The sequence below is a fragment of the Robiginitalea sp. genome (assembly GCF_982776155.1).
Map to the genome: position 1 here is coordinate 286,355 of NZ_CEXZKX010000005.1, position 55,264 is coordinate 341,618.

The window sequence follows — 55,264 nt, forward strand, 5'->3', positions numbered from 1 at the left end:
ATCAAGGGAAGTTCTATTTCTACAATATCACGAGCCTCGGTTACGGTAAGACCGCGTTTACCAACAAATGGGGGAACCGGGAACTCGAGGACAACTGGCGCTGGAGCAACCGGGCCCGGGTATTGCCGGAATCCGGGGAGGCCGGCGACCTGGCAGGGGCTGCGGCCGGGCCGGAAGACCTTACGGAGGAGGAAAAGTATTCCCTGGAATTTTACCTGGGCCGGATCCCAACCGACGAGGCAGTGATCGACAGCCTGCGAAGGGAGCGGAATTTTTCGAACTACCAACTCGGGCTGATCTATAAGGAAAAATTCAAGGAACTCCTCCTGGCTGCGGGAAAACTCGAACGCGTCCTGGCGTCGGACCCGGAAGAGCGGCTCGTATTGCCGTCCAAGTACAACCTGTACAAGATTTACCAGGAGGTGGGCAGCCCCCTGGAAGCATCCATGCGGGAGGACATCATCCGGAACCACCCCCAGTCCCGGTATGCAGCCATCCTGACCAATCCGGAGATTGAACTGGCCGCCATGGAGAACAGCCCGGAATACCGGTACGGGGAATTGTTCAAGGCCTTTGAGGCGCAGCGGTACCTGGAGGTCATCACCGGCAGCGAGGAGAGCATTTCCCAGTTTACCGGCGACCCGATTGTCCCGAAACTCGAGCTGCTGAAGGCCAATGCCATTGGGCGGCTGCAGGGCTTTGAGGATTTCCGGGAAGCCCTGAACTACGTGGCCCTGAACTACCCGAATACGGAGGAAGGCCGCAAGGCGCAGCAGATCATCACGGAGCAGTTGCCCCAGCTGGAATCCACGGAATTCACCCAAGAACTCAGCGCGCCGGGTACCCAGAACTGGAAGGTGGTCTTCCCTTTCAAGCGCCACCAGGAAAAGGAAGCCCTGGCGCTGATGGAAGATCTGGAAAAATCCCTGAAGGACCTCGGGTACCGCAACCGCATCTCCCGGGACATTTACAACCTGGAAGACCAGTTTGTGGTGGTACACGGTTTCCGGTCCCGGGATTTTGCCCTCGGCTATGTGGAGCTGTTAAAAAAGAATCGCGATTACCGGATTGATAATGAGAATTTTGTAATTTTATCGGCCAACTATAAGGTCGTGCAGATACACAAGAATATCGAAGCGTACCGGAGTCAGCTTGAAACCCCAAAATCCTAATCCCCATGTTTTCAGACAACAAAAAACCCAGAGCTATGAGCGAGATCGGCGGACAACCCAATCGGATTGAAAAAAACACAAAAATCAAAGGTGATATCATCTCCGAGGCAGACTTCCGCATCGACGGCAAGCTGGACGGCAACGTCAAGACCTCCGGCAAGGTGGTCATCGGCAAGGACGGCTACATCCACGGCAAGGTGGAATGCGTCAACGCGGATATCGAAGGCAGTTTCAACGGCGAACTCCAGGTAAGCGACCTGCTGTCCCTGAAGAATACGGCGGTCATCGAAGGGACGGTTATCGTATCCAAGCTCTCGGTAGAACCGGGTGCTACCTTCAATGCCTCCTGCAGTATGAAAGGCAAAGGCGGCCTCGGCAACAGCCCTGCCCCGTCTGCTTCCTCCGCATCCGCAAGATCGGGAGGTTCCGCCGGCTCCGGCAGCCAGGGCGTGAAACCGGCTGTAGGCAGCCCATCAAGTACCGGGGAACGTGCCAAAGCATCCTGACCCGGACAAGCCAAGGAACCCCCTCAGGCAGGTAGCCGTCCTGTCCGGCATTGCCATTGAGATGGGGGTCATCATCTTCCTCGCGGCCCGGGCCGGCATGTGGCTCGATGCGAACTACGGTTCCGATAAAAGACTGTTTACGGCCGGGTGTACCATCCTGGGCGTAGCCATATCCCTCTGGGTGGTCCTGCGCCAAATCAAGCGTTTGAACCCATGAGGCAAAACCGCGCCTTCCTTACCCGCTTTACCGCTACCCTGCTCCTGCTGCTGGGCGGGGCCTTTGCCATCCATGCCGCCCTGCGCTCGCATTTTGGCCTGGACCCCCTGGGCGACCTGCTGTTGGCTTCGTACGCCATCAATTGCCTCCTGGCCGGCGCCATCGTCTGGAGCCTCTACTTTTTCCGCCAACGCCTCCGAACCCAGATCGGTTTCCTGTTTATCGGGGGGAGCCTGTTAAAATTCCTCGTGTTTTTTGCCCTGATTTACCCGGGTTTCCAGGCCGACGGCGATATGTCCCGGCCTGAATTCGCCTCCTTCTTTATCCCCTACCTGCTGGCCCTGCTGGCCGAGACCTATTTTACGGCAAAAATGCTCCGCGATCTGGAAAAGGAAGATACCCGCTAGCTCCCGGCTTCAAGGGCCTAAAATAAAATGCAATTGCTTTTTTCTTTTTGGAGGAATAGCTTACATTTGCACCGATTTTTAGCGACCCCAAGATTTGAGCATGATGCGATTTGATTTCCTGAGCAAAATCCTGTCCCTTACCGCTTTACTTTGCAGTATCGGGCTTTTCGCCAAAGAAACCCCCCAGGGGGAAGACACCCCCGAGGGAACCAAGGCCGAGATCCAGGAATACATCCAGCACCACCTGCAGGATTCCCACGACTTCAACCTGTTCTCCTACACGAATGACGCCGGGGAAAAAGTTCACGTCGGCTTTCCGCTGCCGGTCATCCTCTGGGACGACGGCCTGAAGGTCTTTTCCTCCGCCCGTTTCCACCACGGGGAGGAAGTTGCCGAAGTCGATGGCAATTACTACGTGCTCCACCACAGCAAAATTTATAAAACCAATGCCGCCGGGGACCTGAACATGGACGCGGAAGACCACCCGACCAATGCGAAACCCCTGGATTTTTCAATCACCAAGAGCGTCGTGATGATGCTGGTGACCGGCCTGCTGCTCATCTGGCTCTTCAGCAGTCTGGCCCGCAGCTACGCCAAAAACGGGCACATCCCGCGCGGCATCGGGCGGTTCTTTGAGCCCATCGTACTCTACATCCGGGACGACATCGCCATTGCGAACATCGGGGAGAAGAAATACAAGCGCTACATGCCGTTTCTGCTCACGGTCTTTTTCTTTATCTGGTTCCTGAACATGTTTGGCCTGACCCCCCTGGGCGTCAATGTCACCGGGAACATCGCGGTAACCACCGCCCTGGCCATCCTGGTCTTTTTGCTGACGAACTTCACCGGGACCAAAGACTACTGGAAGCACATCTTCGACCCGCTCGGGGACGGGATGCCCTGGTATGGGAAAATCGTGATTTACATCATCCTGGTACCGATCGAGATCCTCGGGATCTTCATCAAGCCATTTGCGCTGCTCATCCGTCTCTACGCGAACATGACGGCGGGCCACGTGGTACTGATGAGCCTGATCGGGCTGATATTCATATTTAAAAGCTGGGTCGGCGGCCCGCTTTCATTCGGACTGAGCTTTGCCATCTCCCTCATCGAGGTGCTGGTGGCCCTGTTGCAGGCCTATATCTTCACCATGCTGGCTGCGCTCTATTTCGGCTTTGCCGCCGAGGAGCACGATCACGGACATGGGGAAGAAACGGAACTGGCGCATCCTTAAGGGGTGCCTTAGTAGTTGAATTGTTTAATTCTTTAATAATTATTTTATGGAAATTCCAAGTGTAGTAGGAGCAGGCCTCGCCGTAATCGGTGCCGGTATCGGTATCGGGATGATCGGCGGACGTGCCATGGAAGCGATTGCCCGTCAGCCTGAGGCCTACGGAAAGATTCAAACGGCGATGCTGATTGCAGCGGCGCTTATTGAAGGGATTGGTTTCGCCGCGATTTTCGCCGGATAAACCCAATCGAAACCACGACAACCCCAACGGTTGGTTGGGGTTGTCCTGGTATTTCGGAATCATAGAATAACCCGACGACAATGGATAAATTAATCAACGAATTTTCGGCAGGACTTTTTTTCTGGCAGATCATCCTGTTTGTATTGCTGCTGATCCTCTTGCGCCGTTTTGCGTGGAAACCCATCCTGAAAGCGGTCAACGACCGGGAGGAAGGCATTAAAAACGCCCTGGCGGCCGCAGAGGAAGCGAAAAAAGAAATGCAGAACGTCACTGCGGACAGCGAGAAGCTGCTGCAGGAGGCGCGCGCCGAACGCGAGGCGATGCTCAAGGAGGCCCGGCAGATCAAGGAGAAGATGATCGCCGACGCCAAGGAGCAGGCCCAGGTGGAAGGCGATAAGATGATCCGGGCTGCCCAACAGAGTATCGAGGGCGAAAAGAAAGCCGCCATCGCGGACATCAAGAACCAGGTAGCTTCCCTCTCCGTGGAAATCGCCGAAAAGGTGCTGCGGGACGAACTCGGCAACAAAGACAAGCAGCTGAAGCTGGTCGACACGTTGGTGGACGATATTAAACTGCGTTAAGAGATGAGCGAAGCACGTGCAGCCTCCCGGTATGCCAAGGCGGTCCTGGACCTGGCCCTGGAACAGAAAAAAGCGGGGGACGTGGAAAAGGATATGCAGCAACTGCTGGATACGCTTTCCGGAAGCGATAGCCTGTGGGAAGTGTTGACAAGCCCCGTACTGAAGGGCACGGACAAGGCTTCGGCCCTCGGCGCGATATTCGGGGATGCCAGCAAACTTACCGTGCAACTCTTTGGGCTCCTGGCCGAGAACAAGCGGATAGGGATGCTCGATGAGGTGGCCCGGCAATACATCGCCCGGTACGAGGAGATCAAGGGGCAGGATGTGGCCCACGTCACCACGGCTGTACCGCTGACCCAGGCCCTGGAGAAGAAAGTGCTCGGGCAACTGCAGGCCATCACAGGCAAGGATGTGACCCTGGAACAAACCGTAGACCCGGAGCTGATCGGGGGCTTTGTGCTCCGAGTGGGCGACCTGGAATACAACGCGAGCCTGGCGCACAAGCTCGAAAACTTAAAAAGAGAATTAGTACAGAAATAAATAACCCGGTCCGCCCGGTTGGACGGATCGCCTTTTTATCATAGAGAAATGGCTGGAATCAAAGCTGCTGAAGTATCAGCGATCTTAAAGAAGCAATTATCCGGATTCGAAGCGTCCGCCTCCCTGGACGAGGTGGGAACCGTACTCCAGGTAGGAGACGGTATTGCCCGCGTTTACGGGCTTGCCAACGCCCAGTATGGGGAGTTGGTGGAATTCGACGGCGGGCTTGAAGGCATCGTCCTGAACCTGGAAGAGGACAACGTGGGGGTGGTACTCCTCGGTCCGTCCCGCGGGGTGGTCGAAGGGGCCACGGTTAAACGGACCCAGCGGATCGCATCGATCAATGTGGGCGAAGGCATTGTGGGCCGGGTGGTGGATACCCTCGGAAACCCGATCGACGGGAAAGGTGCCATTACCGGGGAAACCTACGAAATGCCGCTGGAGCGCAAGGCGCCCGGGGTGATCTTCCGCCAACCGGTAAACGAACCCCTCCAGACCGGGGTAAAGGCCATCGACGCGATGATCCCGATCGGACGCGGCCAGCGGGAGCTGGTAATCGGCGACCGCCAGACGGGGAAAACCACCGTGTGTATCGATACGATCATCAACCAGAAAGAATTTTACGATGCGGGGGAACCGGTTTACTGTATCTACGTAGCCATCGGCCAGAAGGCCTCCACCGTGGCCGGAATTGCCAAGACCCTCGAGGACAAAGGCGCCCTGGCCTACACCACCATCGTAGCGGCCAACGCATCCGACCCGGCCCCCATGCAGGTATACGCCCCCTTCGCGGGAGCGGCCATCGGGGAGTATTTCCGGGACACCGGACGCCCGGCCCTGATCATCTACGACGACCTGTCCAAGCAGGCCGTCGCATACCGGGAAGTATCCCTCCTGCTTCGCCGTCCGCCAGGGCGTGAAGCCTATCCGGGGGACGTTTTCTACCTCCACTCCCGCCTGTTGGAGCGCTCGGCCAAGGTGATTGCCGACGACGACATCGCCAAGGACATGAACGACCTGCCCGACGTGCTGAAAGACAAGGTAAAGGGTGGCGGGTCCCTGACGGCCCTCCCGATTATTGAAACCCAGGCAGGGGACGTTTCGGCCTATATCCCTACCAACGTGATCTCGATTACGGACGGACAGATCTTCCTGGAGCAGGACCTCTTTAACCAGGGGGTTCGCCCGGCGATCAACGTGGGGATCTCGGTTTCCCGTGTCGGTGGATCGGCCCAGATTAAATCGATGAAGAAGGTAGCGGGTACCCTGAAGCTCGACCAGGCCCAGTTCCGCGAACTCGAGGCATTTGCCAAGTTCGGTTCCGACCTGGATGCCGCTACGCTGAATGTTATCGAAAAAGGGCGCCGCAACGTGGAAATCCTCAAGCAGGCCCAGAACGATCCCTTTACCGTAGAAGACCAGGTAGCCATTATCTACGCAGGCTCCAAGAACCTGCTGCGGGATGTGCCGGTCAACAAGGTGAAGGAGTTTGAGCGCGACTACCTGGAGTTTTTGAACGCCAAGCACCGCGACGTACTCGATACCCTGAAGGCAGGGAAACTCACGGACGAAGTAACCGATACGCTCACGGCGGTATGCCGCGACCTGGCAGCCAAATACAAAGCGTGATAACGGGTTGCGGGCCGGGCCCGCAACCGCGATAATGCATCCATAGGATATGGCAAACTTAAAGGAAATACGCAACAGGATCACCTCGGTGAGCTCCACCATGCAGATTACCTCTGCGATGAAGATGGTATCGGCAGCCAAGCTGAAGAAGGCCCAGGATGCCATTACCGCCATGCGGCCGTATGCCGATAAGCTTACGGAGTTGCTGCAGGGCCTGAGCGCCAACCTGGACGGGGACAGCGGCAGCCAGTACGCGGACGTGCGCGAGGTGCGCCGGGTACTCGTGGTGTCTATCTCCTCCAACCGGGGGCTGTGCGGGGCGTTTAACTCCAACATCATCAAGCAGAGCATGAGCCTGGTGCAGGGCACTTACGGCGACAAACAGGTAGATTTCCTGACCATCGGCAAGAAGGCCCACGACCTGATCCGCAAGCGCCATACGATAATCAGCGACCACAGCGCCGTCTACGACAACCTGACCTTTGAGGCGGTGGAGGCGATTGCCGAGGAGCTGATGCAGTTATTTGCGGAAGGCAAATACGACCGGATCGACCTGGTGTACAACCAGTTCAAAAATGCGGCCACCCAGATTGTTCGGACGGAGCAATTCCTGCCCATCCAGCCGGCGGAAACGGAATCCAGCGTATCCGCGGACTATATCTTTGAGCCGTCCGAGGCGGAAATCGTGGAACAACTCATCCCGAAATCCCTGAAAACACAGCTCTTCAAGGCCATCCGGGATTCCTTTGCCAGCGAGCACGGGGCGCGGATGACCGCCATGCACAAGGCCACGGACAACGCGGCCGAACTGCGCGATCAGCTCAAGCTCACCTACAACAAGGCGCGGCAGGCGGCCATCACCAACGAGATCCTCGAGATCGTCGGTGGGGCAGAAGCCCTGGCCGGATAGGCGGGCCGCTGCCCGCGAAGGGCGATCAAACAAGACAGCATCCCCGGCACCTCGCCGGGGATTTTTTTTGCCGGCGGCTGTGGCAACGCATCCCGGAGAAATACGCACCATAAACGGGTTCTGAGGCTTTGGCATCAATATTGGTTACTTATCTTTACACAGACCCGTAAAATGAAAAGAAGTATGTTACATCGCCACTTTGCCACGCTGCTGCTGACCATGGGGCTCATGGGGTGCTCGTCCCAGAAATCCTTCCAGGAAGACCCTCCCTTCCAGGTCGCCGACCCCACCGCCCAAATGTGGATGGGGGGGCGGGAGGCTTCGGGCGCCGGGATGGAACTCCGGCTGCGCTATACGCCCGGGAGCCCCGGGGAGGTCCGGCCGGATTCCCTCTATTTCAGGGGGCAGATTATGCCGGCAGTAGTCGAGGACACGGAAACCGGCATGTTGGTGACGGCGAGTTTTCGCACGGATCTGGGCGGGGACGCAGACCGGGTGATGCATGCGGACGCCCGTCGGGAAGTGGGTAACCAGCCCCCCAAACCCCTGCCGGCCCCGGATTTCCCTTTTGACCTGGAGCCCGACCAGGCCGTGTTGTCCTACATTCGCTTGTCCGACGGGAAGCGTTTCTATGTCCGGGTCGACGGGGTGAAGGAAAAACCCGCCCGCGTGTATCCCGGCAAGCAGCGCCAATAACTTTGCCGGCGTCGGGTAATTACCTAATTTAGGGGTTTATCTAACCCCCTTCTTCTTTGAAGCTGTTTCGTAAACTCTTCAGGCAAACGTTTATTTACGGCCTGGCCACCGTGTTGCCACGGATGTTGTCGTTCCTGCTGGTGCCCCTCTACACCGAGGTGATGCCGCCCGGGGGATACGGGGAAATTACGCTGATTTTCACCTTTTTTGCCATCTTCAACGTAATCCTGGCCTACGGGATGGAAACGGCCTTTTTCCGCTTTTACAGCAAGGAGGACGACAAGGAGCGGGTCTTGTCCACTTCCCTGCTCTCCATCGGCGGGTCCACGCTCCTGTTCTTTATCCTCGGTGTCCTGATGCGCGAGCCGTTGGCCGGGCTGATGAACATTGAGGTGAACTATTTCTGGTACTTTATCATCATCCTCTCCCTGGATGCGCTGGTGATTGTGCCTTTTGCCCGGTTGCGCGCCCAGGAGTCCCCGGGGATCTACGCAATGGTTAAGATCGCCAATGTCACCACGAACATCGTATTGAACCTGTTTTTCCTCCTGGCGCTGCCCAGGCTGGCGGAAAGCGAGACGGAAGGCATCTGGTCCGCGTTGTACGTGCCGGATTTCCAGATCAATTATATCCTGATTGCCAACACGGTGGCCAGCGGCCTCACCCTCCTGATTCTCAGCGGGAACTACCGGCATATGCGCCTGGCTTTTGACCGCGCCCTCTGGAGGCGGATGCTCGCCTACGGGCTGCCCGTGATGGTGGCCGGCATGGCCTTTACCATCAATGAGGTCTTTGACAAGTACCTGCTCTCGGAACTGTTGCCGCTCACCCCGGAGGAAGCCAAGGCGGAAGTGGGCAAGTACGCGGCATGCTACAAACTCGCCATGTTTATGACGCTATTTGCCACCGCTTTCCGACTCGGGATCGAGCCGTTTTTCTTCAGCCATGCCACTTCGGAAAACCCAAAACGCGCCTATGCGCAGATCACCAATTACTTCGTTGTCCTGGGAAGCGTCATCCTGCTGGCCGTGGTGGTCTTTGCGGACGTGCTCAAAGTCCTCTTCGTAAGGGATGCTGCCTACTGGGAGGCCATGGAGGTGGTACCGATTGTGCTGCTCGGGAGCTTTTGCCTGGGAATCTACCACAACCTCTCGGTCTGGTATAAGGTCACGGACCGCACCCGGTTCGGGGCCGTGATCTCCCTGGTGGGCGCCGTACTCACCATCGCCATCAACGTGGTCTTTATCCCGGAATACGGGTATACCGCTTCGGCCTGGGCCACCCTGGCCGCCTACGGCACGATGATGGTCCTCTCCTACCTGCTGGGGAAACGGTATTACCCGATCCCCTACAACATGCGGAAAATCGCCTTCTACCTGGGTATTTCCATCGGTTTTTCGGCCCTGTCCTTTTACGTATTTAACAGGAACTTATATATCGGCCTGGGGTTACTTTTAGTATTTTTGGGGATGCTCTACCGGCTTGAAAAAGAATTGTTGCTCAAACTGATACGCGGGAAATGAAGGTAAAGATCATCAACCGGTCCGGGCGGCCCCTGCCGGCCTATCAGACCGAAGGTGCCGCAGGGATGGACCTGCGGGCCTGCCTGGAGGGGCCCGTCACGCTCGGCCCCCTGGAGCGGGCCGTGATCAAAACCGGCCTGTTTATGGAATTGCCCCTGGGGTACGAGGCCCAGGTCCGGCCCCGGAGCGGCCTGGCAGCCAAACAGGGCATCGGGGTGTTGAACAGCCCGGGAACCATCGATGCGGATTACCGGGGAGAGATTGGTGTGATTCTTGTGAACCTTTCCAATGACCCCGTCACCGTTTCGGACGGAGACCGGATTGCGCAGATGGTGATTGCCAGGCACGAACGGGCCGAATGGGTGGAGGTAGAAGCGCTGAATGAATCGGTACGCGGGGCTGGAGGCTTTGGCAGTACCGGCAAGAAATGACGATGAAATTACTGGTTCCAATTCCGAATGCCATCCGGGTGTTGCCCGTGTGCTGGTGCCTCTTGGCAGGCGCCCAGGAGGAGGGCAGTGCCGACGTATTCCTGGAGTCCTACTCGGACGCCTTCCAGGAGACGTTTTTTCGGGCCCTGAGGGAAAAGGGAATCGAAAATTACGACCGGGCCGAAGCCTTGCTGCTGGAATGCAAGCAGCTGGACCCCCTGACCCCGGTTCTGGACCACGAGCTCGCCAAGGTCCTGATCCGGCAGGAGCAATACCCGGCTGCCGAGCAGTACGCCCTCACGGCTGTCCGGGCGGAACCTGCGGAATACTGGTATCTTCACACGTTGATGGAGGCCCTCGGGCCCCAATACAAACAACCTGCGGAACTGCGCGACTTCCTGCCGATGGATATGCCGGAATTCCGGATCAACCTGGCCCGGTGGTACCTGGAACAACAGGACGGGGAACAGGTTTTGGAACAGCTCCGGGGGCTGGAGGATACCGACGAGGTCCTGGCACTCCGCCAACAGGCCCGGCAGCTGGAACCGGAATCGGCACAAACTCCCGATGCCGCAACCCCGGGGGCCGATTCAGAAAGTGAAACCCAAGCGGCCGATTCACAACCGGATCCACCGGCAGAGGAAGGATCTGTTCCGTTATATATGAAACAACTCGAGGCGCTGCTCGTCTCAGAATCGTGGGGCGAGGCTGAGGAGCTTGGATCGGAGGCGATAGAAACCTATCCCCTGCAGCCCTTTTTTTATTTTGCGAAGGGACGCGGGCTGCTGGGACTTGGCCGGCCTGCTGAGGCCGTGTCGGTTCTGGAATCCGGGGAGGAATTCCTGCTGGAAAGCGGGGAGCTCGCCCGGCGGATCTACACGGCGCTGGCAGATGCGCATACCGCCCTGGGCAACATGGAAAAGGCCGGGGAGTACCGGGCTAAAAGTAAAAACGGATCGCAGTGATGCAACAGTTAAAAACATGGATCGTAATCCTTTCCGCAGCGTGGCTGGCAACCGGCTGCGGGGCGCGGAAATTGACGGCCACAGGCGAGGTGGACTCCCGGATGACCGCAAAGAACGTGGTCCGGTACCACATGTCCGGCACGCCGGATTTCAAGACCCTGAGCGGCCGGCTGGCCATCGACTATTCGGACGCCGAAAACAACCAGAGCGTTACGGTGAGCCTGCGGATGAAGCGCGATGAGGTGATCTGGCTGAGCGCCCCCCTGGGGGTGGTTAAAGTGTTGATCACGCCGAACCGGGTTTCCTATTACAACAAACTCCAGAACGAATTTTTCGACGGGGATTTTACCTATATCCGCAACCTGCTGGGATCGGAGATCGATTTCAATAACCTCCAGAACCTCCTCCTGGGCCAGGCGGTCCACGACCTGCGCGGCCAGAAATACCACCTGTCCGTAGACGGGGAGGTGTATGAATTGAAACCGGAGGCAAACCCGTGGATCTACAAACTGCTCTACGAAATTGAGCCTCGGAATTTTCGCCTGGCCTCCCAGCAGCTTTCCCAACCCGAATTCAAGCGGTTGATGCACGTGAGATACCCGAGCTATCAGGAAGTGGATGGCCGGATTGTTCCCGAACGGCTTTATATTGCGGCCATTGAAAAGGAGGAGCGGGTAACGATCGGGATCACCTACCGACAGGTGGAATTGAACCGGGAACTGAATTTTCCATATAAAATACCAAAAGGTTTTAATCAGATATCGGCCAAGTGATCCGACCATTCATGGCTTTGCGGTTTCCTCTAGCGCTGTTTCTGGCGTTTCTGGCCGGGCAGGGCGCCTATGCCCAGGAGGGTGAACAGGAGGCCCTGGAAGCCAAAAAGGAGCAGCTCGAAGAAGAGATCCGGGAGATCAACCGGTTGTTGTTATCCGAGCGGAAGCAGAAGGGGAGCGTCCTGGACCAGATGGAGGCCCTGGACCAGAAGATCAGCCGGCAGCAGCAGCTCATTCGTATTACCAACCAGCAGTCCAACCTGCTCAACCGGCGGATTAACGCGAATATCCGGAATATCAGCAAGCTTCGCGAAGACCTGGAGGCCCTCAAGACGGATTATGCCGCCATGATCCAAAAATCCTACCGGAACCGGTCCAAACAGAACCGGTTGTTGTTTTTGCTCTCCTCCGAATCCTGGTACCAGGCCTTCAAGCGGTTACAATACATGAAACAATACACCCAGTTCCGGAAGGAACAGGGGGAGGAAATCCAGGAAAAAACGGAAGAGCTCGTCGTCATGAACCAGAACCTCTCTGCCCAGCGAAAGGAAAAAGAGGAATTGATTGCTGCCAACCGACGGGTCAGGGACCAGCTCATGGCCGAAATCCAAAACCAGAAAGGCTTGTTGCAGACCATTCGCCAAAACGAGAGCGCCTATGCGGCGGAGATTGAATCCAAACGCCGGGAGGCCCGGGAAATCGAGCGGGAAATCGATCGGCTGATCCGCTCGGCCATCGCGGCTTCCAACCGGGACAGCGGCTCGGGGAATACCTCGAGCAGCCGGTTTGCGCTTACGCCGGAAGCCACGCTTATCGCCAGCAATTTTTCCGCCAATAAAGGCAACCTGATCTGGCCCGTGGAGAAAGGGGTGAAGAAACAGGGCTTCGGGATCTATCAGGATGCGGTTTACCCCGGGATCAAACACCAGAGCAACGGGGTGATCATTGCCACAGACGAGGGTGCCCGGGCCCGGGCGGTTTTTGAAGGGGAGGTGATTGCCATCCTGGCCGTCCCGGGGGGCAACAAGGGGGTCCAGGTAAAACACGGGAATTATATCAGCACCTATTACAACCTCTCGGAACTCTATGTGAAGAAGGGGGACAAGGTACAGGTGAAAGATGAACTCGGCGAGATACATACCAATCGGTCTAACGGCTTGACGCAATTGAAATTCTACCTGTACCGGGACGCTACGCGCCTGAATCCGGAGGATTGGATCTATCGCCTATAAAATATAACGATGAGTACAATTACAGACATACAAGGAACATTTGAACTGAATAACGGGGTGCAGATGCCCTACCTCGGGCTGGGGGTTTACCAGGCTGAAGAAGGCGGGGAGGTGGAACGGGCCGTGCAATGGGCCCTGGAAGCCGGCTACCGGCATATCGATACGGCGCGGGCTTATGGGAACGAGGCCGGGGTTGGGAAAGCCCTCCGGGAGAGCGGCGTGGACCGGGAAGAGGTGTTTGTCACCAGCAAGGTCTGGAATTCCGACCAGGGCTATGAGAGCACCCTGAAGGCTTTTGACAGCACCATGGACGACCTGGGCCTCGATTACCTGGACCTGTACCTGGTCCACTGGCCGGTGGAGGGGAAATACAAGGATACCTGGCGGGCACTCGAACACCTCTACGATACGGGCCGGGTACGGGCCATCGGCGTCAGCAATTTCCTGCAACACCACCTGGAGGACCTGCTGGCCGACGCCGAAGTAATCCCGGCGGTAGACCAGCTCGAATTCCACCCCTACCTGGTACAACAGCCTTTACAGGATTATTGCCAGGCCAAAAAGATACAATATGAGGCCTGGTCCCCGCTCATGCAGGGGGAGATCTTCAAATTGCCCGAAATGGAGGCCATGGCGGACTCCTATGGAAAGAGTATCGCCCAGGTGGTATTGCGGTGGGACTTGCAGAAAGGCGTGGTGACCATCCCGAAATCCTCTAAGAAGGAGCGGATCCGGGCCAATGCAGACCTGTTCGATTTTGAATTATCCGAAGAAGATGTGGCCAAACTCGACGCCATGGACCGCGGGCACCGCTTTGGCCCGGACCCGGACAACTTCGACTTTTAGGCCAGTCGCACCGCGGCCAGGGCTCCTATTCCACAGGGATACCCCGAAGACGCTCCCCGGGATCGCGGCAGGTTTCCCGTTGCTTTTCTGTTAAGATTCCAGAAACAACGCCTTGAGTTCGGTGGCATCCGCGGGTTTCATCTTGCCCGCGAGGACCAGGCTGAGTTGTTTCCGCCGGAGGGCTGCCTCGTACCGTTGCTTTTCCAGTTCGGTCTCGGGTTCCAGGGGCGGAACTTCCGTGGGGATGCCCGTGTCGTCTACCGCGACAAAGGTGTAAATCGCCTCGTTCGCTTTATCCCGTTCCCCGCTGAACCGATCTTCAATCCACACATCGATAAAAACTTCCATGGACGTGCGGAAGGTGCGGGAAATCGCCGCTTCCACCGTTACCACGCTCCCCAGGGGGATGGAGCGGTTGAAGGCCACGTGGTTCACCGAGGCCGTTACGGTGATCCGCCGGCTGTGCCGCCTGGCGGCAATGCTCGCAGCCCGATCCATCCGGGCGAGCAATTCGCCCCCGAAGAGGTTGTTGAGCGGGTTGGTCTCGCTGGGCAGCACCAGATCCGTCATCACGGTCCGTGAATCGCTGGGAGTTTTTGGTTTCATGGATAAAAATTTCGGCAAAGATACAATTCCGGGAGCAGGGACACCTATTTTTCGGAGAGTAGCCAGGCATCGGCCGATACTTCCCGCTTAATCCGGCGGAGCGCTTCCAGGGCGCGCTGCGGGTCGCTGAAGGAGCCGCAGGATACCTGGTGGAGGCCAAAGGCATTCACTCCGTGGTATCGGGCCTCAAAGCCGCGGTTGCGCAACTGGCTGATTTTTTTGTCGGCATTCCCCCGTACGCGGAAGGCCCCCGCAATGATATGGTGGGAAGCCTTTGGGGATTCGGTTACCACGTCCAGGGTAATGGAAGGGAGCTCCAGGGGCTGGGACCCGAAGAAAGTGGCTTCCTGGATGTGGCGGGAGACTTCCTCCCGGGCGGCGGCGCGCACCAGGTCGCCGGAAGCATTTTGGTTTCTGTAGAAACCGTAGCCGGAAATACCGGCCGTAATGGCGAGCAGGACAATGGCTGCGTATTTAAGGAACGGCCGGATGCCGGCCGAATCGCGCGACTCCGGGGTAAAGGAAAAGGGGATCCGCTCTTCCAGTTCCGCAACCTCCTCCTTCAGGGCTTCCCGGGTTACCGGCGTGGCAATCAGGGAGCTCAGCCCAAAGGAAGTGGTCAGGTAATTGTTCGTGTCAGCCGGCTGGAAAAAGACCTTATTCTCGCTGTTCAGCCGGAACGTCCCCAGGGCCTCCAGGGTAAATTTCTTTTCCCGGCGGAGTGCTTCCAGCCAGGATTGCGCCTCCTGTTCCACCCATTCCAGGGCTTCTTCGTAGGATATTTTCTCGGCCTGCGCCACGTGGGATACCAACAGGCCGTCATTGGTGCGCAATTGGGCATTGAAGGACAATACCTTGGAAGGCGGGTGGAAGGTATTGCTTTCTTTTTGCAGGTAGGCAGATTTAATTTGCGTCAGGAACGCCCCGAATCCAGGCACTACCACGCATTGGTAGCGGTAGAGCAGCGATTCGATATGTCTGGCGGTATCCATAGAGACAAAGATGCTAAAATTTAACATTTACACCAACGGGAGCCGCTACCTTTTTATCAACTTTTTCTCCTGGCAAGTTGTGAACTATTCTTTTAAATGGTTGAAAAAGAGCTAATTGCACTGATCCGGTTACAGCTTATTCCGGGATTGGGCCCCATTGGAGCCCGAAATCTGATAGCCATATGCGGCAGTCCCTCCGCGGTTTTCTCCCAGACGAAAATGCTGGCTGGCAACGGCTTACGGCACAACCTGGTAAGCAGCCTGGAGGAGGAAGCCTACCTGCGGAGGGCGCAGGCGGAGCTACGATTTGCGGAAAAGCGGGGTGCCCGCTGCCTGGGCTGCCTGGATCCGGATTACCCGGCCGGGTTGCGGGAATGTGCGGACAGCCCGCTGGTGCTCTATACCCGCGGCAGGATCAATTTCGGGAGGCACCCCCTGGTTTCCGTAGTCGGAACCCGGAGTATGACCGGATACGGTAGGGAAACCTGTGAGGCCTTTATTGCCGGTATTGCCCCGGCCAACCCCATAATTATCAGTGGTTTTGCTTATGGCATTGACATATGTGCGCAAAGTACCGCCATGCGCTACGGTTTACAGACCATCGCTGTGATGGCCCATGGCCTGGACAGTCTCTACCCGGCATCCCACCGAAAGTACCGGGATGCCCTTGTTGCAAACGGGGGCTTTTTGACCGAATTTCCCAGCGGCACCCCCGCTGAGCCCGGCCATTTCCTCCGGCGGAACCGCGTGATTGCCGGAATGAGCCCGGCAACCGTCGTGGTGGAATCCGGGGAACGGGGCGGGAGCCTGGTAACCGCAGACCTGGCCTTTGGTTACGACCGGGAGGTATTTGCCTTCCCCGGGAGGGCGTCCGACCCGCAAAGTGCCGGGTGCAACGCCCTGATTCGTACCCAGAAGGCGCAATTGCTCACCAATGCGCGGGAATTCCTGCAAGCCATGGACTGGGAAGAAGCACAATCCCCGGAAACAAAGGGAAGCGGGGGGCTTGTGGACGCCGGAAGCCTCAGCAATACGAGAAACCCTGTGGAAACCGGAAATTTCAGGGAAACGAAAAATCCTGCGGAAACCGGAAATCCCGGAGAGAAAGGGGGGCTTCCCAATCCAAATCGGGCTGTGAACCCCGTACCGGGCGACCTGGATCCTACGGAAAACACCCTGGCCCGTTGCCTGGCGGAATCCGGGTGCATGCACCTGGACGAAGTGGCCGTTCGGTGCCAACTTGGGGTGTCCGAAGCGGTTTCGGGCCTTTTCAACCTCGAAATGCGCGGATTGGTGCGCTCTTTGCCCGGAAAATTGTTTCGGTGGGGAGCGTAAAAAACAAACCACCGGGTCGGTTACCGCCCCGGCAAGTTGTTTTCCGGAGGCGTATCGGGAAGTTTGTCGGCGGCAAGCGGCATTTGATCCGATCCATTCAGAGAGGGGTGGATCGATGAAAGGGCACGTTTCCGACTACCCGGTCGGTTCCTTCATTTTGGGCCCGGAAACGGAAGGGTTAATACCCGAGCTTTTCCCGGACGCGCTGCAGCACGCCATCGGCCACCTTAGCGGCCTTTTGGGCGCCTTTTTCCAGCGCTTCCTCGACTTCCCCGGGATGCTGTTTGTAGTATTCAAAACGTTCGCGGGCCTCCCCGAAGACCTCCCGGATACACTCATACAGGGCCTGCTTGGCATGGCCGTACCCGTAATTGCCGCCCTCGTAGTTGGCGCGCATCTCCTCTGTCTGTTCTGGGGTAGCAAGGATTTTATAGAGGGCAAAAACCGTATCGGAATCCGGGTCTTTGGGCTCCTCCAGGGGAGTGCTGTCCGTGACGATGCCCATAATTTGCTTCCGCAGGGCTTTGTCCGGCTGGAAAATATCGATCAGGTTGCCCCTGCTCTTGCTCATTTTCTGCCCATCCGTCCCCGGAATGTACATGGTATTTTCGTGCAGCCGGGCCTCGGGCATCACAAAGGTTTCCCCCAGTTGGGCGTGGAAACGGGACGCCACGTCCCGGGTCATCTCCAAATGCTGCAACTGGTCCTTGCCTACGGGTACCAGGTCGGCGTCGTAGAGCAGGATGTCCGCCGCCATAAGCATCGGGTAAGTAAAAAGCCCCGCGTTTACATCTTCCAGCCTGTCGGCCTTGTCCTTGAAGGAGTGGGCCAGGGTCAGGCGCTGGTAGGGGAAAAAGCAGCTCAGGTACCAGGCGAGTTCCGTAACCTGGGGGACGTCGCTTTGGCGATAGAATACCGTTTTCTCGATGTCCAGGCCAAACGCGAGCCAGGTTGCAGCCGTGGCAAGGGTGTTGCCCCGCAGGGTGTCCCCATCTTTGATCTGGGTCAGGGAATGCATGTTTGCGATAAACAGGAAGGAGTCGTTTTCAGGACGTCCCGCCATTTCGATGGCCGGCCGGATGGCTCCTAAAATATTCCCGAGGTGGGGGGTCCCGGTACTCTGAATCCCGGTGAGAATCCTTGGCATAGCGTCATTCTTTGCTTCTATGCGCAAATGTAGGCTGGCAATTCGCCTTGTGCAAGCCCCGCCGGGGCAAAATGCCTATTTTTGGAAGCATGACGACCCTGCTCCGCATGATGGCCCAAGCCCTATGGAGGGTGTGGTTCTACATCCTGGTAGCCCTGCCCATCCTGGTGTTTTTCCCGATTTTGCTGTTATTTACGCTATCTCCCCGCACCTATCCCCAGTTTTTCTGGATGGCCCGGAACCTCTGGGCCCCGGTAATCCTTTACGGGATGGGGTGCCCTCCCGTCATCCGGTACGACCAGCGGCCTGTCCGGGGGAAGAGCTATATGCTGGTTGCCAACCACACGAGCATGCTGGATATCATGTTTATGCTGCGGGTCAGCCGGAATCCCTTTGTTTTTGTGGGCAAGAAGGAATTGGTCCGCATCCCGGTGTTCGGGTTTTTTTACAAACGGGTGTGCATCATGGTAGACCGGGAAGACAGCCGGAGCCGGACCGGGGTGTACCGCAGGGCACAGAGCCGGATTCGCAACGGGCTGAGCATCTGCATTTTCCCGGAGGGAGGTGTCCCGGACGAAACCGTGGAACTCGACGCGTTCAAGGACGGGGCGTTTAAAATGGCCATTGCGCATGGGATCCCGATTGTCCCGGTGGTTTTTTACAATTCAAAGAAACGATTTCCATTCCGGTTTTTTGCGGGTTCCCCCGGCCGCCTCAGGGCCCGGGTACTCGCATTCACGGAAACCACTGAACTTACCGAAAAAGACAAGGCGGGGCTCCGGGAGTCGGTCCGTGACAGGATCCTCGCGCAACTCAGGCAGGGCCCGTCCGCAGTTTAGAAGCGATACCGGATCCCGCTATACACCCCTACCGAATAGGGCTGGAAATTCCCGGCCGTATTGGAAAAGGTATTCAGGTGGTATTTAAACATCGGTTGCACCTCCAATTGCAGCTCCCGGTTCAGATTGTAAAAGACGCCCAAGCCCAGGTTTGTGCTGAAACTGACCGAATTCATGTTGGTGGCCTCCCCGATCTGGGTCGTGGCTCCGTCCGAATCCAGGCTTACTGAGTTGTCCATCAGGAAAAGCGAACTCATCCCGCCTACCAGGTTCACCCCGAGCTTCTTATCTACCAATCGGTATTCCATTTCAACGGGGACCTCAAGGTATCCAAACTCCTGCAGCATCCGGCCTTCACGTGCCGGGGTTTGCGCATTTACATCTGCCGTGGTGTTGTCCATGGCCGGGGTGCCGTTCCGCGCGGTGCTCTCCACCACCACGGTTCGGGCATTTTCGGAATAACTGATGGTGCGGATCAGGGAAGCGGAGGAGGGACCCGAAAGGGTGGATGTAAATGCCACCTGGTTGGTATTGTAACCGAAATCTACCCGGTTAAGGCCCGAACGGAGGCTCAGCCGGTCCGTTACCGCGTATCCCACGGAGACTCCATAGCTGAAATTCATCGTCCCGGACTTGCTGTTAGACACAAAATTCTGTGATATGGGCGAACCATCCCCAAAGGAATTGTAATAAACCGGTGCCAGGGAAGTACCCAACGTCCAGCGCTTCCCTCCTTCATCTGTCCGGGTTTTCGGCACTCCGTCTTCCGCTGCATTCGCTTCAGCAATCGCTTCGAGCAGCGATTGACGTTCCTTTTCCGGTGCGGCTTCTCCCTCCGGCGCCGGTTCCCGTCCGGTAACGGCATCCCGTCCGGTAGCGGCATCCCGTCCGGCTTCGTTTTCGGTGCGCGCTGCGACAGCCTCTTCAGAGGGAAGCCCCACGCTGCCCCCAGTTGTATTTTCCCGGGAATCGCCCCCTTTTCGGGAATCACCCTCCTTGAGCGAGGCACCATCATTGCGGGAGGCGGACTCGTTGCGGGACGAGCCCTGAGTGTCCCGAGCAGCCAAAGCACCGGTATTTTCCAGGGAAGCGTTCGCATCATTCGTCCCGGTAAGGCGATCCTGCTCATTTTGCGCCTCCCCGGCTGGAGGATTCCCAGGCTGTGAGGTCACGACAGGCTGGGATTCCATGCCGGGTTGGGATTCGATACCAGGTTGGGAATCCATGCCGGGCTGCCCGTTCGGTTCCGTTTGCCCGGGGGATTCCGTTTGTCCGGGGGATTCCGATTGCCCAGGAGATTCCGTTTCCCCGGGGGATTCCGATTGCCCAGGAGATTCCGTTTCCCCGGGGGGGGCCGTCTGCGTATCAGTCACCGGCGTGGAATCGAAAAGCACAGCCGGATCATCCGGCCGGAACAGGAACAAACCGAGCAGCAGCACGGCAGCGGCCCCGCCCAGGGTCCACCATATCGGTACTGCCCGACGCTTTTTTTTGCGGTCCAGGGAATCGCTGATGCGTTTCCACACACGGGGGTCGGGCTCCCGGGCATAGTTCCCGAGCTTCTCCCTGTAAAGGTCGTCTGTGTTTTCTGGTTCCATGTGTCTTGTGTTAGGCGATGTTGATTTTTGTATTCTTTATCCGGTCCCTCAGGATGGCCCGTGCCCGGGCCAGGTTCGATTTGGAGGTGCCTTCCGATGTGCCCAGGGACTCGCTGATTTCCTTGTGGGAATAGCCGTCCAGGACATACAGGTTAAAGGTGATCCGGTATTTTTCCGGGAGTTCCTGCACAAATTGCAGCAGCGTCCCCAGGGACAATTCCTCTCCCGTCCCGGTCCCGGGCTCCGGGTCCCCGTCCGGGTCCGGCGTTTCTGCCACCAGGCTCAGGGGTTCCTTTTTCCGGTATTTTTGCAGCACGGTATTCACCGTTATCCGCTTGAGCCAGCCCTCAAAAGAACCCTTGTCCCGGAACTGGTGGATCTTCTCAAATACAGTCATAAAGCTGTCGTGCAAATTGTCCTCGGCTTCCGTTTTGTTGCGGGAATACTTCAGACAAATGCCAAAAAGCACGGCGGAATAGGTCCGGTATAACTCCTCCTGGGCCGCTCGGTTTCCTTTCTTACATTTCCTTATGAGCTCTTTTTGGGTCAAAATGTCGGTTCGGTTACACAGGAAGCGCTGAATGCGGGAATCAGTTAATATACGGGTACTTCCACCTCGATGAATTGGGCGGTTCCGGATTCATCCCGGCCGGAATAAAACCGGAAAAGATAGGGCTGGGAGTACAGGCAGGTGAATTCAAAACTGGCGGTTACCAACTCGGCGTCCCCGGAGCAGTCCTCTTCGGGAAATTCCGCTCCGATCGCCACCACGCGACGCGTGGTGCTGCCTTCCGACTGAACGTCGAACCCCTCAAAGGAAGTGCACCCGTTGGGCCGGACAAAAGACACCCCGATTTCATAGGTTTCATTCAGTTGGAAAGACTCCGGGACATCCACCTCTGAGATCTCCAGGGTGACAAAGTGGTAGCTCATGCCGTCGTCACTGACGTCGCAGGCCGAAAACAGGAGTACCAACAGGAATACAGGCAGCCCTTTCCAAAAGCGCTTCATATGCATCATCTTTAACTATTCCTCGTCCCTAAGATGACCCCGGCGCCCAAAGGTTGCTTGCCCGATACGGTAAATTAAAGGGTTTACGCCTTGATTGCCTTGATGGCCTCTTTGATTTTCTCCTCGAGTTCCTCCAGGAGTTCCGGGTTGTCCTTGAGCAGGATCTTCACGGCATCCCGACCCTGTCCGAGCTTCGTGTCCCCGTAGCTGAACCAGGAGCCGCTTTTCTGGATAATCTCGTAGTCCACTCCGATATCCAGGATTTCGCCCACCTTGGAGATGCCTTCCCCGTACATGATGTCGAATTCCACCGTGCGGAAGGGCGGGGCCACTTTGTTCTTGACTACTTTCACCCGGGTCTTGTTCCCCTGTACATCCCCGTCCGTATTCTTAATCTGAGTGGAGCGGCGGATATCCAGGCGTACGGAGCTGTAAAATTTCAGGGCATTCCCCCCGGTGGTGGTTTCCGGGTTTCCGAACATCACCCCGATCTTTTCCCGGAGCTGGTTGATAAAGATCACCGTACAGTGCGTCTTGCTGATGGAAGCTGTAAGTTTCCGGAGGGCCTGGGACATGAGCCGGGCGTGCAGCCCAACCTTGGAGTCGCCCATTTCCCCTTCGATCTCGCTTTTGGGCGTCAGTGCCGCGACGGAATCTACCACAATAATGTCGATGGCGCCGCTGCGGATCAGGTTATCGGCAATTTCCAGCGCCTGTTCCCCGTGATCCGGCTGGGAGATAATCAGGTTGTCGATGTCCACCCCGAGGTTTTTGGCGTAAAACCGGTCGAACGCGTGCTCTGCGTCGATAAAGGCGGCGATGCCCCCGGCTTTTTGCGCCTCGGCAATGGCATGCAGGGTCAGCGTGGTTTTTCCCGAGGATTCCGGGCCGTAGATTTCCACCACGCGCCCCCTGGGGTACCCGCCCACTCCGAGCGCGACATCCAGGCCTAGGGAACCAGACGGGATTACTTCAACATCCTGTGCCACATCGTCCCCCATCTTCATGACCGTGCCCTTTCCATAGGTCTTGTCGAGTTTGTCCAGGGTGAGTTTCAGGGCCTTTAATTTGGCGTCTTTTTCGCTGCTCATGAGTGTGTTCGAATTTCTAAGTGGGAGGCTAAATTACCATTTCTTTTCCGAGTTTCACAATGCGGGAAGCAACCTTTTTGGCAATGCTGTATCTAGTAGGTGAATCCACATGAGAAGCCCGCAATTTAATGCGGGTTACCGCAACGGCATTTCACTGAATTGCTATGAAGAAGAAGGAAAATGTTTTGCGGTCCCAAAGGCCCTGTTCGCAAGAACAGGGCTTTTTTTTTGGAACGAGTTTGAGCTATACACTTTGGCTACAAAATGTCCTTTTGAATTTGTTTCTTGTCTTTTTCTCCCCACGTAGCGCTGCTATGCGGCTCAAAAAAGCCGTCGCCCATGTAGCCTTCCGCGGGACTCGGAAAGCCTGCCTGCAAATCGAAACTTTTCCCTAAATTTGCACCCTCGATTTCTTTGACCCTTCCCGGGAAGACGCGGGCGGGGGGTAACCTGCAAAAACGTATAGCATGCAACTGTACAACACGCTGAGTGCCAAAGAAAGGGAAGCGCTTATTGACGAGGCCGGACAGGACCGCCTCACCATCTCTTTCTACAAGTACGCCCACATTGGCAACCCGGGCCTTTTCCGGGACTATCTGTTCATCCATTGGGACGCCCTGGAAGTCCTCGGCCGGATCTACGTGGCCCGGGAGGGGATCAACGCGCAGCTCTCCGTGCCGGCCGTAAATTTCGCAGCCTTCAAGGAACACCTGGACAGCATTACCTTCCTGGAAGGGGTGCGGCTCAACATCGCCATCGAACAGGACAACAAATCCTTCCTGAAACTCAAGATCAAGGTGCGCCCGAAGATCGTGGCCGACGGCCTGGACGACGGCAGTTTTGACGTTACCAACAAGGGGGTGCACGTGGATGCGCGCCGGTTTAACGAGCTCATCGAAGACCCGGAGGCCATTGTGGTGGATATGCGGAACCACTACGAGAGCGAGATCGGGCATTTTGAGAATGCGATTACCCCGGACGTGGATACTTTCCGCGATTCCCTGGACCTGATCGAAGAACAGCTCCACGACCACAAGGAAGACAAAAAGCTCGTCATGTACTGCACGGGCGGGATCCGCTGTGAAAAGGCAAGTGCGTATTACAAGCACAAAGGTTTTAAACAGGTCTACCAGCTGGAGGGGGGCATCATCGAATACACCCGCCAGGTTCAGAAGGAGTCCCTGGAGAACAAATTCCACGGCAAGAACTTTGTCTTCGACAACCGCCGGGGCGAACGGATTACCGATGAGGTCATCGCCCGGTGCCACCAGTGCGGGGAACCGGCGGACACCCATACCAATTGCGCCAACGAAGGCTGCCACCTGCTCTTTATACAGTGCGATGCCTGTGCCGCGGAGATGGATGGCTGCTGCAGCGATGCCTGCAAGGACATCGTCGCCCTGCCGCCGGAGGAGCGCAAAAAACTGCGCAAGGGGAAATCCAACAGCAACCGCATCTTTAAAAAGGGCCGTTCGGAGGTACTTACCTACAAGCGGCAGGTGCCCGACCCCTTCAGCCCGGTCGCCGGGGATAAAGACCCGGCCGGAGCCTCCTGACCGGCCCTGAACCTGCACCCCCGACGGGAATGCAGGGATGCCGGGCGGTTACCGCTCCGGCGTATTGGGCCGTTCGCTATCGTGCTAAAATTATCCTATCTTTACGTTTGTAAATTATTATGAACCTATTTCTGCCGGGGTCCCACGGGGCCGGGTGGAATTGAGATACAGAACATGGGGTGTAGCAGTTGTTCAACCGGTTCGGATGGACAGCCGCGCGGATGTAGGAACAATGGTACCTGCGGTACGGATGGCTGTAACAAACTGACCGTGTTTGACTGGCTTTCCAACATGTCATTGCCCGCCGGAGCGGAGGTATTTGACGGGGTGGAGGTGCGGTTTAAAAACAGCAGAAAGGAATTTTTCAGGAATACCGAGGGGCTTACGCTCTCCATCGGCGACGTGGTGGCCACGCAGGCCCGGTCCGGTCACGATGTGGGTATCGTTACCCTGACCGGCGAACTGGTACGGGTGCAGATGAAGAAGAAAAAGGTCAACCCCGGGGCCGACCTGCCCAAAATTTACCGGAAGGCTACCCAGCGCGATATCGATAAATGGCAGAAATGCCGCAACAAGGAAGAGGAGATCAAGAAGCGCTCCCGGGAGATGGCCATCATCCTCCGTTTGCAGATGAAGATCTCGGATGTGGAATTTCAGGGCGACGGCTCGAAGGCCACTTTCTACTACACGGCCGAGGATCGGGTAGATTTCCGCCAGCTCATCAAGGACATGGCCAAGGCGTTCGGCATCCGCATCGAGATGCGGCAAATCGGTTACCGGCAGGAGGCCCAACGGCTCGGGGGTATCGGTTCCTGTGGCCGGGAGCTCTGCTGTTCTACCTGGTTGACGGATTTCCGCTCGGTGAGTACCGCGGCTGCCCGCTACCAGCAACTCTCCCTGAACCCGCAAAAACTCGCCGGCCAGTGCGGCAAGCTCAAATGCTGCCTGAATTACGAACTGGACACCTATCTGGATGCCCTGAAGGATTTCCCCCCGACCGACACGAAACTGTATACGGAGAAAGGCACGGCTTTTTGCCAGAAGAGCGATATTTTCAAGGGGATTCTCTGGTTTTCCTACAAGGACGACCCGGGGAACTGGCACGTGCTGACCAAGGAGCAGGTGCACGAGATCCGCGAGAAGAACCGGCAGAAGAAAAAAGTACGGAGCCTCGAGGAGTACGCGAGCAACAATTTCGACCGTGAAAACGTTACATTTGAAAACCCCGTCGGACAGGACAGCCTCACTCGTTTTGACCGGCCCAGGGGCAAACGCCGGGGGAAAAAACGTAAGAAAAGACGCAATCAGAAACAAGGAAAGGCCCGTAATGCGTAGGTTACCCATTGCACTACTAATTATACTGATCGGTACCAGTTGTACCGACCATCTGGTTTATTCTGAATTCCAGAGTACCCGTAACGGCCAGTGGGGCCGCGAACAGGCCATGGAATTTTCCCTGGAGGACCCGGACACCACCGCTTCCCACAACCTCTATATCTTCCTTAGGAACGACAATACCTATCCGTACAGCAACCTCTTCCTGATTGCCGAAATGACATTTCCGGACGGCAGTACGCAAAGGGATACCCTGGAGTACGAAATGGCGGATGCCCAGGGCCGTTGGCTGGGGGAGGGCCTCGGCAGCGTCCGGGAAAACAAACTCGGATACAAGCGGGACGTCGTTTTTCCGTCTTCCGGCGTATATACTTTTACCGTATCGCATGCCATGCGAAAGAACGGGAGTGTGGACGGGGTCCAGGCTTTGCCAGGCGTGCTCGACGTAGGGCTCCAGGTTGAACCAAATCAATAGGCAATTTCATGGCAAGGACTCGCAAAAAGGCCGGGGGCGGCAAAAAGAAAAAACAGGCATCATTCTGGCCCTTCATCAAGTGGTTCTGGATCTTGTTCGGGGCCGGCATCCTGGCAGTATTCCAAACCTTCCTGCTGGCTTCCTGGGGGGTTTTCGGGGAGATGCCCACCTTTGAACGCCTGGAAAACCCCCAGACCAACCTCGCTACGGAGATCATTTCCTCCGACGGGGAAACCCTCGGCAAATTTTTCCTGGACGACAACCGCACGGACGTCCCCTTTGACCAGCTGCCGGACAACCTGGTCAACGCTTTGGTGGCTACTGAAGACGCGCGGTACTTTGACCATTCCGGCATCGATGCCCGCGGGACCATCCGGGCCTTTGTCTTCCTCGGCACCCGGGGCGGGGCGAGTACGATTTCCCAGCAGCTGGCCCGCCAGCTTTTCGTCGGGGTGCGTTCCAACAACCTGGCCGAGGCCATCATCCAGAAAATCAAGGAGTGGGTGATCGCCACGCGCCTGGAGCGCAACTACACCAAGGAGGAGATCATCGCCATGTACCTGAATATCTACGACTTCAACTACAACGCGGACGGTATCCGGAGTGCAGCGCGCATCTACTTCGGCAAGGAACCCCGGGATTTGAAAACCGAGGAATCGGCCGTACTGGTGGGCATGCTCAAGAACTCCTCCCTCTACAATCCGATCCGCCGGGAAGAACTCGTGCTCAACCGCCGGAACACGGTTATCGCCCAGATGGCCAAATACGATTATATCACGGACGCCGACCGGGATTCGCTCATGGCCCTGAAGATGGATATCAACTTCAACCCGGAAAACCACCGGGAAGGACCAGCCACTTACTTCCGCATGTACCTGCAGGGCTGGCTCCGGGACTGGATAGAGGAGAATCCGAAACCGGCCCGGGAAGGCGAGCGCGACAAATGGAACATCTACCTGGACGGCCTCAAGGTTTACACCACCATCGACTCCCGCATGCAGGAGCACGCCGAAAGTGCCGTGAAGGAACATATGCAGAACCTCCAGGCAGAATTCTTCCACCAGAATACCCCGGACCGGAACCCCACCACCCCTTTCCTAGACCTGGAATCCCAGCAAATCAATTCCATCATGGAACGGGCCATGAAGAATTCCGAACGCTGGCGGGCCATGAACCGGGCCGGCAAGACCGAAGAGGAAATCCGCCAGTCCTTCAACGAAAAGACCGAAATGACCGTCTTTGACTGGAATTCCCCCCCGGTCTATGAGAAGGATACGGTGATGACCCCCATGGATTCCATCCGGTATTACAAAACATTCCTGCGGGCAGCCATGATGTCCATGGAACCCCAGACCGGCCACGTAAAGGCCTGGGTGGGCGGGCTGAACTATCGCCACTTCCAGTACGACAATGTCATTCAAGGTTCCCGCCAGGCGGGGTCCACCTTTAAACCTTTCGTCTATGCGGCGGCCATCGACCAGTTGCGCCGCTCCCCCTGCGACACCAAGCCGGATACGCAGTATTGCATCGAAGCAGGGAAGCACGGGAATATGGAAGCCTGGTGCCCGGACAATTCCGACGACAAGTTTTCCGGACGCAGCCTTACCCTCAAGGAGGCGTTGGCCAATTCGGTGAATTCGGTAACTGCCCAGCTCATTGACGAGGTAGGCCCGAAAGCCGTTGTGACCATGGTTAAAGACCTGGGCCTGAACCGGGACATCCTGGAGGTGCCGGCAATTGCGCTTGGGACCCCGGAGTTCAACGTCTATGAAATGGTGGGGGCCTACGGCACTTTCGCCAACCAGGGGGTGTACGTAAAACCCGTGATGGTTACCCGGATCGAAGACCGGAACGGGACGGTGCTATACGAGTACACCCCGGAGACCAAAGACGTTCTCAGCAAGGACGTCGCCTACGCAATGGTGGACCTGTTAAAAGGGGTCACCCAGTCCGGTTCGGGGGTGCGGCTGCGGGGCAACTACCAAACGAATACAACGGTCTACAAGGAAATTATCACCGGCTACCCGTACGAATTCACGAATCCGATTGCCGGGAAGACTGGCACCACCCAGAACAACAGCGATGGCTGGTTTATGGGGATGGTGCCGAACCTGGTAACGGGGGTCTGGGTCGGCGGAGAGGATCGATCGGTGCATTTCCGGAGCATCACCTACGGACAGGGGGCGTCCATGGCCCTGCCCATTTGGGCGCTCTACATGCGGCAGAACTACGAAGACCCGGAATTGAACGTGTCCAAAGAAGACTTCGAAGAACCGGAGGACCTCTCCATCCGCATCGATTGCAGCCAGACCGAAGAGGAGCTCGAGGAGCCGGATGAGTTGGAAGACGACCTGGACGACATCGATTTTTAGAACACAAACGCCATGATTGACAAACAAGTTGCCAACGCCAAGGCCGCCCTGGAAGGGGTGGCAGACGGAATGACTTTCATGCTGGGGGGGTTCGGCCTCTGCGGCATCCCCGAAAATGCCATCAGCGAACTGGTACGCCTCGGGGTGAAGGACCTGACCTGCATCAGCAACAATGCCGGCGTGGACGATTTTGGCCTGGGCCTCTTGTTGCAGGGCCGGCAAATCCGGAAAATGATTTCCTCCTATGTGGGCGAGAACGACGAATTTGAACGGCAGATGCTCAGCGGGGAACTCGAGGTGGAACTCACCCCCCAGGGGACCCTGGCCGAGAAATGCCGGGCCGCCCAGGCAGGCATCCCGGCCTTTTTTACCCCAGCGGGATACGGCACCGAGGTGGCGGAAGGCAAGGAGACCCGGGAATTCAACGATAAGATGTACGTGATGGAGGAAGCCTTCAAGGCGGACTTCTCCTTTGTGAAAGCCTGGAAGGGCGACACGGCGGGCAACCTGATTTTCAAAGGCACCGCCCGGAATTTCAACCCGGTCATGTGCGGGGCAGCCGCCATTACGGTGGCCGAGGTGGAGGAACTGCTGCCCGCCGGCAGCCTGGACCCGAACCAGATCCACATCCCCGGGATTTTCGTCCAGCGAATCTTTGAAGGAACCGGGTACGAGAAGCGGATTGAGCAGCGGACGGTGCGCGAAAGGGGTTAGGGATTTGAAAATTTGGCGATTTGAAGATTTGAAAATGAGGATGGGATCCAAATCTGACATGCAGAAGTGATGCATCCATAGGGCCTATATTTGTCTGTTTCTGAAGTCGATATATGGCATGCGTGATGATAGACATAATTACATCGTAGACCTGAGTTTCCAAGTAGCCCTGAAAATTGTTGATTTTACAGAGCAACTACGACAGTTTCGAAAATTCGAAATGGCCTCTCAACTCTTCAAGAGTGGCACATCCATCGGAGCGAACGTCAGGGAAGCGCAGAATGCAGAAAGTAAAACGGATTTTATTCATAAATTCAAGGTAGCAGCTAAGGAGGCAGAAGAAACCGAATACTGGCTAAGTTTATGCAATGCATCCGCATCATATCCAAGCCCGTCTTCCGATCTATTGCAAAAAATCAAATCGACCATTTTAGTAATCTCAAAGATTATCGGAACTAGTAAACGAAATATTTACAATTAAAAAGTAATTAACCTGGAATCTTCAAATCTCCAAATTTTCAAATCTTCAAATCAACGTCATGTTGGATAAAAACGGAATCGCCCAGCGCATCGCCAAGGAAGTCAAAGACGGATACTATGTAAACCTGGGTATCGGGATCCCGACCCTGGTGGCCAATTTTGTCCGGGACGACATCCAGGTGGAATTCCAGAGCGAGAACGGCATCCTGGGGATGGGGCCGTTTCCCTACGAGGGGGAGGAAGATGCCGACCTGATCAACGCGGGGAAACAGACCATCACCGCCCTGCCCGGCGCGTCCTTTTTCGATTCTGCCCTGAGTTTTTCGATGATCCGGGGCCAGCACGTGGACCTGACCATCCTCGGGGCCATGGAAGTGGCCGACAACGGGGATATTGCCAACTGGAAAATCCCCGGCAAAATGGTCAAGGGGATGGGGGGCGCCATGGACCTGGTGGCTTCCGCCGAGAATATCATCGTCGCCATGATGCACACCAACAAGGCCGGACAATCGAAACTCCTCAAGCAGTGCACATTGCCGCTTACCGGGGTGGGCTGCGTCCGGAAGATTGTCACAAACCTGGCCGTTCTGGAGGTCACCGACCAGGGCTTCCTGCTGCAGGAGCGGGCCCCCGGCGTTTCCGTAGACGAAATCCGCAAAGCTACTTTGGGCCGCCTGGTGGTGCCGGAGCACGTACCGGAAATGCAACTCTAGCCCCGGGGTCGTCGCCCGCCGGGCATGCCGTTCGTCGATCGGGCAACCCGGAAGTATTTTTTTACAACAACATCCCGGGCCTTCACAACAATTCCTGTGCGCGATGCGGGAAATCTGGTATATTCGAACATGCATCTGAGCCTTTTTCCCCAAACAAAGTCTCGCTAACCGAAATAGCCTATGGAGTCCCAAATCAACCAAATGCCCCCGCAGGAGGAAATTCAGGTTTATCGCAACGACTTTATCAGCGGCCTGATCCTGCTCACCAAAAAGTTGTTCATGCTTTAGGCCCGAGCCGAAAAGCCAAATTAAACAACCAGCCATGAAGGCCCCTTCCGAGGGGCCTTTTTTATAGCCTGAAACCAGGACTTTTTTTAAGACATGAAACCGGGGTTGTCCCGTCCGGGACCCGGTTGGCGAAATCCGTATCTTTAGAGCGTGGAACCGCTCGAATTCATCCGGTGTACCCCCGCCGACCTGGACGTGCTCCGGGACGTCTCCATTTCCACTTTCTCCCGCGCCTTCGAAACCCAGAACAACCCGGAGGATTTTGCCGCCTACCTCCGGAAAGCCTTTGGACGCAGCCAACTCGAAACCGAACTCCGCCACCCGGACATGCACTTCTATTTTGTCCGGAGCGAAGGGGGCCTGGTGGGTTACTTCAAACTGAATACCGGGAATGCGCAAACCGAGCTCAGGGAACCCAAAGGCATGGAGCTTGAGCGCATCTATGTGTTGGCCGGCTACCAGGGCAGGGGGATGGGAGCCCGTATGCTCGACTGGATCTGCGGCCATGCGCGGAGCGCCGGGAAAACCTACCTATGGCTCGGCGTCTGGGAACACAACCCGCGGGCCATTGCATTCTACGAGCGGCAGGGTTTTGTTACATTTGGGAAACACCCATACGATATCGGCAACGACCGGCAATGGGACTGGCTTATGCGGTTGGACCTGCCGGCTTCAAAAGGGATGGCCCCGGACCGCGGACCGGCCTCCGACAACACAATTTAAAACTGATGGTTATGCGCTTTGCACTTTGTTTTCTTCTCCTCATCCTCGCAGCTCCTGTGGCAACTTCCCAGGCGGGATTCTATTACCCGCCCCGAGGGGCCGATTGGGAAACCCGTTCCCCGGAATCCCTCGGGCTGGACGAGGCGGCCATCGCAGAGGCCGTGGACTTTGCCCGGGCCAACGAATACAGCGGATCCCGCGACCTGCGCCGGGCGATCCTGGAGGGATTTGAACGGGAGCCCTACCACGAATTGCTGGGGCCGGTGAAAAAGCGGGGCGGCCCGGCCGGCATGATCCTGAAAAACGGGTACGTGGTGGCCTCCTGGGGGGATACCCGCCGGGTGGACATGACCTTCAGCGTCACCAAGAGCTTCCTGTCTACTGTGGCGGGCCTGGCCGCCGACCGGGGCCTGATCCGCTCGGTGGACGACCCGGTTTCGGAATATATCTGGGACGGGACCTTTGCGGGCGAACACAACTCGGGCATTACCTGGTCGCACCTGTTGCAACAAAATTCGGACTGGACCGGCAGCCTCTGGGGGTTGCACGACTGGGCGGACCGCCCGCCCCGGGAAGGCGGCATCGACGATTGGAAGCACCGGGAGCTCCGCACCCCGGGCACCGTCATGGAATACAACGACGTGCGCGTGAACGTGCTGGCCTATGCGCTCACGCACCTCTGGCGGCAGCCGTTGCCCCGGGTGCTCAAGGAGGAATTGATGGACCCCGTCGGGGCCTCCGCCACCTGGCGCTGGTTTGGCTACGACCACGCCTGGACCGTGGTAGACGGGCTGAAGATGCAATCGGTTACCGGCGGAGGACATTCCGGCGGTGGGATTTTCATCAGTGCGGAAGATATGGCCCGGTTTGGACTGCTTTTTCTGTCGGACGGCAGCTGGGAGGGGGAGCAATTGCTCAGCCCGGGGTGGATTGAACAGGCCGTTTCGCCCTCGGCCCCCAACCCGAATTACGGGTTTATGTGGTGGCTGAACCGGCCGGGCAGCCGGCAATGGGAAGGGGTCCCCGAGTCCGTCTATTACGCGGCCGGGTTCGGGGGGAACTTTATCGTGGTTTGCCCGGAACAAGACCTGGTGATGGTCCTTCGCTGGCTGGAACCCTCCCGGATCGGGGAGTTTGTGGGGAAGGTCTTTGAGGGGATTTAGGGCAGCCCGCCCTACGGGACGCAGTTCCTGTGCGCGGTATCCTTGAGGGGTGCGGTTTGCCGGGATGCGGTTTGCGGCAATGCAATTTACGGCAATGTGATTTCTGGAGATGCGACATCCCGAAACCTTCAGACCTGGCTCAGGATCTCCCCCGCGCGTTTGAGCGTCTCATCTTTTTTCGCAAAACAGAAGCGCAGCTGGCGGTTGTCCTGCCGGTTCCGGTTAAATACGGAAATCGGGATGCCGGCCAGGCCCTTGTCGCGGGCCAGTGTTTCGGCGAATTCCGTATCCGGGGCCTCGCTGATGTCCTGGTAACCCAGCAGCTGGAAATAGGTGCCTGCCGCAGGGGTAAACGTAAAGCGGGAGCTGGCCACGGCCTCCAGGAAGAGATCGCGCTTGCGCTGCATAAAATCGTTGAGTTCCAGGTAGTGGTCCGGGTTTTCCAGGTAGGTTTTCAGGGCCCGCTGGGCCGGGTGGCTCACGCAGAAAATCGCGAATTCGTGGATTTTCCGGAATTCCTGCATCAGCAGTTCCGGGGCCAGGCAGTACCCGGTTTTCCACCCGGTGATATGAAAGGTTTTCCCAAAAGAGGCGCAGACAAATGCGCGTTCCCGGAGGCCCGGGAACCGGGCGACGCTTTGGTGTTCCTGCCCGTCAAAGACCAGGTGTTCGTATACCTCGTCGCTCAGCACCAGGATATTCGTCCCCCGAAGTCGGGTTTCGAGCATTTCCATATCCTCACGGGAAAGCACGGTCCCGCTCGGGTTGTGGGGGGTGTTGATGATCACCATCCTGGTGGAGGCGGTCAGGGCGGCATCGAAGGCCACCCAATCGATCCGGAAATCCGGTCCCTGCAATTGCAGGAGCACGGGTACCCCGCCGTGGGCCTTTACCGAAGGCTCGTAATGGTCGTACGCCGGCTTAAAGACGATCACCTCGTCCCCGGGTCGGATAGTGGCTGCAATGGCCGTATAGAGCGCCTGGGTGGCCCCGGCCGTTACCGTGACTTCAGTTTCCGGGTGGTAGCTGGCCCCGTAAAGGGTTTCCGTCTTTTCGGCAATGGCTTCCCGGAGCGAGTAGATGCCCGACATGGGCGCATACTGGTTGTAGCCTTCCTCCAGGGCCTCGCTGTGCAGGCGGATGAGTTCCGGGTCGGCGCCGAAATCCGGGAACCCCTGGGCGAGGTTCAGGGCCCCGGCGTCCAGGGCAATGCGGTTCATCACCCCGAAAATGGAGGGTTCCAGGCCAGGGAGTTTCGATTCAAAAGGTAGTTTCATAGAATTAAATGTATAAAAAAACCCCCGGCATCGGGCCGGGGGTTGGGGGAATTCATCAGTTATCAGGCGTGCTGTTCCTCGTGCTTGCCTTCGCGGATCTCTTCGATCACTTTACTGTTGAAGGCGGGCAGGTCTCCCGGGTTGCGGCTGGTCACAAAACCTTCGTCCACAACTACCGCCTGGTCTTTCCAGGTTGCGCCTGCATTGATCAGGTCGTCTTTGATCGATTTATAGGAGGTCAGCGTGCGTCCTTCTACGACGCCGGCGCTGATCAGGATTTGCGGGGCGTGGCAAATGGCTGCCACGGGTTTCTTCAGCTTGAAGAAATCGCGGACAAACAGCAATGCGTCTTCATTGACGCGCAACTGGTCCGGGTTGTATACGCCTCCGGGCAGTACCAGGGCATTGTAGTCCTTGGCATCCACCTGGCTCAGCGTTTTATCCACCGTATAACTGTTAGACCAGTTTCCGTCGGACCATCCTTTGATGGATCCGGATTCCGGGCTGACTATATCGATCTGGAAACCTTCGGCTTCCATCGCTTCTTTCGGGGATTTTAATTCGCTTTCCTCAAATCCATTCGTAGCTAATATGGCTATCTTCTTCATGTTGCGTATGTTTTATTGGTTTATCTTTCAGTTCACTCTTTAATATAGCCGATAGCCCCCGGAATCTCCGTTAAAGCCCTTATAAATCCCGGGCCCGACCTGTTAAGTTCCTTTAACATCTTCCCTGGGGAGAACACCTTCCCTGGGGATAACACCTGCCCTGGGAATAACACCTGCCCAGGGGATAACATCCGCCCTTGGCATATCACCTGCCTTTGGGAAATAAAAAACCCCCGCCGGGGGGGCAGGGGTTTGAGATTGATTCCTGAAAATCCGTGTTATCCTTCCGTGGTCGCTGAGAGGTACTCCCGGTTCATTCGGGCGATGTTCTCCAGGGAAATCCCCTTGGGGCATTCCACTTCGCATGCCCCTGTATTCGTACAGTTGCCGAAGCCTTCCAGGTCCATCTGGCGGACCATGTTCTGGACGCGCTCAGAAGCCTCCACCCGGCCCTGGGGCAGCAGGGCAAACTGCGATACCTTGGCCGAGGTAAACAGCATGGCGCTCGCATTTTTACAGGCGGCCACGCAGGCCCCACAGCCAATACAAGTTGCCGCGTTAAAGGATTTGTCGGCATCGTCTTTTTCAATCGGGATGGCGTTGGCGTCTACGGTATTCCCGGAAGTATTCACCGAGATATAACCCCCGGCCTGCTGGATGCGGTCAAAGGCTGTCCGGTCTATCATCAGGTCCTTGATAACCGGGAAGGCCGTAGCGCGGAAGGGCTCGATGACGATCGTATCCCCGTCGTTGAATTTCCGCATGTGCAGCTGGCAGGTAGTGATCAGCCGGTCGGGCCCGTGGGGCTCCCCGTTGATCTGCAGAGAGCAGGAACCGCAGATACCTTCGCGGCAATCGTGGTCAAACACCACGGGCTCCTCCCCCTTGTCGATGAGTTGCTGGTTCAATACGTCCAGCATTTCCAGGAAAGACATGTCGCCCTCGATGCCGCTGATGGGGTAATCCACCATCTTGCCCTTGGAGTCGGCGTCTTTCTGCCGCCAAATTTTCAGTAGTAAATTCATAGCGATTTTATCAAATTTTCAAATCGGCAAATTTTCAAATTGCCAAATTACTTATAGCTCCGTGTTTTCAACTCAATATTCTCAAACACCAGGTCCTCCTTGTGGAGTACGGCATCCTTGGGTTCCCCCTTGTATTCCCAGGCGGAAACGAACTTGAAATTCTCGTCGTCCCGCAGGGCTTCCCCTTCCGGGGTCTGGTACTCTTCGCGGAAATGCCCGCCGCACGATTCATTCCGGTGCAGGGCATCCTTGGCAAAGAGTTCGCCGAGTTCCAGGAAATCGGCTACGCGCCCGGCTTTTTCCAGCTCGGGGTTTGTCTCGTCCATGCTGCCGGGTACCCGGACGTTTTCGTAGAACTCCTTGCGCAGGGCGGCAATCTCCTCGATGGCCTCCTCAAGACCCTGGGCATTCCGGGACATCCCGCATTTGTTCCACATGATCTTGCCGAGCTTCTTGTGGTAGTAATCCACGGATTTTGTGCCGTTGGCATTCAGCAGGCGTTCCAGGCGGGAGCGCACGTCGGCCTCGGCCTTGTCGAAGGCCTCGCTGTCCGTCGGGATGGGCCCGGTACGGATGTCGTCGGAGAGGTAGTCGCCAATGGTATAGGGCAACACAAAATACCCGTCGGCCAGCCCCTGCATCAGGGCGGAGGCGCCCAGGCGGTTGGCCCCGTGGTCGCTGAAATTCGCCTCCCCGGCGCAGTAGCAGCCCGGGATGGTGGTCTGCAGGTTGTAGTCCACCCAGAGCCCGCCCATGGTGTAGTGGACGGCCGGGTAGATCATCATCGGCGTATCGTAGGGGTTGTCGTCGACGATCTTTTCGTACATCTGGAAGAGGTTCCCGTATTTGGCGGCGATGATTTCCTTGCCCAGCTTGGTGATGGTCTCCTTGTCCGGGTCTTTGATCCCGGAGGTATAGGCTTTTTCCTTGCCGTAGCGCTCAATGGCCGCGGCAAAGTCCAGGTAGACGGCCTCGCCCGTCTTGTTGACCCCGTAGCCCGCATCGCAGCGTTCCTTGGCGGCGCGGGAGGCCACGTCCCGGGGCACCAGGTTACCGAAGGCCGGGTAGCGGCGCTCCAGGTAGTAATCCCGGTCCTCTTCCGCAAGCTGGGTGGGCTTGAGTTTCCCGGCGCGGATCGCCTCGGCGTCCTCTTTGCGTTTGGGCACCCAGATCCGTCCGTCATTCCTCAGGGATTCGGACATGAGCGTGAGCTTGGACTGGTGGTCGCCGGAAACCGGGATGCATGTAGGGTGGATCTGCGTAAAGCAGGGGTTGGCAAAATAAGCCCCCCGCCGGTGGGCGCGCCAGGCAGCCGTTACGTTGCTCCCCATCGCATTCGTGGAGAGATAGAAGACATTGCCGTACCCGCCGGATGCCAGCACCACGGCGTGGGCGCTGTGCCGCTCAATCTCCCCGGTTACCAGGTCGCGGGCGATGATGCCCCGGGCCTTGCCGTCCACCAGGACGAGGTCCAGCATTTCGTGCCGGTTGTAGGGCCGGATCTTGCCCCGGTTGATCTGCCGGTTCATGGCCGCATAGCAGCCCAGCAGCAGTTGCTGGCCGGTCTGCCCCTTGGCGTAAAACGTCCGGGATACGAGTACCCCCCCAAAGGAGCGGTTATCCAGGAGCCCGCCGTATTCCCGGGCAAATGGGACCCCCTGGGCCACACACTGGTCGATGATGTTCACGGACTCTTCGGCCAGCCGGTAGACGTTGGCTTCCCGGGAGCGGTAGTCGCCCCCTTTGATGGTATCGTAAAACAGGCGGTAGGGGCTGTCCCCGTCGCCCTGGTAGTTCTTGGCTGCATTGATCCCGCCCTGGGCCGCGATGCTGTGCGCCCGGCGGGGGGAATCCTGGTAACAGAAGGTCTTCACGTTGTACCCGAGTTCCGCCAGGGTGGCAGCTGCCGCCCCGCCGGCCAGGCCGGTCCCGACGACGATAATATCGATATTCCGCTTGTTGGCCGGGTTGACCAGATTGATCTCGTTCTTGTGCTTTGTCCACTTTTCCGCCAGCGGGCCGGAGGGGACTTTGGAATCCAGGGTTGCCATATTATGAGTGCGTTATCGGATTAAAATGATGGTAGAGGGCGATGAAGATAAAGATCAGCGGCACCACGATGGCGTAGAGCCGGGTAAAATTGCGGATCGCCGGGGTGTACTTGTTGTTGACCCCCATGCTCTGGAAGGACGACGCAAAGCCGTGCCAGAGGTGGAGCGCCAAAAGCACAAAACTGACCACGTAGATGACCGTGCGCCAGATAGGCTCGAACTTCTCGACGGTTTCCGCGTGGTAGCGGGTCGGGTCTTCCGGACGGGCCTCCACGTATTTGTAGGCCATCTCGTGTACCCAGAAATCGTAGAAGTGCAGCCCCAGGAAGGCGAGCACCACCAGCCCGGTGATGATCATGTTGCGGGAAACCCAGGGCGCATTCGCGCTGCCCTTGAATTTCACGTATTTAACATTCCGCGCGCGGTTGTTCTGGATCTCCAGGACAATCCCCATCACAAAGTGCACGATGACCCCTGCAATCAGGATGGGTTGCAGGATGAACTGCACCACGGCGTTGTACCCCATAAAGTGCGACCATTTATTGAAGGTCTCCGGGCTCACCACCGAGCTGAGGTTGATGGTGGCGTGCTGTGCCAGGAACAGGACCAAAAAAAGGCCCGAGAGCGCCATGACGACCTTCCGGGCTATAGAAGAACTAGCGAATCCGCTCATTTCAGTTGGGTTTAGTAAAGCCCTACAAAAATAGCTTACAGGCGGCGTTTTAACAAACTTTGCCGCCGGGGGCCAACCATTTTAGAATCGTTTTAAAGAAGGGTAGGAGCCAGCGCGCCAAAGGGGGTCCGGAATTTACTTCCGCGCGGCCCGCCGCATGCGTTTGGGCCCGTACCAGAGCCAGAACCCGGTGATGGTAAACACCAGCAGGGCCACCCCGGCCAGGGAGGTGTAGAACAGCTTGAACGCCCCGTTGTCGAGGCCCAGCCAGAGGTCTACCAGGGAGCCGTCGTGCAGTTTTTCGATAAAGTCGCTCCGCCGGGTTTCCACATACAGTACCTCCCCGGTGGCCCCGTCCAGTTGCAGGCCCCGGAATCCCGGGGTAAAAGTGAATTTCACCACCCCCTTGTCCGGACGCACGTCCATGCGGTCTACCTCAAAGGCTCCCTGCGTCTGGAGGGAGTCCCGGTAATAAGCCACCGCGTTGTCCCGGAGCTCCGACAGGGATTTCCAGCGGGCGAGGTCTGTAGTGCTGCCCGTGCGGGTTTTGGCCAGGATGGCGTCCCCGGAATGTTTTTTCCACCCCAGCAACAGGCCGCTGACGGCGATAAAAAAGAAAACGGCAAAGAGGCAGGCCCCCGTATAGCGGTGGATTTTCCGGAAGATCCGCAGTGTGTTGGCCTGTTTCTTGCGGCGGGTGGTTTCCGGTTTTGGCAAGACGGTGCTGCTTCCCTGGGAGGAGGCAGGTTCAGCCGGTTTACGCGCACTGGGTCGGGAATGGGAAAAAGACATGGCAGGTTGCAATCAGAAAGCCCCAAATATCGGCCAATTCCGGGGAATCCCGGGTCAAAGACTTGTTAAAACCGCCGGCTCCGACGGGTGGCAACCCCCGGATGCAGGCTGCCCGGGAGGCAGCTGCCAAATCCCGCAGGGCCGAGGCTTCACCTCCCCATGGCCCACAGCGCCCTGGCTTCACGTGCCCATATCCCGCAGCTGGATCTCCAGGGCCCGGGTGGAAAGCCGCACTTCCCAGAGCGAAAGGATCAGGGAAACCATCAGGAAAATCAGGCTCAACCCGAAAATGCCATTGGCCCAGAGCCGGAGTTCCACATAGATCAGGAACATGCTGATGGCGGCCAGCAAGAAACTCGCGATGGACGTGGACTGCATGTCCTTGATGATGCGCAACCGGCGTTTCAGGGACCCGATCTGTTTTTCCAGCGGGGCTGCCTGGGTTTCCCGGAACTGCCCGTGCAATTGGCGGATCAGGGCGGCAATGGCCAGGTAGCGGGCATTGTAGGCCAGCATGCTCAGGGAGATGGCCGGGAAGAGCAGGGCAGGGATGCTCAGGGAGAGTTCCATAGGCAACTTATTTGATTTTAAATTCCCGGCTCACCTTGGTTTTGCCCTGTTGGAGTTCGGCCTGGTAGGTGCCTTCCGGCAGGTAGGTCTTCCCGTTGCCGGCTGTTTTCAGCGGCACCTTGTTCTTTTTCAGGAAGTCGCTCTTGCCCTCCTTGCTGAAGGCCAGGTCGTAGGAGAGGATGTTGAAGCCCGCATCGGCGTCGAGCTGCGTCTCGCTCACTACGGTGCCGTCCGCGCTCAGTATGCGCGCCTGCACCGTCCCGGGCGACTGGGCAAAGAACTCGATGTCCAGGCCCGGCGTGTTGGGCTCCCCCCAGGTGGAGCGCGTATTCCCCCAGCGGGAGGAGTGGCGGATCTCCGGCAGGTCAAAGACCACGAGCGGTTCGGAGAGGTCCTGGGCGGGAAGCGCCTCCAGGGCGCCGATGTCCGCCTTGTAGATGCTCCGGCCATGGGTGCCCACCAACAGGTGGCCCGCCTTAGGCTGGATCACCAGGTCGTGTACGGCCACGTTGGGCAGCCCGTTTTGCATGAGTTCCCAGGTAGCGCCCCGGTCCAGGCTGGCGTAGAGCCCGTTGTCCGTGCCCACAAAGAGCAGGTTTTCGTTTTTCGGGTCTTCCACCAAGGCGTTTACCGGGGAGGCCGGCAAGCCGTCCGCCAGGGACCTCCAGGTGGCCCCGTAATCCTCGCTTACGTACACATAGGGGGTAAAGTCGTCCCAGCGGTAGCCGTTCAGGGCAACATACACCCGTTCCTTTTTGTGGGAGGAGGCCGCCACGCGGCTCACCCATAAGTCTTCCGGGAAGCTGCCGGAGATTTGCTGCCAGGAGCCGCCGCCGTTTTTGCTCACATGTACCAGCCCGTCGTCGCTGCCCGTGTAGAGCAATCCAAACTGGAAAGGCGATTCCGAGACGGTGGTCAGCGTGCCGTAGGCGACGTTCCCCTTTTTCCCGCCCCGTGTCAGGTCGTCCGAGATGGCTGTCCAGTCGTCGCCCTGGTTCATGGACCGGTGCAGTTTGTTGCCGCCCAGGTAGAGGATGTCCTGGTTGTGGGGCGAAAGCAGGATGGGCGTCTGCCAGTTAAAGCGGTAGGGCGATTCCCCCAGTTCGTGTTTCGGCTGGATGTAGGTGCGTTTGTCTGCCCCGAGGTCCAGGCGGAAATAGTTCCCGAACTGGAAGCCCGTGTACACGATGTCCGAGTTGCGGCTATCGACCTCCACCTGCATGCCGTCCCCGCCCAGGAGCATCTCCCAGGGGTAGCGGCCGCTCTGGTGCCACCCGTCCGATTCGCCGGCGTTGTGGGCCCCTTTCCACACCCCGTTGTCCTGCAGGCCGCCGTACACGTTGTAGGGGTCCTCGTGGTCTACTGCAATGGCGTAGAACTGCCCCACGGACGGGGAGTTGTTCTTGATCCAGTGTTCGCCGTAGTCGTAGGTGATGTTGATGCCCCCGTCGTTCCCGTTGATCAGGTGGCCTTCCTTCTCCGGGTTGATCCAGAGGGCGTGGTGGTCTGCATGTACGTTGTCCCCGTCTATCGCCTCAAAGGTTTTGCCCCCGTCTGCCGACCGGATCAGCGGGACGCCGGCCAGGTAGATTTGATCCCGGTCGTACGGGGCCACCCGGATCTGCCCGAAGTAGTAGCCGTAGCTGTAAAACAGGTCGTCGATGTAGCCCTCGTGGGTCCGCGTCCAGGTGCGACCCCCGTCCTCGGAGCGATACACCTCCGCCCCGATGACCGGGGTGTCGAAGAGCAGGGAATTTGCGTCTTCCAGGTAGGTGGCCAGGTCCGCAGGTTTCACCGAGCCGCTCCGCACCAGTTGCTTGACGTTTTCCGCCCGGTATTTCTCCTGGAAGCCATTGGTCTTCAGGAATTCGTTCAGCTCGCCGTTGTCCAGGGCCAGGAGCCGGGAGGCGGACATCGATTTAAAATCGTCCTTGGTAAGCCCCTCATCCGCATCTGCGTCGCCGGACTCTTTGGGGCGCCGGTCCTGGTTGTCGATGACGGCATAGACAATCTGGTGGTCAAATGCGGCCAGGCCAATCCGACCGGCGCCGGATCCGGTGGGGAACCCACTGCCTGCGGCGGTCATCAAATTCCAGTTGTCGCCCCCGTCAATGCTTTTATAGATACCCGTACCCGGGCCGCTGCCGTCAAAGTTCCAGGCCTTCCGGTCGCGCTGCCAGGAAGCGGCATAGAGGACTTCCGGGCGCCCCGGGGAGGCTACCAGGTCGATCATCCCGGTTTTGTCGTCCACAAAAAGCGTCCGCTGCCAGCTGGCGCCCCCGTCCGTAGTCTTGTAGATGCCCCGTTCCTCGTTGTCCGAGTAGAGGTGTCCCGCCACGGCCACCACTACCTCGTCCGGGTTTTCCGGGTGGATGACGATCCGGCCGATATGGTGGGAATCCGGCAGGCCGGCAAAGGTCCAGCTCTCCCCCCCGTCTGTGGATTTGTACAGGCCGATCCCGGCGTAGGACGACCGGGACGCGTTGTTTTCTCCCGTTCCCACCCAGATGGTGCCGGAAGGCCAGTGTACGGCAACCGCCCCGAGGTTCTGCGTGGGGGCGTTGTCCATGACGGGGGTAAAACTCGTCCCGTTGTTGTCGGTGTACCAGAGGCCGCCCGATGCATAGGCCACATAGAATTCCACCGGGTTGTCCGGGTTGACGGCCAGGTCCACCACACGGCCGCTCATTACGCTCGGGCCGATATTCTCCAAACGGAGGTTGGCCACTTTGGAGGCGTTGGCCATCCGGGCTTTTTGCTCCAGGGCCTGTTGTACGACAGAGGCGTCGGTAGCAGGGGCTTGGGCCAGTAAGGGAAGGGTCGCCAGGCAGGCGGCAAGGGTACGGAAAATCTTCATTTCTATGGGCTGGTTTTGCTTGTAGGATTCCCCCTGCAATGTGTGATTTTTACACAAAACAGTTGCACGGGTGCCTAAAAAATTGTTAATTTATTCCTCTTTTCGGACGAATCTACCAAAAAAGCGCGACACCTGTTCAATGAACATTGCCCGCTTTCAGGACAGCTCCCGGAAGACCAAAGATCGCATATCCTGCTTCTAATAGCAACTAACCAACCAACCACACCTCGGGGGCTTCACAAAGCCCCCTTTTTTTGTCCCGACCGCCCGGAATCTTCGCCCCCCGAATTATTGTTCCCGCCTGCCGAATTTTTGTTCCCACCCCCGCGAATCCCTACCTTTGGGCAAACCGAAAATACCTATGAAGTACCACCCGATCGATTCCGGGCTTTTCACCAGGAACCGCCAGAAGTTTATGGCGAAGATGCAGCCCGGCAGCCTGGCCGTTTTTAACTCCAACGACGTATACCCCATCGGGGCGGACAGCACGATGCCCTTCCGCCAGGCCCCGGACATCTTCTACCTCTCCGGGGTGGACCAGGAGGAATCCATCCTGCTGCTGTTCCCGGACGCCATCGACCCGAAACACCGGGAAATCCTCTTTTTGCGGGAGACCAACGACCACATCGCCGTCTGGGAAGGCGAAAAACTCACCAAGGACCGGGCCTTCGCCACTTCGGGTATCCGCACAGTGTACTGGCTCCAGGACTTTGACAAGGTGTTTTTTGACCTGATGACCGAGGCGCACACCATCTACTTCAACACCAACGAACACTACCGGCAGGCCGTGGAAACCGAGACCCGGGAAGACCGGTTCATCCACGCGACCAAACGGAAATTCCCGGCCCACAAGGTGGCCAAGAGCAACCCGATCCTGCAGGAGATCCGGGGAGTCAAGGAACCCGAGGAAATCGACCTGATGCAAACCGCTTGCGGGATTACCGAAAAGGGCTTCCGCCGGGTGCTCGGCTTCGTAAAACCCGGCGTCTGGGAGTTCGAGATCGAGGCGGAATTCCTGCACGAATTCATCCGGAACCGCTCCCGCGGCTTTGCCTATACGCCCATTATCGCCTCGGGCAACAGCGCTAACGTGTTGCACTACGTAGAGAACAAAAACCAGTGCCGGGAAGGGGAGCTCATCCTGATGGACGTGGGGGCCGAATACGCCAATTATTCCAGCGACATGACGCGGACCATCCCGGTGAGCGGCCGCTTTACGGACCGGCAAAAACAGGTGTACAACGCTGTTTTGAACGTCAAGAAGGAGGCCACCAAAATGCTGGTGCCCGGCACGCTCTGGGCGGAATACCACAAAGAGGTGGGCAAGCTGATGACCTCTGAGCTCCTGGGCCTGGGCCTGCTGGACAAGGCAGACGTACAGAACGAGGACCCGGACAAACCGGCCTATAAACAATACTTCATGCACGGCACCAGCCACCACATTGGCCTGGACACCCACGACTACGGGGCGCTGAAAACCCCCATGCAGCCCAACATGGTCTTTACCGTGGAGCCCGGCATCTACGTGCCCGAAGAGGGCTTCGGCATCCGCCTGGAAGACGACGTGGTTATCCGGGATAAGGGCGAGCCACTGAACCTGATGGCGGACATCCCCATTGAGGCGGAGGAGATTGAATCACTGATGAATGGGTGATTCGATTTGAAGATTTGAAGATTTGTCGATTTGAAAATGCAGCGAGGTGATTTGGAAATTTGTCAATGAGGCAATGGCTAAGCCCGCTCGATATCAAAGAGGGAAAGTGAACGAGCCGATACCAGCCAACTCGCTCGGATGGCGCGACGACACCCCAATCTTCAAATTTTCAAATCGACAAATCTTCAAATTAAAAAACCCCGGGCGCAAGCCGCGGGGTTTTTCTTCGTGTAACTCAAAAAACAAACTACTCTTCAATAAAAAGATAGTTTAGGTTCAGGTCGTTGAAGGCCTTGTTGAAGGCGGTGATTTCCTCGTCGACCATTTTGTCGAATGCGCTGAGCTGGGTTTCGATCTCCCGGCTGAGTTCCTGCTGCACGGCGATGTCCTGCTCGGTGGGCGGGAAATCGTCCAGGCTCACCAGGGAATTCAGGTGGGCCAGCTTGTTGGTCAGGCGGATCGGGAAGTTCAGCGGATCCTGCCCGCTGCGGTTCTGGGTCTGGTAGAGCGCTTTTTCGATCTCGCCGAAGCCTTCCTTCATCTCCTTCGCCTTTTCCACCAACTCTTCCGTCGCTTCATTGCCCTTATACTGCTTCATAAAGGCGTCCAGCTGGTCGTTCACCTTCCGGATCTTCTCAATAGACTGGTGGGCCCGGTCTACGGTCTCGTTCACAGCCGTGATAAAGTCGTGCTGCTTCTGCATGTCGGCCACGGTTGCCTCGGCCCGCGGGTCCGGCACAATCCGGAATTGCTGGGTTTGAGTCTCCCCGTTCGCCGTCAGGTGTACCTGGTAACTGCCGGGAACCGCCTTGGGCCCGCTGAGGTTCGCCCACCAGAGGATCATGCCGGGCAGGCGTTTGGCCCCCTTGCCCTCGGTATCCCAAACATGCGTGTTGCCGCCTTTTTCCACCTTCAGCTTTTTGTCGATCTCCGACGCATACGTGCTGAAGTTCGCCAGGGTATCCCCGGCCATCGTCGTATAGGTCAGGGCCACGCTGTCCTTCTCGGAGAAATCCTTCATATAGAAATGGGTCACCACGCCATTCGGGTGGTTCTGCCCCTCGGTGAGCGACGGGGTGCTGCGCGCCCCGCCCTTGGTGCGATAGGCATCCTTGGGCTTGTAGAGGATGCTGGAGGCAGACCGCTTGGCGTCGTCCAGCTGGTGGAGGACGGTGAGGTCGTCCAGGATCCAGAGGCTCCGGCCCTGGGTGGCTACAATCAGGTTGTTGTCCTTGATGGTCAGGTCGGTGATCGGCACCACGGGGAGGTTCAGCTGGAAGGGTTTCCAGGAGGCCCCGTCGTCAAAAGAGATATACATGCCCGTCTCGGTACCTGCGTAGAGCAGGCCTTTCCGCTTCGGGTCTTCGCGTACCACCCGGGTAAAGTGCTCCGGGTCGATGCCGCTGGTGATCTCCGTCCAGCTCTGGCCGTAATCGGTGGTCTTGTACAGGTAGGGCTTAAAATCCCCGAGCTTGTAGCGGGTGGCCGCCACGTAAGCCGTACCCTCGTCAAAATAGGAGGGATCGATGCTGTTGACCATGCTCCATTCCGGCATATTCGGCGGGGTGACATTCTCCCAGTTCTGCCCCCCGTCCCGGGAGATGTGGATGAGCCCGTCGTCGCTGCCCACCCAGAGGAGGCCCTCCTTAAGCGGGCTCTCGTTGGCGGCAAAAATGGTGCAGTAATACTCTACCCCGGTGTTGTCCTGGGTGATGGGCCCGCCGCTGGAGACCAACTTGTCGGGATCGTTCCGGGTGAGGTCCGGGCTCAGGAGTTCCCAGCTCTGCCCCTCGTTCGTACTCATGTGCACGTGGTTCGAAAAGGTGTAGAGCTTGTTTGGGTCGTGGCGGGAAAAGATGATCGGGAAGTTCCACTGGAAGCGGTACTTCATCCCCTCGGCCCCGTACCCCATCGGGTTGTCCGGCCAGACGTTGATGGCGCGCACGGTTTGGGCATCGTGGTTCACGCGGGTCAGGAAGCCGCCGTAGCTGCCCCCATAGACAATGTTGTCGTTTTCCGGGTCTACGGCAATGTGGGCCGATTCGCCCCCGGCCGTCGGTTCCCAGTCTTCCTCCCCAATGCCGAAGCCGTCCGAGCGGTGGCGGATGCGGACGGTGGAATTGTCCTGCTGGGCCGCGTAAATCCGGTAGGGAAAGGCGTTGTCGGTGGTCACCCGGTAGAATTGGGCGGTGGGCTGGTTGTAATAGGTGCTCCAGGTGGTGCCCCCGTCGTAGGAGACCTGGGCGCCGCCGTCGTCCCCGATGATCATCCGCTGCGGGTCCTCGGGTGCAATCCAGAGGTCGTGGTGGTCGCCGTGGGGCGCGTTGAAGGTTTCAAACGTCTTGCCCCCGTCCGACGACTTGTGGTAGCGCACGTTCAATACGTAGACCACGTCCTCGTCCTGGGTATCCGCATACATGCGGGTGTAATACCAGGCGCGCTGGCGCAGGTTCCGGTCGTCGTTGATCTGTTTCCAGGTCTCGCCTCCGTCCTCGCTCCGGTAGAGGCCGCCCTTATCTTTGTTTTCCACAATGGCAAAGACGCGCTGGGAATTCACCGGCGATACGGCTACGCCGATGATCCCGAGGGTATCCGTCGGGAAGCCGTCGTTTTTGGAGATCTCCGTCCAGGTTTCCCCGGAGTCCGTAGACTTCCAGAGGGCCGAGCCGTCGCCCCCGCTGCTCAGGGAGTAGGGGGTGCGCTGCACGCGCCAGGTGCTCGCGTAGAGGATGCGCGGGTTGGTGGGGTCGAAGGTGAGGTCCACGGCCCCGGCCTGCTCGTTGGCAAAGAGGACCTTGCGCCAGGTCTCGCCCCCGTCCGTACTCTTGTATACGCCCCGTTCCTGGGTAGGTTTGTAGATATTCCCCAGCACGGCCGCAAAGACCACGTCCGGGTTTTTCGGGTGCACTTTCAGGCGCGGGATGTGCCGGCTTTTCGCCAGGCCGGCTTCCTGCCAGGTTTTCCCGGCGTCCACGGATTTCCAGACGCCATAGCCGCTGGAGACATTCCCCCTTACGGTTTTCTCGCCCCCGCCCACGTAGATGACGTTCGGGTCGCTCGCTGCAATTTCAACCGCCCCGATACTGCCGCCAAAGTAGCCGTCCGAGATATTTTCCCAGGTGCGGCCCCCGTCCTGGGTGCGCCAGACGCCGCCCCCGGTGGCCCCGAAGTAAAACAGGTTCGGCTTGCCCGGCACGCCGGTTACCGCCGCGGACCGGCCACCCCGGAAGGGGCCTACCAGCCGGTATTCCATGGAGGAATACAAGGATTCGGGAAAGGTTGTGGTATTCGATCGGTTGCGCCGTTGGGCATCGGTTTGCCAGGGCGCCAGGCAAAGGAAAAGCAGGAGGATCCCTGCTTTGAAAAGTGGGTTACTCATAGTTGTTTTTCGTATTCGAATTAGTCAGCTGTTGAAGGTACTAATATTTTTTATTTTCTGCGGTCGCCCCTGCGTAGGTCAGCCACCTGCCGGGGGGCAAAAAAACCTGCCGAGGGGCAAAAAAAAGAGGGGGCCCATGCCCCCTCCATCTGGTATTCCGTATAGGAAAAACCGAAATTTTCAGTCTCAGAACCGGTAGCCGACCCCGAGTTGGAAGCCTTTGGTTTTTAAGGAGATGTCCTCAAAACCGGGCTCCTCTTCGGCGATGTTGGACAGCCCCAGGTTGTACCGGGCATCCACAAAGAAACCGGCCGGCAACTCATAGGCCGCCCCAAAGTTCAGCGCAAAGTTGGTGGATTTAAGGCCGTCGGTATCCCCGTCTTCGGCATCCACCAGGAAGCCGATTTGCGGGCCCGCCTGCACGTTAAATCCATCCACGACGTAGTACTTCAGCATGAGCGGGAGGTTGATAAAGCTCACGCTGGCATCTTTCGCCCCTTCAATGGAATATTGCAATTCGGGTTGAAAGTTCAGCTTTTCAGCAATGCCGATATCCACGTAGCCGCCGACAAAAATGCTCGTGGCACCGTCCGGGGAAATCCCGTCGCCGTCAAAGTCGAGCTTCAGGTTGGAAAAGTTCGCCCCGGCCTTCACGCCAAAGGTGATGTCGCGGTCCTGGGCCTGCAGCTGGAAGGCCCCTAAAACCAGGCAAAAAATCAAGAGTTTTTTCATTCGGTATCAAAAGATTAGGTTTCTATTAAACAAAGTAAATGTAGTGCGAAAAGCAATTCGCCGGCCAATTATTTTCGGGAATCGACAGGCCGGGTAACCCGCGACATCCCCACCTCCCAGATCACCAGATTGCGACATCACCTACCGGGTGAACCGGGATTGAATTCGTACCTTTCCGGGTGTTTACTGCCCGCTCCGGCCGGAGTGGAAAAAGCGCCCGAACCATGCAAGAAAACCGCAAACTCCAGACCGCCTTTTATGTGGGCCTGTTCCTGTCGATGATCGGGGTGCTCTTCCCGCTCTGGGGCGCCCCCCTGGTGGTGGCCGGCAGTGGGATTCTGATGGTGACCACCCGCCGCTACGGCGACCCGCATGCCCAGTGGTACCGCGTGTGCTTTCTGATGATTGTCCTGGGGGTGGTCTCGCTCTGGACCCGTTTTGCCATCAGCGGCCTGGATACGGAGGCCGCCCTGGCCGACGGCTGGGGGATGCTTGTGCTGCCCTACCCGCTCGGGTGGTTCGGGATATTGATCCTGGTGTTTATCCGGTTGTTTATCCGCCGTGCTCCCCAATAATCCTTACATTCCGGGAAAATACCGAATGATGAACACGCAACTTAAATGGCCGCTCCTCCTGCTCGCAGGCTTGATGCTGGGCCTGACAGCTTGTAAAACCGAACCGGAGGCCCCTTCGGCCTCCCAATCCGAGGTGCCGCAGCACCCCGCTTCGACCACTTACCAGCCCGCCCGCTTTGAGGAGGACAACCGGGCAGAAAAGATCCGGAGCCTCGCCCCCGACATGCAACGACTCATCGAGGAGCACGCTGCAGAGCGTCACATCCCCGGCATTGCCTACGGGATTGTGGTAGACGACGAACTGGTCGTGTCCGGCGCCACGGGCGTGCTCGACATCGAATCCGAGCGACCGGCCACCACCTCTTCCGCCTTCCGGATTGCCTCCATGACCAAGAGCTTTACGGCCATGGCCATCCTGAAATTGCGGGATGAAGGCCGCCTGGCCCTGGCAGATCCGGCCGAAAAATACATCCCGGCGATGGCCGGTCTTGAATACCTCACCAGCGATGCCCCCGCCATTACCATCGAAAACCTGCTGACGATGACTGCCGGCTTCCCGGAAGACAACCCCTGGGGCGACCGGCAACTGGACGAAACGGACCAGATGCTCACCGACCTGATGGCCGGCGGGGTCTCCTTCAGCAACCCGGCCTCCTTTGCATTTGAATACAGCAATACGGGGTATGCCTTGCTGGGCAAGATCATCTCGGAGGTTTCCGGGCAGCCCTACCAGGAGTACATCCGGGAAGAAATCCTGCTGCCCCTGGGCATGACCCGGACCTATTGGGAATACGACAGCGTGCCGGCCGACATCCTGGCCCATGGCTATCGGTGGGAAGACGAACAATGGAAGCCGGAGCCCATTTTACACGACGGGTCGTATGGCGCCATGGGTGGGCTCATCACCACCATTGAGGACTTCAGCAAGTATGTGAGCTTCCACCTGTCTGCCTGGCCGCCCCGAAGCGCCCCGGATGAGGGACCGGTGAAGCGAAGTTCTTTGCGGGACATGCAGCAACCGCGTTTTTCCCGTTTGTACGCGGAGGCCAAAGACTGGAATGGGGAAGACTGCGCCGTGATGTCCGGCTACGCCTTTGGCCTGGGAAGCGCTACATTTTGCAACGGCCTCCGGCAGGTCTCCCACGGGGGCGCCCTGCCCGGATACGGCAGCAACTATGTGTTTTTTCCGGATTACGGGATCGGGGTCATGGCCTTCGGCAACCGCACCTATACCTCCCCGTACTCCCTCGGGCCCGTCTACCGCAAAATCTTCGATTCGCTCCAGGTAAAGCCGCGCGCCCTGCCGGTGTCGGATATCCTAAAAACCCGCAAGGAGGAAGTAGCCCAGTGGGTCCGCAGCGGCGATCCGCAGGTGGAAGCGAGCATCATGGCCGAGAACTTCTTTATGGACCAGAGCAAGGAACACCGCCGGTCTGAAATCGCGGAAGTCCTGGAGGAAGCCGGGGACATTTCGTCCGTGGGCGAATTAGAGCCGGAAAACCAGCTCCGCGGACGGTTCCGCATGCAGGCCGCAAACGGGGAGGTGGTTGTATTCTTTACCCTTACCCCGGAGGCCGACCCGAAGGTGCAGCAACTGGACGTGAGTTTTGAAGGCGAAAATGAGGATTAAAGACAATTAAACAGACATGTTGCGCCCTGGTTCCTGATCGCTTCGTATCCGGACCCGGGCCCGGGTCCGGGACTCGTGCACTTCCCGGCGGGGGTGAATGGGCACGGTTGTTGTACATTTTGAGTCGAAATTTGCCGGGACGCATCCCCAACAATATCATGGTTAATGGCTGAGAAAAAGAGCAAGAAAGAAAAGAAAAGCACCCGGGCGCTGGCCGTCGTGCCCGCCACGCAATTGGAAGCGGAGGACCTGCGTGTGCTGGAATCTGCTAAACGGCGGATGGAAAATATTGGCTGGGCCATGGAGGGGCTCAACCAGCTCGGGAACAAGATCGACAAGCAGGTGTCCCGTTTGTCTGAGGGCCAGCAAAAGCAGTTGCAACAGATCAGTTATACCGTGCTGCAGCGGGTAGTGCAGTCCAACCTGAAAACCATGGACCCGGATAAAGCCAAGCCGGCTTCCCTCAACACCGCCTACCAGGCCATGGCCTCCCTCTCAGGCGCCATTGGCGGGGCCTTCGGCTTTGTGGCCTTTGCGGCCGATATGGCCCTGACCACCAAGCTGATGATGCGTTCCATCATGGACATCGCCCGCAGCGAGGGGGAGGACCTGCGGGAACTCGACACCCAGCTGGCCTGCCTGCAGGTGTTTGCCCTGGGCGGGAAATCCAAGCACGACGACAGTCTGGATACGGGCTACTACGCCCTGCGCATGTCCATCCGGTCTGCCCTGCGGGGGGTTGCCAACCCGCTGGCCAAAGCCATCGGGCAGGTGGCCGGCCGTTTCAGCGTGCAGGTGACCGAGAAATTTGCCGCCCAGGCCGTCCCGGTAATCGGGGCCGTGGGCGGGGCTGCCATCAACACGGCGTTTATGACCCACTTCCAGAACATGGCGGAAGCCCATTTTGCCGTCCGTCGCCTGGAGCGCAAGTACGGGATGGAGGCGGTTGAGGCGGCGTATCACGCGATTGGGGACGTGGCGAAGAAAACCTGATATTGTCCGCGGGATTTGCTATCTTGATGAATGGGAATCAGCGCGTTGGTATTAAAAAAACTATCGGATGGTTCCTGACCAACGAACCTTCCACAAATGACTGGCACCTTCACTTGGATACTGCATCCCGGCAAACTCCTGTTAGTTTTCCTGCTGGCCACCAACAGCTACTGGGTCCGTGCCGGGGCAAATCCGGTGCCTGCGCCACAGGATTACCCGGATAAAGTGGCCCTGCTGATCAGTGTGGCGGATTACGGAAGCAAAAACGAGATGGAGGAGGCACAAAACAATTTGCGGGATTTGGAATTCGCCTTGTCCGAACTGGGCTTCAGGGTATTTCTGGTAACAGACCCGGACCGCGAAGCCTTATTGCAGGGAATCGCAACTTTCCAGGAATATGCCGACCGGGCTATTGTAGCCTTTGCGTACTATTCGGGTCGGATTCGCACAACGGGGGACAGGAACTTTTTGATGCCGGCCGGGGCCAGGTTGAAACAATCGTTTACTTCGGCCATGAAACAGGGGGTAGACCTTGAACTATTGACAGGGAGTATGAAGGCCAGTGACGAAAATGTCGTTTCCCTGGATGCCTATCGATGGAATTTTAAGCGCACCTCCCGCAAAAATGCCTTACCCGAGAAACTACCTGCGCGCATCGCGCGCCCGGAAGAATCAAGGAAACGGGCTTTCCTGACCTATCTTGCGGGTGAAGAAAACATCGCGTACGGGGATACCCAGGGCATATCCGTAAGCTTGTTCTCAAAATACTTTTCAGAAGCTATTTCCAATGGCGACCCGTACCAGGCCCTGCTAAAAGCCCAGGCCGGCCTGAAGAGGGAGACCGGCGGGGAGGCCTTCCTGCAGGTAGCCGGGTTCCTGGAAGGCCAATACCGCAAGAACAGTTGGAACGGATACCGCGATTATATGCGGGACGGAAGAATCCAGGAGTACTCGGATGATCCACCTGTTTCCTATTTCATCGAAGAAGAGCCGTTTCCCTGGCCGCCGCCCCGGGCTTCCGCCACATACATATTGCCTCAGGAAATCTTCACCGGGGCCCAATACTTGCGGGAAATCGACAACCGGTTACGCAAAGCCCTGGATGCCACAGGGTATTACGATTTTGCCTACTTCCCGATTGCGGACCACCCGCGGGTATTGAGGTCACTCTTCGGGCCCGACCCGGATTTGGAAGGGTTGCGCGGGTTTGTGCTGCTTACGCGGATCGAACAAATCAATCCGGACGGGACACCCGTGGACAACGATAGCCGTTGGGCACTGGAAATTGAACAGCGCTACAGTATATCCATTCGGGAATATCTTTCCTCCCTGTTTTTTCCCCGCAAAGGTCATTTCCGGGTGATCGCCTTTGCGGTAACCGATAAACCCTTTAAGCAGACCACCCAACGCCTGGGCCGGCAACGTGCTTTGGATCTAGTATCCATGGGGAATCACAACAATTCCTGGTTTGCCCAAAAGGAACTCAACGATGCATTTTCCGTAACCGCCCTGATCTATGAATACGAACTCTCCGAAAACAGTGTCGAGGCCTACCTGTTGAGATCCAGCGACCTGCCGGGCCGCGTACACCTGGAACGGTCCAGGATTTGGGAATTTCTACAAAACAGGCCGTAATGGGGCAAGCCAGGAAAAATAAAACCATCTTATTAACGATCCTGCTAACGGGTTTCATCCTCGTTTTCCTGCTCTTTTTGTTTCAGACCATCGGCGGGATTTATGCAAACCGGGTTTACATCCCCTGGATGTGGTTCCTCCTCCTTTATATCCCCCCGCTAACCTATGGGATGATGTTCCGGGATGATACCGGAAGCATGTCGCTCCGGGCATCCCACCTGCTGGCACTGCTCTTTGTGGTCGCTACCCTGGCAACCATTCTTCTGCAACGGTTGGCGGTTGATGCGGAAGACGGCCAACCCATTTCCCGGGCATTTTCCAACCATCTGTTACTATCGCTTCTCTTTCTGCTACCGTTGGAAGCCTTCCTCATTTTCTCGCTTTGGCGGGCGAAAAAAAATGCGCAGCCACCGGTGTTGGAACCTCGGGCATTTATTTCTTATAACCACGGGGATAGCCCGACAGCCCTGAAAATCAAAGCCTCCCTGGAGCAGGCGGGGATCCCGGTAATCCTGGACCAGACGGATATGGAAGCCGGGCAGGACATCCATGAATTTATACAGGCATCCATCAAGCGCGCTACCGCCATTGTGTTGCTGGTCTCAGACCGGAGCCTGAAGTCTGCCTGGGTGGGTAAGGAGTCCATGGACAGCTTGTTCCTGCGGAACTACCTGGAAGACAAAAAAGTCATTGCCTGCTACCTGGAAGATCATTTTTTCCGGGATGACTACACCCTGGAAGCCATCTCGGAAATAGACCTGGGCATCCGGAACGTGCAGGAGCAAATCGAAAAAAGCCACGATGCCGGGATTGACACCCGAGATTTAAATGACAAGAAATCCCGATTGATGGGATTGCGGGCCGGCCTGGACGGGATTATCGGTTGCCTCCGGGGCAGCCTCTGCCTGGATGTGCGGGGCGATCACTTTGAAAAAAGTATGGAACGATTGGTGGCCGCGGTGAAATCCAGGGCTTAACAACTCGCCTATATTTACCTGATTTTCTTACCTTTAGGATGAATCCCCCAGATTAGACGAAATAAAACCCGTGTAAGATGATACGATTCAGACCCCGACCCTGCGGGCCATCTAAATCACCCGGCCTCATTCCAATTCCCATCTCCATCCCCGTGTACACCTTCGTCCTGGCCCTCCTTTTAGGATGCGCGGACAAGGAGGTGCAACCCGAAGATTATTCGCCCGAGATCGCCATTCAATGGAATGACCGGATTATGGAACTGGCCGTGGAAAAAGACGGGCTCTTGACGCTTAACGGCGTACGCACCGAAGCCATCGCTTTTACGGCGGCACACAATGCGCTCAATGCCATCCACCCCGTATATGAATCGTACCATTTTTCCGGGTCGCACCCGGATGCCAACCCATCTGCGGCCGTAGCCCAGGCGCTGTATGAGGTGACGGCAGCCAGTTTTCCGGACCAGCAGGAACAGATCCGGGGCTGGCTGGGGGAGGTGCTGGATACGATCCCGGAGGGTGCTGCCCGGGAGGCCGGCATCCAACTGGGAAAGGAAGCCGCCGAAGCCCTGCTGGAGATGCGGCAGGCGGACCAGTGGAACGGGGAGGCCGAATATACCTGGCACCCCATGGCCCCGGGCGTTTACGCGGAGTTTAACGAGCATAGCGGCACCCCGGAGGGATTTGTTTTCGGGGCCGGCTGGGCCCGGGCCGAACCCTTCCTGTTGGAGTCCCCGGACCAGTTCCGGTCGCCTCCGCCTCCGGATATCGCTTCGGATGCCTACACGGCTGCCTTTAACGAGGTAAAATCCGTGGGAAGTGAATCCAGCGATACCCGTACGAAAGACCAGGCGCATCTGGCTATGTGGTGGAAGGATTTTGTGGAAAATTCGCATAACCGGCTGGCCAGGCAGTTGGTCGCTGCGGAAGGCCTGAACCTGTGGGAAACGGTCCGCAGCATGGCCCTGCTGAACATGACCGTCTACGATGCCTATGTGAACGTATTCGACAACAAGTTCCACTACAACCACTGGCGCCCCTATACGGCGATCCGATGGGCCGCCAACGATGAAAACCCGGATACGGAACCCGACGAGGAGTGGAACAACCTGCACCGGCATACCTATGCCTTCCCGTCCTACCCTTCGGCCCATGGCTCTGCGAGTTCCGCAGCCATGCGCGTCCTTTCCGAAACCCTGGGAACCGGAGACGACTACGCCTTTACCATGCGCACCGTACAGGTGGACAGCGCCGGGCCATTTTCCGGGAAAATGACCATGGACCCGCCCGTGCGATCCTTTTCTTCCTTTACCGAGGCGGGTTTGGAAGCGGCCATGTCCAGGGTGTACCTGGGCATCCACTTCCGGTACGATTCGGAGGAAGGCCACCGGCTGGGCAATGCTATCGGGGATTATGCAAATGACAATTTTTTGAGGCCGCTGCCGCGTTAAATCGAATCTGGAAATGGGCCCCCACCCGCCCGCCACATCCAACCTAACCC

General features: G+C 57.6%; 52 protein-coding genes (1 of these 52 only partly in view). 35 read left to right on the plus strand and 17 right to left on the minus strand.

Translation table 11 applies throughout. The annotated features are described in order from the left end of the window. The 17 genes from porW to AC3DKS_RS10880 form a co-directional block, all read left to right on the plus strand. On the plus strand, window positions 1-1,172 hold the 3' portion of the coding sequence (gene porW, locus AC3DKS_RS10800) for a type IX secretion system periplasmic lipoprotein PorW/SprE (RefSeq protein WP_015753302.1). It extends 1,384 nt beyond the left edge of the window; only the last 1,172 of its 2,556 coding nucleotides appear in the window; its start codon lies off the left edge, out of view; the stop codon is at window positions 1,170-1,172. 5 nt (window positions 1,173-1,177) lie between these two features. After that, window positions 1,178-1,678, plus strand: coding sequence for a bactofilin family protein (locus AC3DKS_RS10805; RefSeq protein WP_083760680.1), 501 nt, complete (start codon window positions 1,178-1,180; stop codon window positions 1,676-1,678). Then, complete coding sequence (locus AC3DKS_RS10810; RefSeq protein ID WP_238528095.1) at window positions 1,662-1,895, plus strand: AtpZ/AtpI family protein; 234 nt, start codon at window positions 1,662-1,664, stop codon at window positions 1,893-1,895. The genes AC3DKS_RS10805 and AC3DKS_RS10810 overlap by 17 nt, the downstream gene beginning before the upstream one ends. Beyond that, window positions 1,892-2,302, plus strand: a complete 411-nt coding sequence (locus AC3DKS_RS10815; RefSeq protein ID WP_015753299.1) for a DUF6168 family protein — start codon at window positions 1,892-1,894, stop codon at window positions 2,300-2,302. Before AC3DKS_RS10810 ends, AC3DKS_RS10815 begins: the two co-directional genes overlap by 4 nt. 100 nt (window positions 2,303-2,402) lie before the next feature. Then, window positions 2,403-3,536 carry a F0F1 ATP synthase subunit A gene (gene atpB / locus AC3DKS_RS10820; RefSeq protein ID WP_015753298.1) on the plus strand — a complete coding sequence of 378 codons (1,134 nt, stop codon included), beginning with the start codon at window positions 2,403-2,405 and terminating at the stop codon, window positions 3,534-3,536. Window positions 3,537-3,582: 46 nt separating this feature from the next. Continuing rightward, window positions 3,583-3,774: an ATP synthase F0 subunit C gene (atpE, locus tag AC3DKS_RS10825; RefSeq protein WP_015753297.1), complete on the plus strand. Its 192-nt coding sequence runs from the start codon at window positions 3,583-3,585 to the stop codon at window positions 3,772-3,774. Window positions 3,775-3,854: 80 nt separating this feature from the next. Then, window positions 3,855-4,355, plus strand: coding sequence for a F0F1 ATP synthase subunit B (locus AC3DKS_RS10830; protein WP_015753296.1), 501 nt, complete (start codon window positions 3,855-3,857; stop codon window positions 4,353-4,355). A 3-nt stretch (window positions 4,356-4,358) separates the two neighbouring features. Then, window positions 4,359-4,895: an ATP synthase F1 subunit delta gene (gene atpH, locus AC3DKS_RS10835; protein WP_015753295.1), complete on the plus strand. Its 537-nt coding sequence runs from the start codon at window positions 4,359-4,361 to the stop codon at window positions 4,893-4,895. Window positions 4,896-4,943: 48 nt separating this feature from the next. Then, entirely contained in the window at window positions 4,944-6,524 is a 1,581-nt protein-coding gene (atpA, locus tag AC3DKS_RS10840; protein WP_015753294.1) for a F0F1 ATP synthase subunit alpha, read from the plus strand. 49 nt (window positions 6,525-6,573) lie between these two features. Continuing rightward, window positions 6,574-7,434 (plus strand): ATP synthase F1 subunit gamma, encoded by an 861-nt coding sequence (atpG, locus tag AC3DKS_RS10845; RefSeq protein WP_015753293.1) that lies wholly within the window; start codon window positions 6,574-6,576, stop codon window positions 7,432-7,434. 183 nt (window positions 7,435-7,617) lie between these two features. Further along, entirely contained in the window at window positions 7,618-8,130 is a 513-nt protein-coding gene (locus AC3DKS_RS10850; RefSeq protein WP_015753292.1) for a hypothetical protein, read from the plus strand. Between the two features lie 56 nt (window positions 8,131-8,186). Continuing rightward, entirely contained in the window at window positions 8,187-9,653 is a 1,467-nt protein-coding gene (locus tag AC3DKS_RS10855) for a lipopolysaccharide biosynthesis protein (RefSeq protein WP_272606913.1), read from the plus strand. Then, window positions 9,650-10,084 (plus strand): dUTP diphosphatase, encoded by a 435-nt coding sequence (gene dut / locus AC3DKS_RS10860; RefSeq protein WP_015753290.1) that lies wholly within the window; start codon window positions 9,650-9,652, stop codon window positions 10,082-10,084. The genes AC3DKS_RS10855 and dut overlap by 4 nt, the downstream gene beginning before the upstream one ends. 2 nt (window positions 10,085-10,086) lie before the next feature. Further along, window positions 10,087-11,049: a tetratricopeptide repeat protein gene (locus AC3DKS_RS10865; RefSeq protein WP_272606912.1), complete on the plus strand. Its 963-nt coding sequence runs from the start codon at window positions 10,087-10,089 to the stop codon at window positions 11,047-11,049. After that, window positions 11,049-11,822, plus strand: a complete 774-nt coding sequence (lolB1, locus tag AC3DKS_RS10870; RefSeq protein WP_015753288.1) for a lipoprotein insertase outer membrane protein LolB1 — start codon at window positions 11,049-11,051, stop codon at window positions 11,820-11,822. The genes AC3DKS_RS10865 and lolB1 overlap by 1 nt, the downstream gene beginning before the upstream one ends. An 11-nt stretch (window positions 11,823-11,833) precedes the next feature. Next, the gene (locus AC3DKS_RS10875) at window positions 11,834-13,054 is read left to right on the plus strand and encodes a murein hydrolase activator EnvC family protein (RefSeq protein WP_431170889.1); all 1,221 of its coding nucleotides are present in this window, start codon (window positions 11,834-11,836) and stop codon (window positions 13,052-13,054) included. 9 nt (window positions 13,055-13,063) lie between these two features. Then, the gene (locus tag AC3DKS_RS10880) at window positions 13,064-13,900 is read left to right on the plus strand and encodes an aldo/keto reductase (protein WP_015753286.1); all 837 of its coding nucleotides are present in this window, start codon (window positions 13,064-13,066) and stop codon (window positions 13,898-13,900) included. Window positions 13,901-13,990: 90 nt separating this feature from the next. On the opposite strand, the gene AC3DKS_RS10885 is transcribed toward AC3DKS_RS10880, so the two are convergent. Both AC3DKS_RS10885 and AC3DKS_RS10890 read right to left on the minus strand, forming a co-directional pair. Further along, window positions 13,991-14,506: an acyl-CoA thioesterase gene (locus AC3DKS_RS10885; protein ID WP_041326929.1), complete on the minus strand. Its 516-nt coding sequence runs from the start codon at window positions 14,504-14,506 to the stop codon at window positions 13,991-13,993. Window positions 14,507-14,550: 44 nt separating this feature from the next. Further along, window positions 14,551-15,498 carry an HU domain-containing protein gene (locus AC3DKS_RS10890; RefSeq protein ID WP_272606910.1) on the minus strand — a complete coding sequence of 316 codons (948 nt, stop codon included), beginning with the start codon at window positions 15,496-15,498 and terminating at the stop codon, window positions 14,551-14,553. Between the two features lie 96 nt (window positions 15,499-15,594). On the opposite strand from AC3DKS_RS10890, the gene dprA reads away from it, so the two are divergent. Further along, a complete protein-coding gene (gene dprA, locus AC3DKS_RS10895; RefSeq protein WP_272606909.1) occupies window positions 15,595-16,833 on the plus strand; it encodes a DNA-processing protein DprA in 1,239 nt (412 codons plus the stop codon). A 178-nt stretch (window positions 16,834-17,011) separates the two neighbouring features. On the opposite strand, the gene trpS is transcribed toward dprA, so the two are convergent. Next, window positions 17,012-17,980, minus strand: coding sequence for a tryptophan--tRNA ligase (gene trpS / locus AC3DKS_RS10900; RefSeq protein WP_015753281.1), 969 nt, complete (start codon window positions 17,978-17,980; stop codon window positions 17,012-17,014). Window positions 17,981-18,069: 89 nt separating this feature from the next. On the opposite strand from trpS, the gene AC3DKS_RS10905 reads away from it, so the two are divergent. After that, window positions 18,070-18,819: a lysophospholipid acyltransferase family protein gene (locus tag AC3DKS_RS10905; protein WP_272606908.1), complete on the plus strand. Its 750-nt coding sequence runs from the start codon at window positions 18,070-18,072 to the stop codon at window positions 18,817-18,819. Here the strand turns inward: AC3DKS_RS10905 and AC3DKS_RS10910 are convergent. The 4 genes from AC3DKS_RS10910 to recA all read right to left on the minus strand — a co-directional run bounded on the left by AC3DKS_RS10910 (window position 18,816) and on the right by recA (window position 22,519). Then, window positions 18,816-20,417, minus strand: a complete 1,602-nt coding sequence (locus AC3DKS_RS10910) for an outer membrane beta-barrel protein (protein ID WP_272606907.1) — start codon at window positions 20,415-20,417, stop codon at window positions 18,816-18,818. The genes AC3DKS_RS10905 and AC3DKS_RS10910 overlap by 4 nt on opposite strands. Before the next feature lie 10 nt (window positions 20,418-20,427). Further along, window positions 20,428-20,967 carry an RNA polymerase sigma factor gene (locus AC3DKS_RS10915; protein ID WP_272606906.1) on the minus strand — a complete coding sequence of 180 codons (540 nt, stop codon included), beginning with the start codon at window positions 20,965-20,967 and terminating at the stop codon, window positions 20,428-20,430. Window positions 20,968-21,011: 44 nt separating this feature from the next. Further along, complete coding sequence (locus AC3DKS_RS10920; RefSeq protein ID WP_272606905.1) at window positions 21,012-21,428, minus strand: hypothetical protein; 417 nt, start codon at window positions 21,426-21,428, stop codon at window positions 21,012-21,014. Between the two features lie 83 nt (window positions 21,429-21,511). Further along, window positions 21,512-22,519, minus strand: coding sequence for a recombinase RecA (recA, locus tag AC3DKS_RS10925; protein WP_015753276.1), 1,008 nt, complete (start codon window positions 22,517-22,519; stop codon window positions 21,512-21,514). 467 nt (window positions 22,520-22,986) lie between these two features. Between recA and trhO the strand changes: the two genes are divergently transcribed. The 9 genes from trhO to AC3DKS_RS10970 all read left to right on the plus strand — a co-directional run bounded on the left by trhO (window position 22,987) and on the right by AC3DKS_RS10970 (window position 32,338). Then, complete coding sequence (gene trhO / locus AC3DKS_RS10930; protein ID WP_272606904.1) at window positions 22,987-24,075, plus strand: oxygen-dependent tRNA uridine(34) hydroxylase TrhO; 1,089 nt, start codon at window positions 22,987-22,989, stop codon at window positions 24,073-24,075. Window positions 24,076-24,249: 174 nt separating this feature from the next. After that, the gene (locus tag AC3DKS_RS10935) at window positions 24,250-25,410 is read left to right on the plus strand and encodes a PSP1 domain-containing protein (protein WP_041326927.1); all 1,161 of its coding nucleotides are present in this window, start codon (window positions 24,250-24,252) and stop codon (window positions 25,408-25,410) included. Further along, window positions 25,403-25,885: a gliding motility lipoprotein GldH gene (locus AC3DKS_RS10940; protein WP_420592751.1), complete on the plus strand. Its 483-nt coding sequence runs from the start codon at window positions 25,403-25,405 to the stop codon at window positions 25,883-25,885. Before AC3DKS_RS10935 ends, AC3DKS_RS10940 begins: the two co-directional genes overlap by 8 nt. An 8-nt stretch (window positions 25,886-25,893) precedes the next feature. Then, window positions 25,894-28,257, plus strand: a complete 2,364-nt coding sequence (locus AC3DKS_RS10945) for a penicillin-binding protein 1A (RefSeq protein WP_272606902.1) — start codon at window positions 25,894-25,896, stop codon at window positions 28,255-28,257. 12 nt (window positions 28,258-28,269) lie between these two features. After that, window positions 28,270-28,971, plus strand: a complete 702-nt coding sequence (locus tag AC3DKS_RS10950; protein ID WP_015753270.1) for a CoA transferase subunit A — start codon at window positions 28,270-28,272, stop codon at window positions 28,969-28,971. A gap of 118 nt (window positions 28,972-29,089) precedes the next feature. Beyond that, window positions 29,090-29,452, plus strand: a complete 363-nt coding sequence (locus AC3DKS_RS10955) for a four helix bundle protein (RefSeq protein ID WP_015753269.1) — start codon at window positions 29,090-29,092, stop codon at window positions 29,450-29,452. Between the two features lie 58 nt (window positions 29,453-29,510). Beyond that, a complete protein-coding gene (locus tag AC3DKS_RS10960) occupies window positions 29,511-30,164 on the plus strand; it encodes a CoA transferase subunit B (protein WP_015753268.1) in 654 nt (217 codons plus the stop codon). 438 nt (window positions 30,165-30,602) lie between these two features. Beyond that, window positions 30,603-31,175 (plus strand): GNAT family N-acetyltransferase, encoded by a 573-nt coding sequence (locus tag AC3DKS_RS10965; RefSeq protein ID WP_272606901.1) that lies wholly within the window; start codon window positions 30,603-30,605, stop codon window positions 31,173-31,175. A gap of 11 nt (window positions 31,176-31,186) precedes the next feature. Next, complete coding sequence (locus AC3DKS_RS10970; RefSeq protein WP_430930914.1) at window positions 31,187-32,338, plus strand: serine hydrolase domain-containing protein; 1,152 nt, start codon at window positions 31,187-31,189, stop codon at window positions 32,336-32,338. 128 nt (window positions 32,339-32,466) lie between these two features. Here the strand turns inward: AC3DKS_RS10970 and AC3DKS_RS10975 are convergent, their stop codons facing one another. The 8 genes from AC3DKS_RS10975 to AC3DKS_RS11010 form a co-directional block, all read right to left on the minus strand. Beyond that, entirely contained in the window at window positions 32,467-33,615 is a 1,149-nt protein-coding gene (locus tag AC3DKS_RS10975) for a methionine aminotransferase (RefSeq protein WP_272606898.1), read from the minus strand. 62 nt (window positions 33,616-33,677) lie between these two features. Next, window positions 33,678-34,223 carry a type 1 glutamine amidotransferase domain-containing protein gene (locus AC3DKS_RS10980; RefSeq protein WP_420592747.1) on the minus strand — a complete coding sequence of 182 codons (546 nt, stop codon included), beginning with the start codon at window positions 34,221-34,223 and terminating at the stop codon, window positions 33,678-33,680. A gap of 278 nt (window positions 34,224-34,501) precedes the next feature. Beyond that, on the minus strand, window positions 34,502-35,248 hold the full coding sequence (locus tag AC3DKS_RS10985) for a succinate dehydrogenase/fumarate reductase iron-sulfur subunit (protein ID WP_015753260.1): 747 nt from the start codon (window positions 35,246-35,248) through the stop codon (window positions 34,502-34,504). 47 nt (window positions 35,249-35,295) lie between these two features. Then, on the minus strand, window positions 35,296-37,299 hold the full coding sequence (locus tag AC3DKS_RS10990) for a fumarate reductase/succinate dehydrogenase flavoprotein subunit (protein ID WP_272606896.1): 2,004 nt from the start codon (window positions 37,297-37,299) through the stop codon (window positions 35,296-35,298). 1 nt (window position 37,300) lies between these two features. Then, on the minus strand, window positions 37,301-37,972 hold the full coding sequence (locus tag AC3DKS_RS10995) for a succinate dehydrogenase cytochrome b subunit (RefSeq protein WP_015753258.1): 672 nt from the start codon (window positions 37,970-37,972) through the stop codon (window positions 37,301-37,303). A gap of 135 nt (window positions 37,973-38,107) precedes the next feature. After that, window positions 38,108-38,764: a PepSY-associated TM helix domain-containing protein gene (locus tag AC3DKS_RS11000; RefSeq protein WP_474732261.1), complete on the minus strand. Its 657-nt coding sequence runs from the start codon at window positions 38,762-38,764 to the stop codon at window positions 38,108-38,110. A 180-nt stretch (window positions 38,765-38,944) separates the two neighbouring features. After that, window positions 38,945-39,334 carry a DUF2721 domain-containing protein gene (locus tag AC3DKS_RS11005; protein ID WP_015753256.1) on the minus strand — a complete coding sequence of 130 codons (390 nt, stop codon included), beginning with the start codon at window positions 39,332-39,334 and terminating at the stop codon, window positions 38,945-38,947. 7 nt (window positions 39,335-39,341) lie between these two features. Next, window positions 39,342-42,191 (minus strand): beta propeller repeat protein, encoded by a 2,850-nt coding sequence (locus tag AC3DKS_RS11010; protein ID WP_272606893.1) that lies wholly within the window; start codon window positions 42,189-42,191, stop codon window positions 39,342-39,344. Between the two features lie 361 nt (window positions 42,192-42,552). On the opposite strand from AC3DKS_RS11010, the gene AC3DKS_RS11015 reads away from it, so the two are divergent. Beyond that, window positions 42,553-43,845, plus strand: coding sequence for an aminopeptidase P N-terminal domain-containing protein (locus tag AC3DKS_RS11015; RefSeq protein ID WP_272606892.1), 1,293 nt, complete (start codon window positions 42,553-42,555; stop codon window positions 43,843-43,845). Window positions 43,846-44,092: 247 nt separating this feature from the next. On the opposite strand, the gene AC3DKS_RS11020 is transcribed toward AC3DKS_RS11015, so the two are convergent. After that, a complete protein-coding gene (locus tag AC3DKS_RS11020) occupies window positions 44,093-47,224 on the minus strand; it encodes a WD40/YVTN/BNR-like repeat-containing protein (protein ID WP_474732255.1) in 3,132 nt (1,043 codons plus the stop codon). A gap of 186 nt (window positions 47,225-47,410) precedes the next feature. Further along, complete coding sequence (locus AC3DKS_RS11025) at window positions 47,411-47,956, minus strand: porin family protein (protein WP_015753251.1); 546 nt, start codon at window positions 47,954-47,956, stop codon at window positions 47,411-47,413. Between the two features lie 224 nt (window positions 47,957-48,180). Between AC3DKS_RS11025 and AC3DKS_RS11030 the strand changes: the two genes are divergently transcribed. From AC3DKS_RS11030 to AC3DKS_RS11055, 6 genes are all read left to right on the plus strand, one after another. Continuing rightward, window positions 48,181-48,531, plus strand: a complete 351-nt coding sequence (locus AC3DKS_RS11030; RefSeq protein ID WP_272606890.1) for a hypothetical protein — start codon at window positions 48,181-48,183, stop codon at window positions 48,529-48,531. Between the two features lie 28 nt (window positions 48,532-48,559). Further along, window positions 48,560-50,161 carry a serine hydrolase domain-containing protein gene (locus tag AC3DKS_RS11035; RefSeq protein WP_272606888.1) on the plus strand — a complete coding sequence of 534 codons (1,602 nt, stop codon included), beginning with the start codon at window positions 48,560-48,562 and terminating at the stop codon, window positions 50,159-50,161. Between the two features lie 165 nt (window positions 50,162-50,326). Further along, the gene (locus AC3DKS_RS11040) at window positions 50,327-51,154 is read left to right on the plus strand and encodes an EcsC family protein (protein ID WP_272606887.1); all 828 of its coding nucleotides are present in this window, start codon (window positions 50,327-50,329) and stop codon (window positions 51,152-51,154) included. Between the two features lie 96 nt (window positions 51,155-51,250). Then, window positions 51,251-52,789: a caspase family protein gene (locus tag AC3DKS_RS11045; RefSeq protein ID WP_272606886.1), complete on the plus strand. Its 1,539-nt coding sequence runs from the start codon at window positions 51,251-51,253 to the stop codon at window positions 52,787-52,789. Next, window positions 52,789-53,766, plus strand: a complete 978-nt coding sequence (locus AC3DKS_RS11050) for a toll/interleukin-1 receptor domain-containing protein (protein ID WP_272606885.1) — start codon at window positions 52,789-52,791, stop codon at window positions 53,764-53,766. The genes AC3DKS_RS11045 and AC3DKS_RS11050 overlap by 1 nt, the downstream gene beginning before the upstream one ends. A gap of 152 nt (window positions 53,767-53,918) precedes the next feature. Continuing rightward, entirely contained in the window at window positions 53,919-55,214 is a 1,296-nt protein-coding gene (locus AC3DKS_RS11055) for a vanadium-dependent haloperoxidase (RefSeq protein WP_430930932.1), read from the plus strand. The last annotated feature ends 50 nt before the right edge of the window (window positions 55,215-55,264 follow it).

Coding starts and splice junctions, on each gene's coding strand:
- AC3DKS_RS11040 (WP_272606887.1), top strand. CDS start 50,327: ATGGCTGAGAAAAAGAGCAAGAAAGAAAAGAAAAGCACCCGGGCGCTG.
- AC3DKS_RS10850 (WP_015753292.1), top strand. CDS start 7,618: ATGTTACATCGCCACTTTGCCACGCTGCTGCTGACCATGGGGCTCATG.
- AC3DKS_RS10935 (WP_041326927.1), top strand. CDS start 24,250: ATGGGGTGTAGCAGTTGTTCAACCGGTTCGGATGGACAGCCGCGCGGA.
- dprA (WP_272606909.1), top strand. CDS start 15,595: ATGGTTGAAAAAGAGCTAATTGCACTGATCCGGTTACAGCTTATTCCG.
- atpG (WP_015753293.1), top strand. CDS start 6,574: ATGGCAAACTTAAAGGAAATACGCAACAGGATCACCTCGGTGAGCTCC.
- atpA (WP_015753294.1), top strand. CDS start 4,944: ATGGCTGGAATCAAAGCTGCTGAAGTATCAGCGATCTTAAAGAAGCAA.
- AC3DKS_RS11050 (WP_272606885.1), top strand. CDS start 52,789: ATGGGGCAAGCCAGGAAAAATAAAACCATCTTATTAACGATCCTGCTA.
- AC3DKS_RS10975 (WP_272606898.1), bottom strand. CDS start 33,615: ATGAAACTACCTTTTGAATCGAAACTCCCTGGCCTGGAACCCTCCATT.
- AC3DKS_RS10970 (WP_430930914.1), top strand. CDS start 31,187: ATGCGCTTTGCACTTTGTTTTCTTCTCCTCATCCTCGCAGCTCCTGTG.
- AC3DKS_RS11005 (WP_015753256.1), bottom strand. CDS start 39,334: ATGGAACTCTCCCTGAGCATCCCTGCCCTGCTCTTCCCGGCCATCTCC.
- trhO (WP_272606904.1), top strand. CDS start 22,987: ATGCAACTGTACAACACGCTGAGTGCCAAAGAAAGGGAAGCGCTTATT.
- recA (WP_015753276.1), bottom strand. CDS start 22,519: ATGAGCAGCGAAAAAGACGCCAAATTAAAGGCCCTGAAACTCACCCTG.
- AC3DKS_RS10865 (WP_272606912.1), top strand. CDS start 10,087: ATGAAATTACTGGTTCCAATTCCGAATGCCATCCGGGTGTTGCCCGTG.
- AC3DKS_RS11010 (WP_272606893.1), bottom strand. CDS start 42,191: ATGAAGATTTTCCGTACCCTTGCCGCCTGCCTGGCGACCCTTCCCTTA.
- AC3DKS_RS10875 (WP_431170889.1), top strand. CDS start 11,834: ATGGCTTTGCGGTTTCCTCTAGCGCTGTTTCTGGCGTTTCTGGCCGGG.
- AC3DKS_RS11020 (WP_474732255.1), bottom strand. CDS start 47,224: ATGAGTAACCCACTTTTCAAAGCAGGGATCCTCCTGCTTTTCCTTTGC.
- AC3DKS_RS10880 (WP_015753286.1), top strand. CDS start 13,064: ATGAGTACAATTACAGACATACAAGGAACATTTGAACTGAATAACGGG.
- AC3DKS_RS10910 (WP_272606907.1), bottom strand. CDS start 20,417: ATGGAACCAGAAAACACAGACGACCTTTACAGGGAGAAGCTCGGGAAC.
- AC3DKS_RS11035 (WP_272606888.1), top strand. CDS start 48,560: ATGAACACGCAACTTAAATGGCCGCTCCTCCTGCTCGCAGGCTTGATG.
- trpS (WP_015753281.1), bottom strand. CDS start 17,980: ATGCCAAGGATTCTCACCGGGATTCAGAGTACCGGGACCCCCCACCTC.
- AC3DKS_RS10955 (WP_015753269.1), top strand. CDS start 29,090: ATGCGTGATGATAGACATAATTACATCGTAGACCTGAGTTTCCAAGTA.
- AC3DKS_RS10815 (WP_015753299.1), top strand. CDS start 1,892: ATGAGGCAAAACCGCGCCTTCCTTACCCGCTTTACCGCTACCCTGCTC.
- atpB (WP_015753298.1), top strand. CDS start 2,403: ATGATGCGATTTGATTTCCTGAGCAAAATCCTGTCCCTTACCGCTTTA.
- AC3DKS_RS10960 (WP_015753268.1), top strand. CDS start 29,511: ATGTTGGATAAAAACGGAATCGCCCAGCGCATCGCCAAGGAAGTCAAA.
- AC3DKS_RS11025 (WP_015753251.1), bottom strand. CDS start 47,956: ATGAAAAAACTCTTGATTTTTTGCCTGGTTTTAGGGGCCTTCCAGCTG.
- AC3DKS_RS11015 (WP_272606892.1), top strand. CDS start 42,553: ATGAAGTACCACCCGATCGATTCCGGGCTTTTCACCAGGAACCGCCAG.
- AC3DKS_RS10945 (WP_272606902.1), top strand. CDS start 25,894: ATGGCAAGGACTCGCAAAAAGGCCGGGGGCGGCAAAAAGAAAAAACAG.
- AC3DKS_RS11045 (WP_272606886.1), top strand. CDS start 51,251: ATGACTGGCACCTTCACTTGGATACTGCATCCCGGCAAACTCCTGTTA.
- AC3DKS_RS10940 (WP_420592751.1), top strand. CDS start 25,403: ATGCGTAGGTTACCCATTGCACTACTAATTATACTGATCGGTACCAGT.
- AC3DKS_RS11030 (WP_272606890.1), top strand. CDS start 48,181: ATGCAAGAAAACCGCAAACTCCAGACCGCCTTTTATGTGGGCCTGTTC.
- AC3DKS_RS10985 (WP_015753260.1), bottom strand. CDS start 35,248: ATGAATTTACTACTGAAAATTTGGCGGCAGAAAGACGCCGACTCCAAG.
- dut (WP_015753290.1), top strand. CDS start 9,650: ATGAAGGTAAAGATCATCAACCGGTCCGGGCGGCCCCTGCCGGCCTAT.
- AC3DKS_RS10830 (WP_015753296.1), top strand. CDS start 3,855: ATGGATAAATTAATCAACGAATTTTCGGCAGGACTTTTTTTCTGGCAG.
- atpH (WP_015753295.1), top strand. CDS start 4,359: ATGAGCGAAGCACGTGCAGCCTCCCGGTATGCCAAGGCGGTCCTGGAC.
- AC3DKS_RS10990 (WP_272606896.1), bottom strand. CDS start 37,299: ATGGCAACCCTGGATTCCAAAGTCCCCTCCGGCCCGCTGGCGGAAAAG.
- atpE (WP_015753297.1), top strand. CDS start 3,583: ATGGAAATTCCAAGTGTAGTAGGAGCAGGCCTCGCCGTAATCGGTGCC.
- AC3DKS_RS10995 (WP_015753258.1), bottom strand. CDS start 37,972: ATGAGCGGATTCGCTAGTTCTTCTATAGCCCGGAAGGTCGTCATGGCG.
- AC3DKS_RS10980 (WP_420592747.1), bottom strand. CDS start 34,223: ATGAAGAAGATAGCCATATTAGCTACGAATGGATTTGAGGAAAGCGAA.
- AC3DKS_RS10950 (WP_015753270.1), top strand. CDS start 28,270: ATGATTGACAAACAAGTTGCCAACGCCAAGGCCGCCCTGGAAGGGGTG.
- AC3DKS_RS10890 (WP_272606910.1), bottom strand. CDS start 15,498: ATGGATACCGCCAGACATATCGAATCGCTGCTCTACCGCTACCAATGC.
- AC3DKS_RS10805 (WP_083760680.1), top strand. CDS start 1,178: ATGTTTTCAGACAACAAAAAACCCAGAGCTATGAGCGAGATCGGCGGA.
- AC3DKS_RS10905 (WP_272606908.1), top strand. CDS start 18,070: ATGACGACCCTGCTCCGCATGATGGCCCAAGCCCTATGGAGGGTGTGG.
- AC3DKS_RS10885 (WP_041326929.1), bottom strand. CDS start 14,506: ATGAAACCAAAAACTCCCAGCGATTCACGGACCGTGATGACGGATCTG.
- AC3DKS_RS10920 (WP_272606905.1), bottom strand. CDS start 21,428: ATGAAGCGCTTTTGGAAAGGGCTGCCTGTATTCCTGTTGGTACTCCTG.
- AC3DKS_RS11000 (WP_474732261.1), bottom strand. CDS start 38,764: ATGTCTTTTTCCCATTCCCGACCCAGTGCGCGTAAACCGGCTGAACCT.
- lolB1 (WP_015753288.1), top strand. CDS start 11,049: ATGCAACAGTTAAAAACATGGATCGTAATCCTTTCCGCAGCGTGGCTG.